At 72.7% G+C, this 57,173-nt stretch carries 48 protein-coding genes, 1 pseudogene and 1 riboswitch (2 of these 50 running past the window's edge); of the genes and pseudogenes, 9 read left to right on the top strand and 40 right to left on the bottom strand.

Annotated elements, in window-relative coordinates; all coding sequences use genetic code 11:
• Positions 1-1,504, bottom strand: the 5' portion of a protein-coding gene (locus OG875_RS27035) for an amidohydrolase (RefSeq protein ID WP_330176833.1). Its footprint begins 137 nt before the window's first position; only the first 1,504 of its 1,641 coding nucleotides appear in the window; it begins with the start codon at positions 1,502-1,504; its stop codon lies off the left edge, out of view.
• Between the two features lie 157 nt (positions 1,505-1,661).
• Entirely contained in the window at positions 1,662-2,102 is a 441-nt protein-coding gene (locus OG875_RS27030) for an Lrp/AsnC family transcriptional regulator (protein WP_330176832.1), read from the bottom strand.
• Positions 2,103-2,305: 203 nt separating this feature from the next.
• Here OG875_RS27030 and OG875_RS27025 point away from each other — a divergent pair, with 203 nt between their 5' ends.
• A complete protein-coding gene (locus tag OG875_RS27025) occupies positions 2,306-2,704 on the top strand; it encodes a hypothetical protein (RefSeq protein ID WP_330176831.1) in 399 nt (132 codons plus the stop codon).
• A gap of 155 nt (positions 2,705-2,859) precedes the next feature.
• Here OG875_RS27025 and OG875_RS27020 read toward each other — a convergent pair whose 3' ends face one another.
• The gene (locus OG875_RS27020; RefSeq protein WP_330176830.1) at positions 2,860-4,032 is read right to left on the bottom strand and encodes an acyl-CoA dehydrogenase family protein; all 1,173 of its coding nucleotides are present in this window, start codon (positions 4,030-4,032) and stop codon (positions 2,860-2,862) included.
• 390 nt (positions 4,033-4,422) lie between these two features.
• On the opposite strand from OG875_RS27020, the gene OG875_RS27015 reads away from it, so the two are divergent.
• Complete coding sequence (locus OG875_RS27015; protein ID WP_330176829.1) at positions 4,423-5,670, top strand: glycoside hydrolase family 18 protein; 1,248 nt, start codon at positions 4,423-4,425, stop codon at positions 5,668-5,670.
• Positions 5,671-5,836: 166 nt separating this feature from the next.
• Here the strand turns inward: OG875_RS27015 and OG875_RS27010 are convergent, their stop codons facing one another.
• A complete protein-coding gene (locus OG875_RS27010; protein ID WP_330176828.1) occupies positions 5,837-6,499 on the bottom strand; it encodes a TetR/AcrR family transcriptional regulator in 663 nt (220 codons plus the stop codon).
• 319 nt (positions 6,500-6,818) lie between these two features.
• Positions 6,819-8,204: a peptidase C39 family protein gene (locus OG875_RS27005; protein ID WP_330176827.1), complete on the bottom strand. Its 1,386-nt coding sequence runs from the start codon at positions 8,202-8,204 to the stop codon at positions 6,819-6,821.
• Positions 8,205-8,456: 252 nt separating this feature from the next.
• Here OG875_RS27005 and OG875_RS27000 point away from each other — a divergent pair, with 252 nt between their 5' ends.
• Both OG875_RS27000 and OG875_RS26995 read left to right on the top strand, forming a co-directional pair.
• Positions 8,457-9,086, top strand: coding sequence for a hypothetical protein (locus tag OG875_RS27000; RefSeq protein WP_330176826.1), 630 nt, complete (start codon positions 8,457-8,459; stop codon positions 9,084-9,086).
• Positions 9,087-9,448: 362 nt separating this feature from the next.
• Positions 9,449-11,362, top strand: coding sequence for an AAA family ATPase (locus OG875_RS26995; protein ID WP_330176825.1), 1,914 nt, complete (start codon positions 9,449-9,451; stop codon positions 11,360-11,362).
• 126 nt (positions 11,363-11,488) lie between these two features.
• Here OG875_RS26995 and OG875_RS26990 read toward each other — a convergent pair whose 3' ends face one another.
• From OG875_RS26990 to ribD, 10 genes and pseudogenes are all read right to left on the bottom strand, one after another.
• Entirely contained in the window at positions 11,489-12,598 is a 1,110-nt protein-coding gene (locus tag OG875_RS26990; RefSeq protein ID WP_330176824.1) for a hemolysin family protein, read from the bottom strand.
• Positions 12,595-14,055: a hemolysin family protein gene (locus OG875_RS26985; RefSeq protein ID WP_330176823.1), complete on the bottom strand. Its 1,461-nt coding sequence runs from the start codon at positions 14,053-14,055 to the stop codon at positions 12,595-12,597. Before OG875_RS26985 ends, OG875_RS26990 begins: the two co-directional genes overlap by 4 nt.
• A 311-nt stretch (positions 14,056-14,366) precedes the next feature.
• A pseudogene (locus tag OG875_RS26980) lies at positions 14,367-14,840 on the bottom strand (PH domain-containing protein); the annotation flags it as partial.
• A 58-nt stretch (positions 14,841-14,898) separates the two neighbouring features.
• Complete coding sequence (gene hisG / locus OG875_RS26975; protein ID WP_330176822.1) at positions 14,899-15,747, bottom strand: ATP phosphoribosyltransferase; 849 nt, start codon at positions 15,745-15,747, stop codon at positions 14,899-14,901.
• Positions 15,748-15,819: 72 nt separating this feature from the next.
• Positions 15,820-16,092 carry a phosphoribosyl-ATP diphosphatase gene (locus OG875_RS26970; protein ID WP_023543014.1) on the bottom strand — a complete coding sequence of 91 codons (273 nt, stop codon included), beginning with the start codon at positions 16,090-16,092 and terminating at the stop codon, positions 15,820-15,822.
• 34 nt (positions 16,093-16,126) lie between these two features.
• Positions 16,127-16,612: a 6,7-dimethyl-8-ribityllumazine synthase gene (gene ribH / locus OG875_RS26965; RefSeq protein WP_330176821.1), complete on the bottom strand. Its 486-nt coding sequence runs from the start codon at positions 16,610-16,612 to the stop codon at positions 16,127-16,129.
• Positions 16,613-16,723: 111 nt separating this feature from the next.
• The gene (locus OG875_RS26960) at positions 16,724-18,016 is read right to left on the bottom strand and encodes a bifunctional 3,4-dihydroxy-2-butanone-4-phosphate synthase/GTP cyclohydrolase II (RefSeq protein ID WP_330176820.1); all 1,293 of its coding nucleotides are present in this window, start codon (positions 18,014-18,016) and stop codon (positions 16,724-16,726) included.
• Positions 18,013-18,681 (bottom strand): nicotinamide mononucleotide transporter family protein, encoded by a 669-nt coding sequence (locus tag OG875_RS26955; protein WP_330176819.1) that lies wholly within the window; start codon positions 18,679-18,681, stop codon positions 18,013-18,015. Before OG875_RS26955 ends, OG875_RS26960 begins: the two co-directional genes overlap by 4 nt.
• Positions 18,678-19,313: a riboflavin synthase gene (locus OG875_RS26950; protein WP_330176818.1), complete on the bottom strand. Its 636-nt coding sequence runs from the start codon at positions 19,311-19,313 to the stop codon at positions 18,678-18,680. The genes OG875_RS26955 and OG875_RS26950 overlap by 4 nt, the downstream gene beginning before the upstream one ends.
• Positions 19,314-20,498, bottom strand: coding sequence for a bifunctional diaminohydroxyphosphoribosylaminopyrimidine deaminase/5-amino-6-(5-phosphoribosylamino)uracil reductase RibD (gene ribD / locus OG875_RS26945; protein ID WP_330177921.1), 1,185 nt, complete (start codon positions 20,496-20,498; stop codon positions 19,314-19,316).
• Between the two features lie 180 nt (positions 20,499-20,678).
• A riboswitch (FMN riboswitch) is annotated at positions 20,679-20,809 on the bottom strand.
• A gap of 190 nt (positions 20,810-20,999) precedes the next feature.
• On the opposite strand from ribD, the gene OG875_RS26940 reads away from it, so the two are divergent.
• Complete coding sequence (locus OG875_RS26940) at positions 21,000-21,746, top strand: SDR family oxidoreductase (protein ID WP_330176817.1); 747 nt, start codon at positions 21,000-21,002, stop codon at positions 21,744-21,746.
• A gap of 944 nt (positions 21,747-22,690) precedes the next feature.
• Here OG875_RS26940 and OG875_RS26935 read toward each other — a convergent pair.
• Positions 22,691-23,875 (bottom strand): ROK family transcriptional regulator, encoded by a 1,185-nt coding sequence (locus tag OG875_RS26935; RefSeq protein WP_330176816.1) that lies wholly within the window; start codon positions 23,873-23,875, stop codon positions 22,691-22,693.
• Between the two features lie 154 nt (positions 23,876-24,029).
• Here OG875_RS26935 and OG875_RS26930 point away from each other — a divergent pair, with 154 nt between their 5' ends.
• A complete protein-coding gene (locus tag OG875_RS26930) occupies positions 24,030-25,274 on the top strand; it encodes an MFS transporter (RefSeq protein WP_330176815.1) in 1,245 nt (414 codons plus the stop codon).
• 130 nt (positions 25,275-25,404) lie between these two features.
• Here OG875_RS26930 and OG875_RS26925 read toward each other — a convergent pair whose 3' ends face one another.
• The 3 genes from OG875_RS26925 to OG875_RS26915 all read right to left on the bottom strand — a co-directional run bounded on the left by OG875_RS26925 (position 25,405) and on the right by OG875_RS26915 (position 28,674).
• Complete coding sequence (locus tag OG875_RS26925) at positions 25,405-27,126, bottom strand: flavin monoamine oxidase family protein (RefSeq protein ID WP_330176814.1); 1,722 nt, start codon at positions 27,124-27,126, stop codon at positions 25,405-25,407.
• Positions 27,127-27,208: 82 nt separating this feature from the next.
• Positions 27,209-28,066 carry a carbon-nitrogen hydrolase family protein gene (locus tag OG875_RS26920; protein ID WP_330176813.1) on the bottom strand — a complete coding sequence of 286 codons (858 nt, stop codon included), beginning with the start codon at positions 28,064-28,066 and terminating at the stop codon, positions 27,209-27,211.
• 152 nt (positions 28,067-28,218) lie between these two features.
• A complete protein-coding gene (locus tag OG875_RS26915) occupies positions 28,219-28,674 on the bottom strand; it encodes an Lrp/AsnC family transcriptional regulator (RefSeq protein WP_078078353.1) in 456 nt (151 codons plus the stop codon).
• A gap of 234 nt (positions 28,675-28,908) precedes the next feature.
• Between OG875_RS26915 and OG875_RS26910 the strand changes: the two genes are divergently transcribed.
• Positions 28,909-29,313 carry an ATP-binding protein gene (locus tag OG875_RS26910; RefSeq protein ID WP_330176812.1) on the top strand — a complete coding sequence of 135 codons (405 nt, stop codon included), beginning with the start codon at positions 28,909-28,911 and terminating at the stop codon, positions 29,311-29,313.
• A 161-nt stretch (positions 29,314-29,474) separates the two neighbouring features.
• Here the strand turns inward: OG875_RS26910 and OG875_RS26905 are convergent, their stop codons facing one another.
• The 6 genes from OG875_RS26905 to fmt all read right to left on the bottom strand — a co-directional run bounded on the left by OG875_RS26905 (position 29,475) and on the right by fmt (position 37,217).
• On the bottom strand, positions 29,475-30,347 hold the full coding sequence (locus OG875_RS26905) for an RNA polymerase sigma factor SigF (RefSeq protein ID WP_443079205.1): 873 nt from the start codon (positions 30,345-30,347) through the stop codon (positions 29,475-29,477).
• Positions 30,348-30,488: 141 nt separating this feature from the next.
• Complete coding sequence (locus OG875_RS26900) at positions 30,489-31,931, bottom strand: GuaB1 family IMP dehydrogenase-related protein (protein ID WP_330176811.1); 1,443 nt, start codon at positions 31,929-31,931, stop codon at positions 30,489-30,491.
• Positions 31,932-32,558: 627 nt separating this feature from the next.
• Positions 32,559-33,572, bottom strand: a complete 1,014-nt coding sequence (locus tag OG875_RS26895; protein WP_330177919.1) for a sugar-binding transcriptional regulator — start codon at positions 33,570-33,572, stop codon at positions 32,559-32,561.
• A gap of 137 nt (positions 33,573-33,709) precedes the next feature.
• Positions 33,710-34,393, bottom strand: a complete 684-nt coding sequence (rpe, locus tag OG875_RS26890) for a ribulose-phosphate 3-epimerase (RefSeq protein ID WP_330176810.1) — start codon at positions 34,391-34,393, stop codon at positions 33,710-33,712.
• 345 nt (positions 34,394-34,738) lie between these two features.
• On the bottom strand, positions 34,739-36,172 hold the full coding sequence (locus OG875_RS26885; RefSeq protein ID WP_330176809.1) for an RsmB/NOP family class I SAM-dependent RNA methyltransferase: 1,434 nt from the start codon (positions 36,170-36,172) through the stop codon (positions 34,739-34,741).
• An 88-nt stretch (positions 36,173-36,260) separates the two neighbouring features.
• Positions 36,261-37,217: a methionyl-tRNA formyltransferase gene (gene fmt / locus OG875_RS26880; protein ID WP_330176808.1), complete on the bottom strand. Its 957-nt coding sequence runs from the start codon at positions 37,215-37,217 to the stop codon at positions 36,261-36,263.
• A 347-nt stretch (positions 37,218-37,564) separates the two neighbouring features.
• Here fmt and OG875_RS26875 point away from each other — a divergent pair, with 347 nt between their 5' ends.
• Positions 37,565-38,107, top strand: coding sequence for a hypothetical protein (locus OG875_RS26875; RefSeq protein ID WP_330176807.1), 543 nt, complete (start codon positions 37,565-37,567; stop codon positions 38,105-38,107).
• Between the two features lie 205 nt (positions 38,108-38,312).
• Here the strand turns inward: OG875_RS26875 and OG875_RS26870 are convergent, their stop codons facing one another.
• The 14 genes from OG875_RS26870 to pyrR form a co-directional block, all read right to left on the bottom strand.
• Positions 38,313-40,460, bottom strand: coding sequence for a primosomal protein N' (locus tag OG875_RS26870; RefSeq protein ID WP_330176806.1), 2,148 nt, complete (start codon positions 40,458-40,460; stop codon positions 38,313-38,315).
• Positions 40,461-40,577: 117 nt separating this feature from the next.
• Complete coding sequence (gene metK, locus OG875_RS26865; protein ID WP_330176805.1) at positions 40,578-41,786, bottom strand: methionine adenosyltransferase; 1,209 nt, start codon at positions 41,784-41,786, stop codon at positions 40,578-40,580.
• A 260-nt stretch (positions 41,787-42,046) separates the two neighbouring features.
• Complete coding sequence (gene coaBC / locus OG875_RS26860; RefSeq protein WP_443079204.1) at positions 42,047-43,339, bottom strand: bifunctional phosphopantothenoylcysteine decarboxylase/phosphopantothenate--cysteine ligase CoaBC; 1,293 nt, start codon at positions 43,337-43,339, stop codon at positions 42,047-42,049.
• 67 nt (positions 43,340-43,406) lie between these two features.
• Positions 43,407-43,679 carry a DNA-directed RNA polymerase subunit omega gene (rpoZ, locus tag OG875_RS26855; protein ID WP_023542989.1) on the bottom strand — a complete coding sequence of 91 codons (273 nt, stop codon included), beginning with the start codon at positions 43,677-43,679 and terminating at the stop codon, positions 43,407-43,409.
• A gap of 141 nt (positions 43,680-43,820) precedes the next feature.
• A complete protein-coding gene (gmk, locus tag OG875_RS26850) occupies positions 43,821-44,384 on the bottom strand; it encodes a guanylate kinase (RefSeq protein ID WP_330176803.1) in 564 nt (187 codons plus the stop codon).
• A gap of 38 nt (positions 44,385-44,422) precedes the next feature.
• Positions 44,423-44,746 (bottom strand): integration host factor, encoded by a 324-nt coding sequence (locus tag OG875_RS26845; RefSeq protein WP_330176802.1) that lies wholly within the window; start codon positions 44,744-44,746, stop codon positions 44,423-44,425.
• A 246-nt stretch (positions 44,747-44,992) separates the two neighbouring features.
• Positions 44,993-45,877, bottom strand: a complete 885-nt coding sequence (pyrF, locus tag OG875_RS26840; RefSeq protein ID WP_330176801.1) for an orotidine-5'-phosphate decarboxylase — start codon at positions 45,875-45,877, stop codon at positions 44,993-44,995.
• Positions 45,874-46,983 (bottom strand): quinone-dependent dihydroorotate dehydrogenase, encoded by a 1,110-nt coding sequence (locus tag OG875_RS26835; protein WP_330176800.1) that lies wholly within the window; start codon positions 46,981-46,983, stop codon positions 45,874-45,876. The genes pyrF and OG875_RS26835 overlap by 4 nt, the downstream gene beginning before the upstream one ends.
• Positions 46,984-46,998: 15 nt before the next feature.
• Entirely contained in the window at positions 46,999-50,340 is a 3,342-nt protein-coding gene (gene carB / locus OG875_RS26830; protein WP_330176799.1) for a carbamoyl-phosphate synthase large subunit, read from the bottom strand.
• Positions 50,333-51,499: a glutamine-hydrolyzing carbamoyl-phosphate synthase small subunit gene (gene carA, locus OG875_RS26825; RefSeq protein ID WP_330176798.1), complete on the bottom strand. Its 1,167-nt coding sequence runs from the start codon at positions 51,497-51,499 to the stop codon at positions 50,333-50,335. Before carA ends, carB begins: the two co-directional genes overlap by 8 nt.
• Positions 51,496-52,143: a PH-like domain-containing protein gene (locus OG875_RS26820; protein ID WP_443079291.1), complete on the bottom strand. Its 648-nt coding sequence runs from the start codon at positions 52,141-52,143 to the stop codon at positions 51,496-51,498. Before OG875_RS26820 ends, carA begins: the two co-directional genes overlap by 4 nt.
• Before the next feature lie 11 nt (positions 52,144-52,154).
• On the bottom strand, positions 52,155-53,441 hold the full coding sequence (locus OG875_RS26815; RefSeq protein ID WP_330176796.1) for a dihydroorotase: 1,287 nt from the start codon (positions 53,439-53,441) through the stop codon (positions 52,155-52,157).
• A gap of 2 nt (positions 53,442-53,443) precedes the next feature.
• Positions 53,444-54,466 carry an aspartate carbamoyltransferase catalytic subunit gene (locus OG875_RS26810; protein ID WP_330176795.1) on the bottom strand — a complete coding sequence of 341 codons (1,023 nt, stop codon included), beginning with the start codon at positions 54,464-54,466 and terminating at the stop codon, positions 53,444-53,446.
• A 133-nt stretch (positions 54,467-54,599) separates the two neighbouring features.
• On the bottom strand, positions 54,600-55,175 hold the full coding sequence (gene pyrR / locus OG875_RS26805; protein ID WP_330176794.1) for a bifunctional pyr operon transcriptional regulator/uracil phosphoribosyltransferase PyrR: 576 nt from the start codon (positions 55,173-55,175) through the stop codon (positions 54,600-54,602).
• Between the two features lie 216 nt (positions 55,176-55,391).
• On the opposite strand from pyrR, the gene bldD reads away from it, so the two are divergent.
• A complete protein-coding gene (gene bldD / locus OG875_RS26800; protein WP_330176793.1) occupies positions 55,392-55,892 on the top strand; it encodes a transcriptional regulator BldD in 501 nt (166 codons plus the stop codon).
• 234 nt (positions 55,893-56,126) lie between these two features.
• Here the strand turns inward: bldD and OG875_RS26795 are convergent, their stop codons facing one another.
• Positions 56,127-57,173: the 3' portion of a pyridoxal phosphate-dependent decarboxylase family protein gene (locus OG875_RS26795; RefSeq protein WP_330176792.1), read on the bottom strand. 483 nt of this gene lie beyond the right edge of the window; 1,047 of the gene's 1,530 nt are visible here — the last part of the coding sequence; its start codon lies off the right edge, out of view — the gene reads right to left on this strand; it ends in the stop codon at positions 56,127-56,129.

Genomic DNA, 57,173 nt, shown 5'->3' with positions numbered 1-57,173 from the left:
CGTCGGGGGCCTGGACGATCAGCTCCTCGGTGCGCCAGACCGCGTAGTCGGCGGGCGCGCCCGGCACGAGCACCCCCGTGTCGTCGCGGCCCGCGGCGCGTCCGCCGCCGCGGGTGTGGGCGGTGAACGCGGCGCGTACGGAGATCCGGTGGGCGGGTGTGCGGTGGAACGCGGCGGCCCGGACGGTGCCCCAGGGGTCGAGCGGGGTGACGGGGCTGTCGGAGCCGAAGGCGAGGGGGACACCGGCGCGGAGCAGGGCGGCGTACGGGTTGAGGGTGGCGGCGCGGGGCGCGCCGAGCCGGTCGGCGTACATGCCGTCCGTACCGCCCCAGGCCGCGTCGAACGCGGGCTGGACGGAGGCGGTGAGGCCGAGTTCGGCGAAGCCGGCGACGGTCTCGGGGGTGAGTGCCTCGGCGTGCTCCACCCGGTGGCGGGCGGCGCGGATCCGGGCGAGTCCGACCCGCTCGGCGGCGGCGCGGATCCCGGCGACGACCGCGTCGACCGCGGCGTCGCCGATGGCGTGGAATCCGGCCTGGAGCCCGGCTTCGGTGCAGGCGGTGACATGGGCGGCGATGTCGGCGGCGTCGAGGTGCGCGGTGCCGGTGTGGGGCGCGTCCGCGTACGGCTCGCGCAGCCAGGCGGTGTGCGAACCGAGCGAGCCGTCCACGAAGAGGTCGCCCGCCGCTCCGGCGGCGCCCAGCGCGCGGACGCGTGCCGCGTCCTTGTCGTCGGCGACGCGCTCGGCCCAGTAGCCGTGCACGCGCGGGCCGGGTTCGTCCTCGGCCAGCCGGAGCAGCCCGGTGAAGTCGTCCTCGGCGGAGATGTGGGGCCCGCCGCACTCGTGGAGGGTGCCGATGCCGAGGGAGGCGGCGCGGGCGCGGGCGGCGCGCTGCGCCTCGGTGCGCTGCGCGGGAGTCAGGGCGGCGTACGCGGCGGCGCGTACGGCGTGGTGGGCGTCACCGGTCAGCGGGGCGTCACGATGAAATCCGGCCAGTTCGGTGACGCCGGGCACCAGGTCGAGGAGGGCGGTGGTGACGACGGCGGAGTGGACGTCGACGCGGGTCAGGTACAGCGGTCGTCCGTCGGCCGCTTCGTCCAGTTCCCGGCGGCCGGGGGCGCGGCGCTCGGGCCAGCGGGCGGCGTCCCAGCCGTGCCCGAGGAGTACCCGGTCGGCGGGGTGGGCGGCGCGGTGGTCCCGGACGAGCGCGAGCGCGTCGGCGAGCGTGGCGGCGCCGGACAGGTCGAGTCCGGTGAGGGCGAGACCGGTCGCGGTGGTGTGGACGTGCGCGTCGGTGAACGCGGGCGTGACGAGGGCGCCTTCGAGGTCGACGACCTCGTCCACCCCGGAGGCGAAGGAGTCGGCGGCACCTTCGGAGCCGACCCAGGCGACATGGCCGCGTTCGACGACCATCGCGGTGGCGAAGGGGTCGGCGGGGCTGTGGACGTCTCCCCCGCGCAGCAGAATGGTTCGGGTTCGACTCGGGGCGGCGGCACGATCGTTCATGACCCCCAGTCTCCCGCCTCCCACGAGGACTCCGACACGCAGGGGTGGGCGGCGCCGGGCCCCGGCGGGTGAGCCGAAGGGCGCGCCGCCGCCGGCAGGGGCTTCGAGCGCCCGGAGGCGCACCGAGTCCGAAGAGGAGCACCGGTGGGCCGGGACCTCAGAAGTGCGGTGCGCGGGCCTCGTACGGGGTGGAGAGGACCACCGTCGTGCGGGTGGAGACGCCCGCCAGGGTGCGGATGCGGGTCAGCAGGTTCTCCAGTTCCAGGGGTGTCGCCACCCGTACCTTGAGGATGTAGTTCTCCTCGCCGGCCACGCTGTGGCATGCCTCGATCTCGGGGATCGGCGCCAGCCGTTCCGCGATGTCGTCGGGCGCGCTGGGGTCGAACGGCTTGACCGAGATGAACGCGGTCAGGGGCAGTCCGACGGCTTCGGGGTCCACGACGGCGGCGTAGCCGCGTACGACTCCGCGCTGCTCCAGTCTGCGGACGCGCTGATGAACCGCCGAGGTGGACAGACCGGTGGCCCTGCCCAGGTCGGTGTAGCTCATCCGCCCGTCCTTGACGAGCAATTCCACGATCTGACGATCCAGCTCCTCCATGCGGATCAACCTATTGCCCGAGGTCGCTTCCGGCACAGCAGACGACGTACTGGATCGTCACCCGTGCCGGGCATGTGACGAACACCACAGGTATGTCGCGTGGTCGGTCGAGGCCTCACGGTTACCTGCCTCGCGCGACGGGAATTGCTTGCTGTGGTCGAGGCCGCACGTGGCAGTCGGCCCACCTGAGGGGGAGTGTCTCCATGCAGAGCCTGAAGAGCACCGGACGTATCGAACCGGAGCCCTTTGATCCCGTCGAGGCCGACGATCTCGACTTCTACGACACCTTCGAGATGTACCGGGTCGTGTGCCCGGACTGCTCCCAGCCGATCGCCCTTCTGGCGGACGAGGACAATCTGCCGGAGCACGCGCTGTGCCCCAGCCCGTGGAATCCGTTCGTCCTCACCGTGTGCGCGGGTACGGGCCGTTCGGCCGACGACGCCCGGCCCGCCGACGAGTCGCTCGACGCGCAGGAGCAGGACACCGCGCTGCTGCTGACGCTCCCTCAGGGGCTGGACTGGCGTACGCAGCCGTTCTCCCATGCGGGCGGCCCGAGTTCACGTCCGTTCAAGCTGCCGCAGCCGCGCCGGCACGCCGCCTGACGCGCGGCCCCGCCGCCTCGTCGCCTCACGGGCCCCACGGCACGTCACGTACCGCCCTGACTGTTCCGAACGAGCCGACGGCTCGTCGATTCGCCGTTCCCGTCCGCCGGTTGGCGATCTCCGACGGACGGGACACAGGGTCAGGTCGGTCCGGCTCAGCGGGTTTCGGGGCCGACCAGGTGCCGGGCGATGACCATGCGCTGGATCTGGTTGGTGCCTTCCACGATCTGGAGGACCTTCGCCTCGCGCATGTAGCGCTCGGCGGGGAAGTCCGCCGTGTAGCCGTAGCCGCCGAGCACCTGCACGGCGTCCGTGGTGACCCGCATCGCCGCGTCGGTGCAGAACAGCTTCGCCATCGCGGCCTGGCGGGAGAACGGCAGCCCCGCGTCCCGCAGCCGGGCCGCCGCCAGGTACAGCGCACGGCCCGCGTCGATCTGGGTGGCCATGTCGGCGAGCAGGAAGCGCAGCCCCTGGAAGTCGGCGATGGGGCGGCCGAACTGCCTGCGCCCCGCCGCGTATTCCACGGCCTCGTCGAGCGCCGCCTGCGCGACTCCCACGGCGCAGGCCGCGATGCCGAGCCGGCCGGAGTCGAGTGCGGAGAGGGCGATCGCGAACCCCTGCCCCTCGTCGCCGATCCGCCGGTCGTCGCCGACCCGGACGCCGTCGAAGTGGAGCTGGGCGGTGGGCGAGCCCTTCATGCCCATCTTCTTCTCGGGTGCCGCGGCGACCAGCCCTTCGGCGTCGCCCGGCACCAGGAAGGCCGAGATGCCGCGGGCACCCTCGCCGCCGGTGCGCGCGAGCACGGTGCAGAAGTCGGCGATGCCGCCGTGGGTGATCCACGCCTTGGTGCCGGTGATCACCCAGTCGTCGCCGTCCCTGACGGCCTTGGTGCTCAGCGAGGCGGCGTCGGACCCGGAGGCGGGCTCGGAGAGGCAGTAGGCGCCCAGCAGGCCGCCGCCCAGCATGGCGGGGAGGTGTTCGGCCTGCTGGTCGGCGGTGCCGTAGGAGGCGAGCGCGTGGCAGGCCAGTGAGTGGACGCTGACGCCGAGGCCGACGGTGAGGCGGGCCGCGGCGAGCTCTTCGAGGACCTGGAGGTAGACCTCGTACGGCTGGTCGCCGCCGCCGTGCGCGGAGTCGTACGGCAGGCCGAGCAGGCCGGACGCGGAGAGGAGGGCGAAGGTCTCGCGGGGGAAGCGGCCGGCCTCCTCCCCCTCGGACGCCCCGGGGGCGATCTCCCGCTCGACGATGTCGCGTACGAGCGTGAGCAGGTCCTTCGACTCCTCGGTGGGCAGCTGACGTTCCACCTGTCGCGGGGCGCGGTCGGGCATGGCGGCGCTCTCCTCCCTGTCGGGACGCTACGGCGGTCGCGCACGCTGGGTGTGGCGGCGCCGCCGGTCGGGGCCCGGGGGTGTCCCCGGGCCGGAATACTGCCCAGCCGATGCTGCCGCCCCGGATCACGGGAGGGGCTGACCAGCGGCTGTGGCGCGTTGAGTATGCCCGATCGGCGGGGTGTAGTCACGGGAGGTCAGGTCCTGTTCGGCCGGGCTCCGGCCTCCCGCGCGGCCGGCACGCCCCGGCATACCGCCACGGGCTTCGTGCGAAGTCTGTTCCCACCCATTGACCGACTGGTCTAGTCCTTCTAACGTCCCGAGGAACACTTCGCGTCCATGACAGGTCGATGTCCCGGACGCGCTCTCCCTCCCCCACGAGGAGACCTCATGCTCGGACCGCACCGTCCCCGCGCCCGTTTCCGGGCGCTCGTCGCCGCCGCCTGTACGGCCGTTCTCGGCGTGTCCCTGCTCGCCGGTGCCGGCAGCGCGGCGGCGGACCAGGAGAAGGCCCCGGCGAGCGCGGCCCCCACAGCCGCTGCCGGGAAGGTCGTCGGATACTTCGCCAACTGGGGTGTCTACGACCGGAATTACCACGTCAAGAACATCGAGACCTCCGGGTCGGCCGACAAGCTCACACACATCAACTACGCGTTCGGCAACGTCCAGGGAGGCAAGTGCGTCATCGGTGACGCGTTCGCCGACCACGAGAAGTCCTACACCGCCGACCAGAGCGTCGACGGGGTGGCCGACGCCTGGGACCAGCCGCTGCGCGGCAACTTCAACCAGCTGCGCAAGCTCAAGGCGCTCCACCCCGGTCTGAAGGTCATCTGGTCGTTCGGCGGCTGGTCCTGGTCGGGCGGCTTCGGCGAGGCGGCACAGAACCCGGCCGCGTTCGCCAAGTCCTGCCGCGACCTGGTCGAGGACCCGCGCTGGGCCGATGTCTTCGACGGTATCGACGTCGACTGGGAGTACCCGAACGCCTGTGGTCTGACCTGCGACACCAGCGGTCCCGACGCCTTCACGAATCTGGTGTCGGCGCTGCGTACGGAGTTCGGCGGCGACCTGGTCACCGCGGCGATCACCGCCGACGGCTCGGACGGCGGCAAGATCGACGCCACGGACTACGGCACGGCGGCCCAGCACCTCGACTGGTATCTGCCGATGACGTACGACTTCTTCGGCGCGTTCGCGGCGCAGGGTCCGACGGCCCCGCACTCGCCGCTGACGTCGTACGACGGCATCCCGCAGGAGGGCTTCAACTCCGACGCGGCGATCACGAAGCTGAAGGCCAAGGGGGTTCCGGCGGAGAAGCTGCTGCTCGGCATCGGCTTCTACGGACGCGGCTGGACGGGCGTCACCCGGGCGGAGCCGGGCGGCAGCGCGACGGGTGCGGCGCCGGGCACGTACGAGCCGGGCATCGAGGACTACAAGGTCCTCAAGAACACCTGCCCGGCGAACGGCACGGTGGCCGGGACCGCGTACGCGCACTGCGGCACCAACTGGTGGAGCTACGACACCCCCGCCACCATCGGTACCAAGATGGACTACAAGAACCAGCAGGGCCTCGGAGGCACGTTCTTCTGGGAGTTGAGCGGCGACACGGCCGACGGTGAGCTGATCGACGCGATCAACTGACCGACGGAGGAAGGGCGGACGGGGCGGGGCCGCCGAGCCCCGCCCCGTTCCCGTGCGCCCCGCCCGTTCCCGTGCGCCCCGCCCGTTCGCCTGAGATCCGCCCGTCCGCCTGAGATCCGCTCCGCCGTCGCGGCCTGCCGTGGTGCGGCGCCGTGTACGGGCCGGTTCAGGTGTCGCGGCCGGTGTACGGACGGAAGTCCGGGTCCGGCGGCGGCGCCGGGCACTCCGGCGCGAACTCCTCGATCGTGTTGAGCGTGTGCCGCAGCATCCGCACCAGCAGGTCGCGCGGGATCTCCCGGGTCAACTCCTCGCGGTGCTCCAGCCATTCGAGCGTCAGCCACTCGACGCTGCTGAGCCAGCCCAGCAGGGCGAGCCGCGCGATCGGCGGGATGTCCTGGCGGCCGTACGCGCCCTGGGCGACGGTGGCGACCAGTCCGGTACGCACCGCGTCGCGGATCGCCTGCACCTGGGTGTCGAAGCCCACCCCGCCGGTGATGATCGTGCGGTAGGCGGCCTCGTTGAACTGGGCGAACCGGAGATACGCCTCGACGGTGCGCTGGACGCGCTGGGTGTTCGGCAGATCGCCGCCCCCGGCGGCGAGCGAGACCAACTCCCCCACGGAGTCCTCGATGATGGCGAGGTAGTAGCCGCGCTTGTTCTTGAAGTAGTAGTAGATCAGCCCCTTGGCGACACCGGCGTGCCGGGCGATGTCGTCCATGGACAGCGCGTCGTACGAGGTGTCGGCGAACAACTTCCGGCCGGTGGCGATGAGTTCGGAGCGGCGCTGCTGCGCCCGCTCGCTCTCGCCACGCTGCTGCCTGTCGTTCAAGTCCGCGCTTCCCCGTCTCGGCCGTCACAGGAGATCCGCAGTATTGCAGACCCGTCGCGGGAGGGCGGGACCGGCCGGGGTGAGCGCTCTCCGGTCGCGGCACGCGAGGGCGCCGGGGTGAACGGCATCACCCCGGCGCCCGCGCCGACACCTCCGACGAACCGTCAGCACGCCCTGTCCGGAGGCTCTGTGACGACGGAGCTATGACCGAGGGACAAGTGACCCAGGGACAAGTGACGGAGGTCCTGACCCGGTGTCATCTCCTCAGATCCGCTCCCCACGCCCTGTCACACGGGTACCGCCGCCGGACCCGGCGGCCTCAGCGCACGCCGACGGTCTCCAGCGCCTTGCGCTGGGCCGCCGTGGGCTCCGCAGGCCAGTAGAGGTAGCAGACGCCGCCGGTGCCCGAGGACACGCCGCCCGAGGCGTTGTAGCGCTTCGTGCGCAGCCAGATGTTCTCCCACTCACGGCGGTTGTAGACCCGCCGGACCGCCTCGTTGCTGGGCGAGGCGGGGTCGTTGGCGATGACGTCGCCGGCGGCCGTGAAGCCGATCACCGTCATCAGATGGCCGGAGGTGCCGTAACCCGCGCCGGTCAGCTCCGACTCCAGGAAGGACTGCGAGGTGATGACCGGGATGCCCGCGCGGATCAGCCGCTCCACGTCGGCGAGCGAGCCGAGCCGGGTGACGACGCCGTTCATGTCCGGGTAGGTGGCGGCGTAGGCGGCGTTGAAGGGCCAGTTGCCACAGCCGTCGTACTGGTGGTCGAAGGTGTACCGGGCCGCGTGGCAGACCTGGGGGTCGGCGAAGTCCGGGTTCACCCACGCCAGGTCCTCGGCGGTGGGCTTCCGGCCCCAGTACTCGATGATCATCTGCGAGGAGGTGGGGCTGCACCACGCCTCGCCGCCGTTGTCGTACTCCGGGTACTGGCCGACGTGCGTGTTCTGCGAGTAGCGCGGTACGGGCAGTTCGCGCGCCACCTGGTGCGCGGACGCCGGGACGGTGAAGCGGTCCGGGATGTCGGAGGTCATCGCGCCGACCCGGCGGACGGTGGGCGTGAGGGTCGTGCCTGGCTTGCGGTGGAGGGTGAGGCGCAGCTGGTACGAGACCAGCCGCAGACCGCTCGCCGCGTCGTCGATGGCGAAGGTGTCGGTCCAGACGCTGCTGCGGTCGTCCGTCTGGTCGTCGACGGAGGTGCGCCGGATGTCACCGTCGCCGGACGCCCAGCGGCCCATCACGTACCAGGGAGTCGCGGCGCCGTCGGAGTAGGTGCCGCGCAGTTCAGTCTGGATCCAGGTGCCCGCGGGTGTGGTGGCGTTCCAGGAGGCGATCGCCTCGGTGGCCGGGACGCCGGAGCGGTGGACGGGCGAGGTCCAGGTGGCGTACTCCCAGGTGCTGGTGGTGCCGGTGTGCGGGTCGGTGTAGTCGGTGCTGCCCACGGGGGTGGCGATGACCAGACCGGACCGGCCGCCGGACAGGGCCTTCGTGCCCTCGCCCCGGCCGCCGCGCCAGTCGGCGGAGGATGTCCAGAAGTGGTTGTCCACGAGACCGTTCCGCGGGTGGTGGCGGCCGGACGGTGCGGCCGGAGAGGCCGCCACGGCGGGGGCGGCGGTGGACAGCGCGCCCGCGCCGGCGGCGGCGAGGGCCGCGGCCAGGACAGTACGGCGCGACGCCGGGCTGTTCCCGGCAGAGGCTGGGTGGTTCATGGGGGACCCCCGGGGTCACTGGGCTGGTGCACGACAGAGTGCGCCCACTATCGCGGGCCCGGTCCGGCTTCTGCCAGCACTTCGTGCCGCGTCATCGCCACCAATATTGGTCTCGACCACTGGTGCGACCCGCTGTTCCGCGGCCTCGCGGCGCCGTCCCCCTGTCCCCTGTCCCCTTCCTGGTGGCCGGGCGGGCGCGGGCATCGGCGGTACTCGCGCCCGTGCCGGCCCCGGCGTGCGTAGGGTGACCGGATGGACGCTCTCATCGAAGCCGCCATGACCCTGCGGGCGCTGCCGCCGTCCTGCGGCCCCGTCCGGCTGGTCGCGGTCGACGGGCACGCCGGTTCGGGAAAGACGACCCTCGCCGCACGGCTCGCCGCCGCGCTCGGCGGGGCGCCCGTGCTGCGGCTGGACGATCTGGCCTCCCACGACGCGTTCTTCGACTGGACGGACAGACTCACCGACGGCGTCCTCGAACCGCTCGCGCGCGGCGCGGGCGCGCGGTACGCGCCGTACGACTGGACCCTGCGGCGCTTCCACGCGCCCCGCCCCGTGCCCCCCGCGCCGGTCGTCCTGATCGAGGGGGTCGGCGCGGGCCGGGCGGCGGTACGGCCGTGGCTGGCGAGGCTGCTGTGGATGGAGCGGAGCGCCGAGGAGTCGTGGCGGCGGGGCCGCGCGCGCGACGGGGCGGGCCTGTCGGCCTTCTGGGACACCTGGACCGAGGCGGAGACCCGGCATTTCGCGGCAGATCCGTCGCGTCCGTTCGCGGATGTGCTGGTGCGTGAATGGCAGCGGGGTTACCTCTGGGAGCCGGGGTCCGCCGCGACCGCGCCGGCGGACCGGCCTGTCACCTACGGTGACGGGATGCCGACTCCATACTGAGCAGTCGGAAATCAGCCTCGAAGGGCCTCAACTCCGCTTGACCAAGAGGCGGGGCAGGTCTTACGTTCTCAATGTGCGGCTTTTCGGAGCCGCCCCAGACGCGAGGCCCCCGGTTGTTCCCCCGTGATCGGGGGCTTCGTTCTGCCCTCCTCCCGCCCTCCCCCGCACCGCCGCCCACCCGACTGTCACTCTGGGTCACCGCCGGTGCGCGTGCGACGGCTGCGCCCTTAGTCGCGCCCCCTATGCGCAGGTACGATGCCCCTCGGGGGGTCAATTCCCGTTAGCGACAAGGTGGTTCAGCACACTCTGCCGACGGGCGCCCGCCCGGCGGGACATCACGGGGTCATGTTGTGGGGGGCCGGATGGACATCGGCACGCAGGGCGCTCAGGCCCCGGCCGATCTCGCGTGGGTACGTGGTGTGGACGCCTACACGATGGGGGCGTACCCCCAGGCGGAGGACGAGTTCCGGGAGGCCGTACGGCTCGATCCCGAAATGGCCGACGGCTGGCTCGGGTTGCACGCGCTACGGGTCGACACCACGACCGCGCTGCTGCACATGTACCGGCACCGGGACCGTTTCGGCGAGCAGCGCTCCCGGCACCGCCGCACCCTCAACTCCTGGTACTGGCTGGGCTGGTGGGTGCAGCCGGTGCTGGAGAGCCGGCGCGATCTGCTGCTCGCGCACGCCTCGCACTGGCTCGACGGCCGTCATGTGCCCGAGCTGGACCGGGCGCTGGCCGGGCTGCCGCCCGTGGACACCGACCCGCACGTGCGCTTCCTGCACGCCTGCCGCGCCTATCTGGTCAAGGACTGGGACCAGTTGGTGCGGCACACCGAATCCCTCGTCAACGACCCGCTGCTGGGTATCGAGGCCGGTCTGTTCGGTGGCATGGCGCGGGTGCGGCTGGAGATGTACGGGCAGGCGGAGCCACTGCTCGCCACGTCACTGATGCGGTGCCGCAGCGAACAGCCGCAGCGCAAGGAGCTGCGTTACTGGCTGGCGAGGGCGCACGAGGGGACCGGCCGGAGCGCCGCCGCCCTGCCGCTGTACCGGGCCGTGCACCGTATCGACCCCACCTTCATGGACACCGCCGCCCGGCTGGCGGCGATCACCGATTCGGACGGCTACGACGGGGCGGACGACCCGGCCGGTCTGGCGTCGATCGCGCTGGCCGGGTTCGGGCAGGACACGGTGGACGTGGGGGCGGACGGCGAGTTCCCGGGGGGACCCGATCCCCGGCCGGGCGCCGAGGGCCAGTCGCCGTTCGGGACGGGCGGCGGTCCGGTGGACCCCGGGGGCCGGGCGGACGGCATCCGGGAGAAGGCGCGCGTGCCGGCGCAGCCCGCTCCCCCGCAGTTCCCCGACCGGCCGACGGACCCGGTCCTGCTGGCCGAGGCGCTCGCCGAGCTGGAGCGGATGGTCGGTCTGGAGCCGGTCAAACGGCAGGTCAAGGCGTTGTCCGCGCAGCTCAACATGGCGCGGTTACGAGCAGGTCAGGGGCTGCCCGTGCAGCCGCCCAAGCGGCATTTCATCTTCTCCGGTCCCTCGGGCACCGGGAAGACGACCGTCGCGCGCATCCTCGGGCGGGTCTTCTACGCGCTGGGGCTGCTGGGCGGCGACCATCTGGTGGAGGCCCAACGGGCCGATCTGGTGGGCGAGTTCCTGGGCCAGACCGCGGTGAAGGCCAACGAGCTGATCGACTCGGCGCTCGGCGGTGTGCTGTTCGTGGACGAGGCGTACAGCCTGGCCAACTCCGGTTACAGCAAGGGGGACGCGTACGGCGACGAGGCCCTTCAGGTGCTGCTGAAGCGCGCGGAGGACAACCGGAACCATCTCGTGGTGATACTGGCCGGCTACCCGGAGGGCATGGACCGGCTGCTCGCCACCAACCCCGGGCTCTCGTCCCGTTTCACGACGCGCATCGACTTCCCCAGCTACCGCCCGCTCGAACTGACCGCGATCGGCGAGGTGCTGGCCGCCGAGAACGACGACATGTGGGACGAGGAGTCGCTGGACGAACTGAGCAGCATCAGCGGCCATGTGATCGACCAGGGCTGGATCGACGAACTGGGCAACGGGCGTTTCCTGCGCACTCTGTACGAGAAGAGCTGCGCCTACCGCGATCTGCGGCTCTCCGGTTATGCCGGCACACCGGGACGGGAGGACCTGTCCACCCTGCGGCTGCCGGACCTGATGCAGGCGTACGGCGAGGTGCTGTCGGGCCGGGGTCCGGTGGACCGGGGGCGCGGGGCCGGGGATCCGCCGGCGCTCTGACACGGACGCGTCGGGGCCCGGCCAGCGCGCGGCGCGGACCGGGCGCGCGGGTCCCCGGGTGCCGGACCGGTCGTGGTCCGGCACCCGGGGGTCCCTGCGCGCGGGCCCCCGACGGACCCGGCCCCGTCAGCGGGCGAGAACCTGGTCCGAGAGGTCGGGCGGAGTGCCCGTGCCTCCGGTGCGCAGCGGCACCGGCCGGGTCGCCCGCCGGTGGGAGGGGTCCCGTACCTCGCCGACGAGCATCTCCAGGACGTCCTCCAGCGCGACCAGGCCAAGCACCCGGCCGGACGCGTCGGCGACCTGCGCGAGATGGGTGGCCGCCCGGCGCATGACGGTGAGGGTGTCGTCCAGGGGCAGTTCGGCCCGCAGGGTCGTCATCGGCCGCCAGACGCGCTGCGGTACGGCGCGCTCCCGCTCCTCCAGGTCGAGGACGTCCTTGACGTGCACGTACCCCATGAACACCCCGGCGTTGTCGGCGCAGACGGGGAAGCGGGAGAAGCCGGTGCGCACCGTCAGCTCCTCGATCTCCCGGGGGGTGACGGCGGGGGTGACCGTCACCAGTCCGGCGCGGGTGAGCAGGACGTCGGTGACCGGGCGGGAGCCGAGTTCCAGGGCGTCCTCCAGCCGCTCCTGCTCGGCCGGTTCGAGGAGCCCGGCCTGGCCGGAGTCCTCCACGAGCCGGTTGAGCTGTTCGCTGGTGAAGGCGGCCTCCACCTCGTCCCTGGGTTCGACGCCGAACGCCCGCAGGACGAGCGTGGCGCAGGCGCCGAGGGCGGCGGTGACGGGGCGGCAGAGCCGGGCGAAGCCGACGAGTCCGGGGCTGAGCCAGACGGCGGTCCGTTCCGGGGCCGCCATGGCGAGGTTCTTCGGGACCATCTCGCCGATGACGAGGTGCAGGAAGACCACCAGGGCGAGGGCGATGACGAAGCCCAGGGGGTGGATGAGGCCGTCGGGGACATGGGCCGCGTGGAAGACCGGTTCGAGGAGATGGGCGACGGTGGGCTCGGCGACGGCGCCGAGGGTCAGGGAGCAGACGGTGATGCCGAACTGCGCGGCGGCCATCATCTGCGGCAGGTTCTCCAGACCGTGCAGCACCTGGCGGGCGCGTGCCGATCCCTGGGCGGCCAGCGGTTCGATCTGGCTGCGGCGTACGGAGACGAGCGCGAACTCGGCCCCGACGAAGAAACCGTTGGCGAGGACGAGCAGGACGGCGAAGAGAAGCTGGAGGACGGTCACCGGGCCGCCTCCGGCTGGGCGGGGGCGGAGGCCGGGGCCGACACCGGGGCGGAGGCCGCCGGCGGGGACGGTGTCACCGCCGGGGCGGGGGCCGACGCCGGGACCGGCGCGGGCGGGGGTGCCGCCACGGCAGCCGGGGGCGGGGCGCCCGCCGTACGGACCAGCCGGACGCGTTCGGCCCGGTAGCGCCCGACCTGGCGGACGGAGAGCCGCCAGCCGGGCAGGTCCGCGCGGTCGCCCGGCGCGGGAATCCGGCCGAGCAGATCGGCGACCAGGCCGGCCACCGTCTCGTACGGCCCGTCGGGGACCGCCAGTCCTATCCGCTGGAGGGTGTGGACGCGGCAGCTGCCCTCGGCGTCCCAGGTCGGGCGGCCGTCGTCGGTGGTGACCGGGACCAGTTCGGGCCGCCCGTCGCCCGCGCTGTCGTGCTCGTCCAGGACCTCGCCGACCAGTTCCTCGACGATGTCCTCCAGGGTGACGACCCCGGCCGTGCCGCCGTACTCGTCCACCACCACGGCGATGGGCTGCTCGTTGCGCAGCCGCTCCAGGAGCTGCTGCGCGGGCAGTGTCTCGGGCACCAGCTGGGCCGGTACGGAGATCCGGCCGACCGGCACCCGCTGCCGCTCGTGCGCGGGCACGGCGAGCGCGTCCTTGAGATGGGCCATGCCGACGATCTCGTCCATCCGCTCCCGGTAGACGGGGAAGCGGGAGAGGCCGGTGGCCCGGGTCAGATTGAGCACGTCGGCCACCGTGGCGTCGGACTGGAGGGCTATCACCTTCACCCGTGGGGTCATGACGTGCTGCGTGGTGAGGTGGCCGAGGGACAGGGTGCGGACGAACAGGTCCGCCGTGTCCTGTTCGAGCGCGCCCGCCAGCGCGGAGTGCCGGGCCAGCGAGACCAGCTCGCCGGGGGTACGGGCGGAGGCCAGCTCGTCGGTCGGCTCGACGCCGAACAGCCGCACCAGCCGGTTGGCCACCGCGTTGAGCAGGGTGATCACCGGGCGCAGGACGGTGGCGAACAGATGCTGCGGTCCGGCGACGAACCGCGCGACCTGCAACGGGCGGGAGACCGCCCAGTTCTTCGGCACGAGTTCGCCGATGACCATCTGTACGGCGGAGGCGACCAGGACACCGATCACCACGGCGACACCGGACACGGCGCCGTCGGGGAGGCCGGTGGCGGTGAGCGGGCCGTCGAGGAGCCGGGCGAGCGCGGGCTCGGCGAGCATGCCGACGACGAGGGAGGTGATCGTGATGCCGAGCTGGGTTCCGGAGAGCTGGAAGGACAGCTCGCGCAGGGCCCGGACGACGGCGCGGGCGCGGCGGTCGCCGGCCGCGGCGGCGCGTTCGGCGTCCGGCCGGTCGACGGTCACGAGACCGAACTCGGCGGCCACGAAGAAGCCGTTGGCGAGGATGAGAAGGAATGCCGCGCCGAGCAGCAGGAGGGGGATGGTCATGCCGCCGCCTCTTCGAAGGCGGCGGCGCGGGTACTACCGGATGATCCGTCCATTGCTGGAGGGAATCACTCCTCGGGTCGCAGGATGCCCCGCAGGCCGGTGCACACGGCCGTTCGACGCGGGGCGGGGCGCGCTCGGCGCCTCCGCCCCCAGAGTAGCCACTGGGACCGGCACCGCAATGTTCACGTGGGACCGGTGTCCGTCCCGGTGCCGGTGCCGGTCTCCCTGCGCGTGTCCCTGCCGGTGTCCGTGGGCGTGTCCGTGCCGGTGTGCGCGGCGGGGCCGCCGGCCGCGTCGGGGGCCCTGTCGGCGGCGGTGTCGTCGCCCGTGCCGCGCGACGCCACGAGGGCGCGCAGTGCCCGCGCGTCGCGTACGGCTTTCCGGCGCGCTATGCCCGGCTGGATGCCGAGGACCGGGAGGCTGGTGCCGTCGCTGAGATCGAGGAAGACCCACGGGTCGCCGACCCGCAGATTGACGCGCAGGATCTCCGCCCACTCCAGCCGCCGGACCCGGGTGAGGTTGACGACGGTGACGCCCGTGTCGTCGGCGACGACCTTCGGGCGGCTGAGCAGACAGAGCACACCGAAGAAGAGCAGGCCGACGAAGATGAAGCTGACCCGCTCCCCCGCGTTCAGCTTCTCCAGCGCCACCGCCATGGCCGTGATGACGGCGAGCATGACGACACCGACGGAGAGCAGCACGATCCGGGTGCCGTTCGGGCGGAACGTCACGGGCAGCGGGGCGGGCGGGTCGGAGGGCGCGGGTTGCGCGGCCGGCACGGTCATCGGATCGGGTCTTTCCGGTCGTTCGGGTCGTTCGGGTCCGGTGAATCCCCGCGGCGCCTCACAGGCGGCAGGCGTGGATGGCCGTGGTGAGGATGGCGCGGGCACCGAGCTCGTACAGGTCGTCCATGATCCGCTGCGCCTCGCGGGCCGGAACCATGGCGCGGACGGCGACCCAGCCCTCGTTGTGCAGCGGGGACACGGTCGGCGACTCCAGGCCGGGGGTGAGGTCGACGGCGCGCTCCAGGTGCTCGGCGCGGCAGTCGTAGTCCATCATCACGTACGTACGGGCGACCAGGACGCCCTGGAGCCGGCGGAGGAACTGCTGGACCTTCGGGTCCCCGGTGTCCGCGCCGTTGCGGCGGATGACGATCGCCTCGGACGTCATGATCGGCTCGCCGATGACCTCCAGTCCGGCGTTCCGCATGGAGGTGCCGGTCTCCACCACGTCCGCGATGACCTGCGCGACGCCCAGTTCGACGGCGGTCTCCACCGCGCCGTCGAGGTGGACCACGGAGGCGTCCACGCCGGTGTCGGCGAGGTGCTTGAGGACGATGCCCTCGTAGGAGGTGGCGATCGTCAGCCCGGCGAAGTCGGCGACGGAGGCGGCGGTGCCGGGCTTCGCGGCGAAGCGGAAGGTGGAGCGGGCGAAGCCGAGCGGCAGGATCTCCTCGGCGCCCGCGCCGGAGTCGAGCAGCAGGTCGCGTCCGGTGATGCCGATGTCGAGCCGGCCGGCGCTCACGTAGAGCGCGATGTCGCGCGGGCGGAGGTAGAAGAACTCGACCTCGTTCTCGGGGTCGACCAGGACGAGTTCCTTGGACTCCGTGCGCTGCTGGTAGCCGGCCTCATGGAGCATCGCCGACGCCGCCCCGGAGAGTGAACCCTTGTTGGGGAGGGCGATACGCAGCATGGGACCGGCTTCCTTACCTGTGAGGTGTGCGTGGGGGTGCGGCGGCGGAACGGCCGCCGGCGGAGGTGGTGCTCAGAGATGGGCGTAGACGTCGTCGAGGGAGATCCCGCGCGCGACCATCATCACCTGGACGTGGTAGAGCAGCTGCGAGATCTCCTCGGCGGTGGCTTCGGGGCCCTCGTACTCGGCGGCCATCCACACCTCGGCGGCCTCTTCGACCACCTTCTTACCGATGGCATGCACTCCCTTGTCCACCAGTTCGGCGGTGCGGGAGGTGCTGGGGTCGCCCGTGGCGGCCTTCTGCTGAAGCTCGGCGAAGAGCTCCTCGAACGTCTTCTTCGGCATGGTGCGGCCTAGCCTACGCGGTCCGGCGGGGCCGTCAGCGCGAGGGTTCGGCGACGGTACGCAGGGTGACGGCGGTGGCGACGGCGGCGGTGACGGCCTCGTGTCCCTTGTCCTCGCGGGAGCCCTCAAGTCCCGCCCGGTCCAGGGCCTGTTCCTCGGTGTCGCAGGTCAGGACGCCGAAGCCGACCGGGATGCCGGTGTCGACCGCGACCCGGGTCAGGCCCTCGGTGACGCCCTGGCACACGTACTCGAAGTGCGGGGTGCCGCCCCGGACGACGACGCCGAGGGCGACGACGGCGTCGTGTCCCCGGTCGGCGAGGACCTTGGCGGCGACGGGCAGTTCGAAGCTGCCGGGGACCCGGATCAGGGTCGGCTCGGCGATGCCCAGTTCCCGCAGGGCGCGCAGGGCGCCGTCGACGAGTCCGTCCATGATCTTCTCGTGCCAGAGGGCCGCGACGACCGCCACCCGCAGATCGCCGCTGTCACGGACGGAGATTTCGGGTGCACCCTTGCCGCTCAATGTGTCTCCTGTTGTTCCGGGTACCGATGTGCCGGTGTACCGATGTGGCTTGACGTGCTTGCTGTGTGGTGCGAGGTCGCCGTGGTGCGGTGTCGCCGTGGTGTGCGGTGGTCACTGGGTGGCGCAGGCCGAGCCGGCGGCCGGGTCGAGCCAGGGCAGTTCGTGCCCCATCCGGTCCCGCTTGGTGCGCAGATAGCGGAGGTTGTGCTCCCCCGCCTGGACGGGCATGGGTTCGCGGGCGGTCACGTCCAGGCCGTGCCGTACCAGCGCGTCGACCTTGTCGGGGTTGTTGGTCATCAGCCGCAGGCTGCGCACCCCGAGGTCGTCCAGGATGCGGGCGCCGGCCGCGTAGTCCCGCGCGTCGGCGGGCAGGCCGAGTTCCAGATTGGCGTCGAGGGTGTCGCGCCCGCGCTCCTGGAGTTCGTACGCGCGCAGCTTGGACAGCAGGCCGATGCCGCGCCCCTCGTGGCCGCGCAGATAGACGACGACGCCCCGGCCCGCCTCGGTGACCCGGCGCATGGACGCCTGGAGCTGGGGGCCGCAGTCGCAGCGCTGCGAGGAGAAGATGTCGCCGGTCAGGCACTCGGAGTGGACCCGCACGAGGATGTCGGCGCCGTCGCCGATGTCGCCGTGGACCAGGGCGACGTGCTCGACGCCGTCCACGGTGGACCGGTAGCCGTATGCCGTGAACTCGCCGTACGCGGTGGGCAGATGGACCTCGGCCTCACGGCGGACGGTGGGCTCGGTGGTGCGCCGGTGGGTGATCAGGTCCTCGATGGAGATGATCGTCAGTCCGTGCTTGCGGGCGAACGGGACCAGTTCGGGCAGCCGGAGCATCACCCCGTCCTCGCCCGCGATCTCCACGATCGCCCCGGCGGGGCGCAGTCCGGCGAGGCGCGCGAGGTCGACCGCCGCCTCGGTGTGGCCGTTGCGGACGAGGACGCCGCCGGGCTTGGCGCGCAGCGGGAAGACATGGCCGGGGCGGACGAAGTCCCCGGGCCCGGCCGTGTCGCCGGCGGCGAGCAGGCGGAGGGTGGTGGCGCGATCGGCGGCGGAGATGCCGGTGGTGACGCCGTGGGCGGGGGCCGCGTCGACGGAGACGGTGAACGCGGTGCGCATCGACTCGGTGTTGTGGTCGACCATCTGCGGCAGTTCGAGCCGGTCGAGTTCCGCGCCCTCCATGGGGGCGCAGATCAGGCCCCGGCACTCGCTCATCATGAAGGCGACGATCTCGGGGGTCGCCTTCTCGGCGGCGATGACCAGGTCGCCCTCGTTCTCGCGGTCCTCGTCGTCCACGACCACGACGGGGCGGCCCGCCGCGATGTCCGCGATCGCCCGTTCGACGGGGTCCAGGGCGAAGTCCTCGATGTTGTCGGTGGAGTACCAAGTGGGCTGTGCGGTCATGCCGTTGCTCCTTCCAGAGCCGTGGTGGCGGCGCGGGTGCGCAGCCACCAGTCGCGCAGCCCCCACAGGACGAGGCCGAGGTAGACGACGTACACGAAGCCGGAGAAGGCGAGTCCGCTGCTGAAGGCGAGCGGGACGCCGACGAGGTCGACCAGCAGCCAGGCGAACCAGAACTCCACCAGGCCGCGCGCCTGGGCGACCATCGCGGCGAGGGTGCCGACGAAGATGTACGCGTCGGGCCACGGGTTCCAGGACAGTTCGGGCAGGGCGGTGAACAGGCCGCCGACCGCGAGGGTGCCCAGGGCCGTGCCGCCCAGCAGCAGCCAACGCTCGGGCCAGGTGGCGAACCGTACGGCGATCGTGCCGTCCTGGGCCTGTTGCCGCCCGCGCTGCCACATCCGCCAGCCCCACAACGCGACGCCGATGACGAGGAGTTGCTTGCCCACACCGCCGCTGAGGTGCGCGGAGGCGTAGGCGGCGACAAGGATGACGCCGGACAGGAGCTGCGCGGGCCAGGTGAGGATCGAACGGCGCCAGCCGAGGGCGAGGGCGATCAGGCCGACGGTGTTGCCGACCATGTCGGACCAGATGATGTGCTGGCCGAAGGCGGTGAACGCCTCCGCGTTCAGCCACGCCGTACCGGGCCAGGCGGCGAGGGCGCTCATCGGACCCGCTCCCGCTCGTCCCGGCCGCCGTCGGTGTCCCGGCCCCCGGAAGTCAGCAGCCGCTCCACGTACTTGGCGATGATGTCGACCTCCAGGTTGACCGGGTCGCCGGGCTGTTTGATGCCGAGCGTGGTCAGCGCGAGGGTGGTGGGGATGAGGCTGACGGTGAAGAAGTCGGAGCCCGCGTCGACCACGGTGAGGCTGACGCCGTCCACGGTGATGGAGCCCTTCTCGACCACGTAGCGGGCGAGTCCGGCGGGGAGTGCGACGGTGACGATCTCCCAGTTGTCGGACGTCCGGCGCTCCAGGACGGTGCCGGTGCCGTCGACATGGCCCTGGACGATGTGTCCGCCGAGCCGGCCGCCGACGGCCGTGGGCCGCTCCAGGTTGACCCGTGAGCCGGGGGTGAGGGCGCCGAGGCTGGAACGGTCCAGGGTCTCGGCCATCACGTCGGCGGTGAACTCGCCCTCGGCGAGGTCCACGACGGTCAGGCAGACGCCGTTGACGGCGATCGAGTCGCCGTGCCGGGCGCCGTCGGTGACGACGGGGCCGCGCAGTCGGAAGCGGGAGGAGTCACCGAGGTTCTCCACGGCGGTGACCTCACCCAGTTCTTCGACGATTCCGGTGAACACTCAGCGCTCCTTCGGTGCGTCCTGTGCGGTGGCGGCCACAGGGTGTACGGGGGTGTCCGCGTGTGGTCGCGCGGTGGTCTCGTGTGCCGCGGGGGCGGTCGGTACGGCGGTTCGGCGCTCGGGGATCGCGGTGACGCGCAGGTCGGGGCCGACGCGTACGGTCTCGGTCATCCGCAGGCGCAACGCCCCGGCGAGCGTGGTGATTCCGGCGTCGCCCAGGGCGGCGGGGCCCGCGCCCAGCAGGACCGGCGCGAGATAGCCGACGACCTTGTCGACGGCCCCGGCCGCGACGAAGGCCCCGGCCAGCGCCGGGCCGCCTTCGAGGAGGACGGAGCGGACGCCGCGCGCGTGCAGGTCGGCGAGGAGCGCGGGGACGGACAGGCCGCGTGCGGCGCGCGGCAGCCGTACGACGTCCACCGGCGCCCCGCCGGGCCCGGCGGCCTTCAGGTGCGTCGTGTCGGCGTCGTCGGCGACGGCGATCAGTGTGGGGGCGGCACCGTCCAGGACGCGGGCCCCCGCCCGTACGACGCCGGCCTCGGTGTCGAGGACGACGCGCAGCGGGGGGACCGCGCCGGGCACCCCGCGAACGGCGAGGTGCGGGTCGTCCACGCGCGCGGTGCCGGAGCCGACGACGACGGCGTCCGACTCGGCGCGGAGCCGGTGCACATCGGCGCGGGACTCGGCGGAGGTGATCCAGCGGCTGGTGGCGTCGGCGGCGGCGACGCGGCCGTCGAGCGTGGCGGCGTACTTCCACAGGACGTACGGACGCCCGAGCCGTACGGAGGTGAGCCAGGCCGCGTTGCCCGCCTCGGCCTCCTCGGCGAGCAGCCCCCTCTCGACGGCGACACCGGCCGCCCGGAGGGTGACGGCACCGCCGCGGGCCGCCGGGTCGGGGTCGGCGACCGCGTACACGACCCGGGCGATCCCGGCCTCGACGAGCGCCCGCGAGCAGGGACCGGTGCGGCCGGTGTGGTCGCACGGTTCGAGAGTGACGTAGGCGGTGCCGCCCCGGGCCCGGTCGCCGGCCGCGCGCAGGGCGTGGATCTCGGCGTGCGGGCCACCGGCCCGCTGGTGGAACCCCTCGCCGGCCGACCGCCCGGCGGCGTCGAGGATCACGCAGCCGACGACCGGATTGGGGCTGGTGGCGCCGAGCGCGCGGGCCGCGAGCGCGACGGCGCGACGCATGGCCTCGGTGTCGGTGTCGGCCGTGGTGGTGGCCACCGGGTCCTCCTGCCTCTGGGGCACGGACTCCGGGGCCTGTCGGACGACGACAGAGAAACGGACACGCACACGGGAACGCCGAAACCGAAGGAACGGATCGTCCGAGGACGACCCGCCGGACGGCGGCGTACCGACGACGGCCCGCCGCGCACTGCCTCCCATCCGGACTTTCACCGTCGGTCCAGGAATTTCACCTGGTCAACCGGCCGCTGGAAGCGGTCGGGTCGCGGACTGTAACCGCCGGTTCGGAATTGCACCGACCCCGGAGTGCGCTGCTGCTGGTACGCGACCAGTGTGCCACGGCTGATCGTCGGCCATCAGGGCGCGGTGTGTGCCCTGGCTCACAGAGGGTGTCCGGGCGGGCGGCACGGCCCCGCCCCGGACCCGGGACCGGACCGCCCCCTGGCGTCCGCTCGGCCGCCCCCCTGCCGCCCGCCGGGACGGCGACGCTGGCAGGCTGGGAACATGGCGACAATCCTCGTGACCGGTGGGACGGGAACACTCGGCAGGCAGGTCGTGGACCGGCTGCGCACCGACGGGCACTCCGTCCGGGTGCTGAGCCGGAGCGCACAGCCGTATGCCGTCGATCTGCGCGACGACGACAGCAGAGCGCTGGACCGGGCGCTGGAGGGCGCGGACGCGGTGGTCCACTGCGCGACCTCCACGCGCGGCGGTGACGACCGGGCGGCGGCGCATCTGGTGGAGGCGGCGGTACGCGCGAAGGTCGGGCATCTGCTGTACGTCTCGATCGTCGGGGTGGACCGGCTGCCGCTCGGCTACTACCGGACGAAGCGGATCGTGGAGCGGATGGTGGAGGACTCGGGAATCGGCTGGACGATCCTGCGGACGACCCAGTTCCACGACCTGGTGCTGCGGATGCTGGAGGGCGCCACGAAACTGCCGGTTGCCGCGCTGCTCCCGGCGGAGGTGAGCCTCCAGCCGATCGGCTCGGCGGAGGTCGCGTCCCGGCTGGCCGACCTGGCCACGCGCCCGCCGTCGGGTCGGGTGCCGGACCTGGGCGGCCCGGAGATCCGGACACTCCGGGACCTGGCCGACGCGTACCTGCGGGCGGCGCACCACCGGCGGCGGCTGGTGTCGCTGCCGCTGTTCGGGAAGGCGTACGCGGGCTTCCGAGAGGGGCTCCAGCTCGTACCCGAACGGGCGGTGGGCAAGGAGACGTTCGAGGACTTCCTCGCGACGCTGAAGTGGTGAGCGGGCAAGGGGAAGGGGAAGGGGCTTGTGCGGGGCGGGAGTTGGTGAGCGGGTCGGTCTGCGGTGTTTCCGACGTGCCGTCGGGGTGGTGGTGAGGCCGGACCGACCGGGCGGAACCGGTGAACGGGTTCACTGCGCGGCGCTTCTGACAGACCGTCGGCCAGGCGAGGCGACCGGACCGATCGGGCGAGACTCGGCGAACAGGTCGGTTCACGCGGCGGTTTCCGGCAGGACCGCCGGGGGCGGCGGGCGGTTTCCGGCAGCCTGCCGGGGAGCAGCTCGACCGGACCGATCAAGGCTCGGCGAACAGGCCCAGTTTGCGGCATTCCTGACGGAACGTCAGCTGGGCAACGAGACTGGAACGATCGGGCAGGATTCGGTGAACAGGTCGATTCGCACGGCGATTCCGGCGGGCCCCCGGGGGCAGCCGTGCGACTGAACCGATCAAGGCTCGGCGAACAAGCCCAGTTTGCGGCATACCTGACGGAACGTCAGGTGAGCAGCGACCGGACCGATCGGGCAGGGTTCGGCGAACAGGTCGATTCGCACGGCGATTCCGGCGGGCCCCCGGGGGCAGCCGTGCGACTGAACCGATCGAGGGTCGGCGAACAGGCCCGCTTCGCGGCATTCCCGACGGCACGTCAGCTGGGCAACGCGACCGGACCGATTGGGCAGGATTCGCTGAACAGGTCGATTCGCACGTCGATTCCGGCGGGCCCCCGGGGCGGCGGTGCGAGCGGACCGATCAAGGCTCGGCGAACAGGCCCGCTTCGCGGCATTCCTGACGTGTCGTCAGCAATGGCGACGCGCCCGGCCCGATCCGGCGCGATTCGGTGAACGGATCGGCTCGCGCGGCGTTTCAGGCGTGCCGTCAGGCGACCGGTGCGAACAGCGCGGATCGGGGCCGGAGTCGGCGCCCTTCGATCAGTGGTCCTGACGCGCCTTCAGACGGTCGGTGCGAACAGGTCGTTCTGGGCGGCGTCCCGTGCGGTGAACAGTGCTCCCCGCAGGACGGCCGCGCCGCCCAGTGGGCTCGCCACGACCTCGGTGCGCAGCGGGGACATCTCCGCGAGGCGGGCCTCGACCCGGGAAGCCAGGGCCGGGCCGCCCGCCTGGCCGACCTCGCCACCGAGGACGACCCGGCCCGGGTCGAGCACGGCGCTGATGGCCGCCGCGCCGACCGCGAGGCGGGCGGCCAGCTCGTCCAGGAAGGCGTCGCCCGCCGCGCCCGCCGCCCACGCGGCTCGTACGACGGCCGCCGCGCGCGGTTCCTGGGGTCTCGCCTCGGCGAACAGGCCGTGCCGGGAGGCGAGTTCGCAGATGCCCGCCGATCCGGCGAGGGTGTGGAACCCGCCGTCGCAGGCGGTGGCGGAGGGGAGCCCCGAGGTGCCGGGCACGGGCAGGAAACCGATCTCCCCCGCGCCGCCCGAGGCGCCTCGTCGGACCTTGCCGTCCAGGACGAGCGCGGCGCCCACGCCGAGGCCCAGCCAGAGCAGGACGAAGGTGCCCGCGACCTGGTCGCGGGCGGCGCCGACGCGCTGTTCGGCGACGGCGGCGAGATTGGTCTCGTTCTCGACGAGAACGGTCGCGGTCAGGCGCTGCTGGAGGGCCGCGACGAGTCTTCGGTGCCAGACGGGTACGCCGCTGGTCTCGCGGAGTTCGCCGGTCGCGGGATCGATGAGGCCGGGCGCGCCGATGCCGACGCTGTGCAGCCGTACGGCCCCGGCCCGGCGGACCGTGCGCTCCAGCAGGGCCGCCGCGCCCTCGACGGCGGGTTCCACTCCGGTGTCGCTGCCGATGGGCAGCACCGCCTCGGCGAGGGTCGCCCCGAGGAGGTCGCTGACGACGACGGAGACGCCCTGGGTCCGGACGTCGAGCGCCGCGAGGTGCGCGCGGTCGGCGACCAGCCCGTACAGCCGTGCGTTGGGGCCCCGGCGCCGGCCGCCGGACTCGCCGACGATCCTGACCAGGCCGGAGCCCTGGAGGCGCTCCACGAGATCGGCGACCGTGGGCCGGGACAGCCCGGTGAGTGTCTTGAGCTGCGCCGCCGTCAACGGGCCCTCTTCCTGGAGGAGTTCCAGGGCGAGGCGGTCGTTGATGGCCCGTGCCGTGCTGGGGGATGCGGCCATGGCTGGATCCTTCCAGATGTCCGCGCTTCCGGGCGGACGGTGCCATCTATTTATCATGCAGGGTTCCTGATAGTTTACGGTCGCATCGCGGGAGCCGGGCCGTCGGGCCCACCGCCGGAAGCGCGTCACATCGCCGCACGGGGAGGAAGAGCGAATGACGAAGGGGCCACCGGTCTACGACGGATCAGGACTGCGCCGCGCCCGGTACGCCGTGGCCGCCGTTTTCTGCGTCCACGGCGCCGTCACCGGCAGTTTCGCGACCCGGATTCCCTGGATCCAGGACCACGCGGGGCTCAGCGCCGGGCAGTTGGGCCTCGCGCTCGCCTTCCCCGCCCTCGGCGCCTCGGTCGCGATGCCACTCGCGGGTGCGGTCAGCCACCGCTTCGGCGCGCGTACGGCGCTGCGCGGGCTGCTCACCCTGTGGACGCTCGCCCTCACCCTGCCCGCGCTCGCGCCCAATCTGCTGACGCTCTGTCTGGCGCTCTTCGTGTTCGGCGCGACGGCGGGCATGGCGGACGTGGCGATGAACGCGCTCGGTGTGGAGATCGAGAACCGTCTCGACAAGTCGATCATGTCCAGTCTGCACGGCATGTGGAGCACCGGCGCGCTGCTCGGCTCCGCCGGGGGCACGCTCGCCGCGCACATGGACAGCGATGCCCGTGTGCACCATCTGATCGCCGCCGTCGTCCTCACCGTGGCGGGCGTGGTCGCCTGCCGCTGGGTGCTCGACCTGCGCAGTACGCCGGAGGACGAGCCGCCGCCCCGCTTCGCCCTGCCGCCCAGGTCCGCGCTGGCCATCGGCGCGATCGGCTTCTGCGCGGTCTTCGCCGAGGGCGCGAGTCTCGACTGGTCGGCGGTCTATCTGGAGGACGTACTGGACACCTCCCCCGGTGTCGCCGCCGCGTCCACCACGGCGTTCGCGCTCACCATGGCCGTCGCGCGGCTGCTCGGGGACCGGGTCGTCGACCGCTTCGGCGCGGTGCGGTGCGTCAGGGTCGGCGGGCTCTCCGCGACCCTCGGCGGGGCCCTGGTGGTGCTCGCGCCGAATCCGGTGGTGGCGATGAGCGGGTTCGGCCTGGTCGGGCTCGGTGTGGCGGTGGTCGTACCGCTGGCCTTCGCCGCCGCCGGGCGCAGCGGGCCCAATCCCAGCCAGGCGATCGCGGGCGTCGCGACCATCACGTACACCTCGGGGCTGATCGCCCCCTCGGCGATCGGCGCGGTCGCCGACGCGACCTCGCTGGTGGTCTCGTTCGGTCTGGTGACGTTGTTGGCGTTCGGTCTGGTGCTGGGGGCGAGCGTGCTGAGGACCGGGGACCGCCGGCCGGCCCCGGCGGGCGGTGCCGGTACGGAGACCGGGAGCGGGGCAGGGGCGCCCGCGCCCTCCGTACCTCAGGACTGACGGGCGGCGTACGGCACGCGGCGCGGGCCACAGGTCGTACGGCCGTGAGCGCGCCGGTCCGTCCCGTACGCCTGCCGCGCCCGCCCCGTACCCGTACCGCCCCGTACCCCGCGGTCCGCTCCGCTCCCGCTCAGTCCTCCGGCAGTTCCACCGGGGCGATCTCGTCGTACAGGTCGCCCGGACCCGGGTTCGTCGCGTCCGTGCCGCCGCCGAAGTGGGTCATCACGCCCCAGACGGCGTTCAGGGCCGTCTGGACGGCGCCCTCCGCCCATCCCGCGTTCCACGAGATGTCGTCGCCCGCCAGGAAGACGCCGCGCTTGTCCTCGGGCAGCCGGTCCTGCATGAAGTGGGTGAACAGCCGGCGCTGGTAGCGGTAGTGGCCGGGCAGGTTCGCCTTGAACGCGCCCATGAAGTACGGCTCGTTCTCCCAGGAGACCGTCACGGGGCTGCCGATGACGTGCTTGCGGATGTCCACCGTGGGATAGATCTCGCGGAGCGACTTCAGCATGACCTCCATCCGCTCGTTCGCCGACAGCGGCAGCCACTTGAGGCTGTCGTCGCACCAGGTGTAGGAGAGGCAGATCACGGCCGGCCGGTCGGGCCCGTTGTCCAACAGGTACGTGCCGCGCGTCATCCGGTCGGTGAGGGTCATCGACAGGGTGTCGCGGCCGGTGGGCCGGCCCTGGTCGTCCAGCGCCTCGTCCCGCCAGAACGGCCGGTCCACCGGCACGAACAGCTTGGACGACTCCATGTAGTGGGTGCGCTCCATGGCCGTCCAGTGGTCGATCGGGAAGAGCGAGTCGTCGCAGTCGATCTTCGAGAGCAGCAGCCAGGACTGGGCGGTGAAGACGGCGGCACGGTAGGTGCGGATCTCCCCCGACGCGTCGGTGACGGTGATCCGGTTGCCCGCCGTGCGGTGCAGCCGGGTCACGGCGGGGCGCGGCGTACCGCCGTGCAGGGAGGCGAGCGAGGTGCCGAGCGGCCAGTGGGTGAGCTTGGCGGGCTCGCGTTCCCAGAGCCGCAGCGGCAGCTGCTGGCTGCCGCCGACAATGCCCCGGTGGTGGTCGTCGGCCTCGGAGTAGACGACGCGCAGGATCTCCAGGATGGAGTTGGGGAAGTCGGTGTCCCAGCCGCCCGTGCCGAAGCCGACCTGGCCGAAGATCTCGCGGTGCCGGAAGGACTTGAAGGCGTCGGAGTCGCAGAGGAAGCCGTAGAAGGTCTGGTTGTCGAGCTTCTCCACCAGCCGGGCCCAGATCTCGCGGATGCGCGGCACGTCGCGTTCGCGCATGGCGCGGTTCATGTCGGAGAAGTCGGCGCCCTCCTCCAGACAGGTGTTCCAGGCGGCCATGACGTCGCGGTAGACCTGCGGCAGGTCGTCGATGGTCCGGGCGTAGTGCGACTCGCCCTTGAGGTCCACGACGGTCGACGGGGTGCCGGGGGCGAGGGGGTTGGGGAACGGCACGGTTTCCAGGCCGGCCAGGTCGATGTAGTGCTGGAGCGCGGTGGACGACGGCGGGAAGCGCATCGCGCCCAGCTCGGCGGTCAGTCCGGGGTCGCAGCCGTCGAAGCCGACGGTGCGCAGCCGGCCGCCGATCCGGTCGGCCTCGTACACGACCGGGCGCAGGCCCATCTTCATGAGCTCGTACGCGGCGACGATGCCCGACAGCCCGCCGCCGACGACGGCGACCTCGGCGCCGTGCCCGGTCGCCGGGATCTGGCCGATACCGGCGGGGTGGGCGAGGTAGTCGTCGTAGGCGTACGGGAAGTCCGGGCCGAACATGGTGATCGGCGGCAGACCGGCCGACGGCGTTTCCTCGGGGTGCGGGACGGAGGGGGGCACCGTGGACGTCATGGGGTACGGACTCCTTGCGGGCGGGGATGGGGCGGGGCGGGTGCGCGCGGCGGTCGGGCTGCGGCGCGGAGCGGGCGGGCTGTCAGGTACGCGGTCGGGTCAGTGCGCCGTACAGGTCCGGCCGGCGGTCGCGCAGATACGGGTTGGCGGCGCGGGAGGCCCGGAGGAAGTCCGGGTCCACGTCGCCGAACAGCAGTTCCTCGCCGCGTCCGGCCCTGGCCCGTGCGAGGCCGTCCGGCCCGGCCAGACAGCTGAGGCCGACGAACTCGAACGCGTCGGCGCCCGCGCCCTCGTGGCCGGTCCGGTTCACGTACGCGACGTACATCTGGTTCTCGAAGGCCCGCACCGGCACCAGTGATTCGGCGACGAACTGGAACGGGTGCATCTGGGCGGTCGGCACCAGCAGCAGATCGGTCCCGGCGAGGGCGTGGGCGCGTACGTTCTCCGGGAACTCGACGTCGTAGCAGATCATGATCCCGACCCGCAGACCGCCGAGGTCGGCCTGGACCACCGGGGTGTCTCCCGGGGTGAAGACCTCCCGCTCGAAGCCGCCGAAGAGGTGCGTCTTGCGGTAGTCGGCGAGGGGCGAGCCGTCCGGGCCGACGAGCCGGGCGGAGTTGTGGACCGGGGCGCCGTCGCCGGCACCGTCGGACCGGGCGTCGCCGTCGCCGGAGCGTTCCGGGTAGCCGTACAGGACCGCGATGCCGTGCTCGGCCGCGATCCGGGACACGGCCCCGGCGGACGGGCCGTCGGCGGGCTCGGCGAGACGTGCCACGTCCGCGCCGATGGCATAGCCGGTGAGGAACATCTCGGGGCAGACGAGCAGCCCCGCGCCGCCCGCCGCCGCCTCACGGGCGGCGCCGGCGAGGATCTCCAGGTTCTTCACGGTGTCGCCGGGCCGGCCGGAGCTCTGGAGCAGCGCGATACGCGACGGGGGCATGCGGAACCTCGGGACGTCATGGGTGCGGGGGACGTATCGACGGTACGGCTCCGGCTTCCGCCGCGACAAGGCGCCTCTGTTGCGTGATGGCGGGGCGATCGTTGCGTGTTCCGGGCCCGTTCCGGCGATTCGTTGCGCCGGGCCCTTCCGGATCAGCCGGGCGCGCCCGAGGAGAAGCGTCTGAGCAGGGGGGAGAGCACCAGGACGGACTTCGTGCGCTCCACGTACGGCTCCCCCGCGATCTGTTCGAGCACCCGCTCGAAGTGGCGCATGTCGGAGGCGAAGACCTGGACGACGGCGTCGGCGTCGCCCGTGACGGTCGACGCGGACACCACCTCCGGATAGCGGGACAGTCCGCGCCGGATGTCCTCGGGGGAGGTCTTGTGGCGGCAGTAGATCTCGACGAAACCCTCGGTCTCCCAGCCGAGCGCCGCCGGGTCGACCCGTACGGTGAAGCCGGTGATGGCGCCCTCGGCGCGCAGCCGGTCGACCCGCCGCTTCACGGCGGGCGCCGAGAGGCCGACCTCGGAGCCGATGTCCGCGAAGGAGCGGCGGGCGTCCTCGGCGAGGGCGTGCACGATGCGTTCGTCCAGCTTGTTCAGTCGCACGGGGGCGTATCACTTCTCCGCGGGTGGTGGTGCTGTGGTGGTGCTGCCGTGGTCCTTGACGGGGATGGTCCCGTGCGCGAGGCGGCGGGGATCGTCCCGTAGGCGAAGTAGACCACGCGGCACACGACACACCCATGATCGCCCGGGGCGGGACGAACCGGGTCGCCGCCGGACGGGAGGGTTCCGGCGCGGGGCTCGATGGATGCCCGGAATCGGGGTACGCGACCGGGTGAGATGAGTGATGAACCGCAGTCGGTGATCCTCGAATCACCCCACCGGGACACCGCGTCCGCCCGCAGGGCCGCCGCCGAATTCCTCACGCGGCACTGCCCGTGGGTGGATCTGGAGGCCGTGCTCCTCGTGGTGTCGGAACTGGTCACCAACGCCGTGCGGCACACCTCGGGCTGGTGGCGGCTCCATCTGACGGCGGGGGCGGGGTCGCTGGTGGTGGAGATCGCCGATTCGAGTCCGCGACTGCCCGAGCCGCGTGACCCGGACTTCGGCGGGGGCGGTGGATTCGGCTGGCACATGGTGCAGCGGCTGGCGAGCCGGGTGGAGGTCCGTGCCCTGCCCGGCGGCAAGCGGGTGCGGGCGATCTGGGACCGTCCGTCGAGGTCGAAGGCGGCGCACGCGCTCTGAACGGGTCGGCACCGAACGGGCCGTGGGACACCCTCCGCACCGGCCGGGCGGACACAGGTGAGCGGGCACGGGTGAGGGGATGTCCCGGTGTCCGGAACATCCCCTCACTGCCCTGCCCTGTCCCACCCGTACCCGTCATTCGGTCCGGCGGTCCGGCCCCGTCATTCGACGGCGAGCAGACCCTCCCGGAGGCGTCCGGTGATCCGCGACAGCAGACGCGACACGTGCATCTGCGAGACGCCCAGCCGCTCGCCGATCTCCGACTGCGTCATCTCCGCGCCGAAGCGCATCTGGAGGATCCACTTCTCGCGGTCGTTCAGCCCGTCGATCAGCGGCTTGAGCGCCTGGACGTTCTCCGCCGCCTCCAGCTGGGCGTCGAGGGCGCCGAGCCGGTCCGAGAGCGGGGAGGAGGACTCGGCGGTGTCGTCCGAGGGCATGTCGATCGAGCCGGCGGTGTAGCCGTTGCTCGCGACGACGCCCTCGATGACCTCGTTGGTGTCCAGGTCGAGGTATTCGGCGAGTTCGGCCGTCGTCGGGGAGCGGTCGAGGCGCTGCGACAGTTCGTCCGTCGCCTTCGCCAGGTCGATCCGCAGTTCCTGGAGGCGGCGCGGCACGTGCACGGCCCAGCTCGTGTCCCGGAAGAACCGCTTGATCTCGCCGACGATGTAGGGGACGGCGAACGTCGCGAACTCCACCTCGCGGCTCAGCTCGAACCGGTCGATCGCCTTGATCAGGCCGATGGTGCCGACCTGGACGATGTCCTCCATCTGGTCCGAGCGGTTACGGAAGCGGGTCGCCGCGTAGCGCACGAGAGCCAGGTTCAGCTCGATCAGCGTGTTGCGGACGTACTGGTATTCGTGCGTGCCCTCTTCCAGCTCGGACAGCCGGACGAAGAAGCTCCGTGAGATCTCCCGGGCGTCCTTGGGCGCGACGTCCCCCGGGCACTCCACATACGGGAGCCCCAGTTCCGCCATGTCGGCCTGGTGCGTTCCGTACCGCGCGGTGTCGGTCGGGACTGTGCTCGCCGTGGACACTGGGTCCTCCCCTGCTCTGTTGGACAGTGCACAGCCCGTGTACCCGGCCGTCGGCCGGTCATGTCCCCCGGATGCCGATTTTTTTCGAGCACGCCGCTCCGGGCCTGCGCGCACCGGGTGCGCGGCAGACCGCGGGAGAGGTCAACTCCAGCTCGCGTGGAGCGGTTTGCCCTCCGCGTACCCCGCCGCGCTCTGCACACCGACGATCGATTTCTCCGCGAACTCCTCCAGCGAGTTCGCCCCGGCGTACGTGCACGCGGACCGGACCCCGGCGATGATCGAGTCGATCAGGTCCTCGACGCCCGGCCGCGCCGGGTCCAGGAACATCCGCGAGGTGGAGATGCCCTCCTCGAAGAGCGCCTTGCGGGCCCGGTCGTACGCGGACTCCTCGCTCGTGCGGTTGCGTACGGCGCGGGCCGACGCCATGCCGAAGGACTCCTTGTAGAGCCGCCCGTCGGCACTCTGCTGGAGGTCGCCGGGCGATTCGTACGTGCCCGCGAACCAGGAACCGATCATGACGTTCGACGCCCCGGCGGCCAGGGCCATCGCGACATCGCGCGGGTGGCGGACCCCACCGTCCGCCCAGACGTGCTTGCCGTACTTCTTCGCCTCGGCCGCGCACTCCAGCACGGCCGAGAACTGCGGCCGGCCGACACCGGTCATCATGCGGGTGGTGCACATGGCGCCGGGGCCCACGCCCACCTTGACGATGTCGGCGCCCGCCTCGATCAGGTCGCGTACGCCCTCGGCGGCCACGATGTTGCCCGCGACGACCGGCACCTTCGGGTCCAGCGCCCGGACCGCCCGGATCGCGGCGAGCATCGACTCCTGGTGGCCGTGCGCGGTGTCCACGACGAGCGTGTCCACACCCGCGTCCAGCAGCTGCTTCGCCTTGCCCGCGACGTCACCGTTGATACCGACGGCGGCGGCGATCCGCAGCGCGCCGTTCGCGTCCGTGGCCGGGGTGTAGAGGGTGGCGCGCAGGGCGGCCTTACGGGTGAGGATACCGACCAGTCCGCCGTCCGCGCCGACGGCCGGGGCCAGTTTGCGGTTGGCGCCGTCGAGCCGGTCGAACGCCTCGCTCGGGTCGATGTCCGCGTCGACGAGGAGCAGGTCCCGCGACATGACCTCGGAGAGCTGGGTGAAACGGTCGACGCCGGTCAGGTCGTGGTCGGTGACGACCCCGACGGGACGCCGCCCCGAGTCGACCACCACTCCGGCACCGTGCGCCCGCTTGGGCAGCAGCGACAGCGCGTCGCCGACGGTCTGGGTCGGCGCCAGGATGATCGGGGTGTCGAGGACGAGATGACGCGTCTTGACCCACGAGACGACCTCGGTGACGACCCCGATCGGAATGTCCTGGGGGATGACGACGAGCCCGCCGCGCCGGGCGACGGTCTCCGCCATCCGGCGGCCCGCGATCGCCGTCATGTTGGCGACGACGAGGGGAATGGTGGTGCCGGTGCCGTCGGGCGAGGTGAGGTCCACGCCCTGCCGGGAGCCGACGGCGGACCGGCTCGGCACCATGAACACATCGTCGTAGGTCAGGTCGTACGGGGGCTTCAGATCGTTGAGGAAACGCATACCGACTCTCTCACCTGCGGTTCTACGGAAGGGGCGGGTGGGGAGTCAGCTCAGGGCATGGACGGTCCCGGCTGCGGCTCCTAGGCCATCATCACCGATGCCACCACGTCCGGGCGAACCGGCACCCGATGGCGCGGCCCCGGGTATCAGGAGAGGGATGCCCCGGATGTCTGCGGATGTCTGTCGGTGATCGGCGTGGATACGTGCCCCGGCCGCCCGCCGCCGCGGGCCCGGGGCCGCCGGCGCCTCCCCGCCCCTCCCCCGCCGGACCGTCCCTTACGTCACCCGCGGGCCCCGCACCGAGCACCGGCTCCCGGCCCGGCGGATCGGTCCGTCCCTCCGCACCGTCCCGAAGGAGCCCCTCCATGACCCCCGCCCCGTCCGGTACACCCGCCGCGTTCGCCGCCGCGCTGCGCGCCCGCGAACGGCTCGTCGGCTACTGGTCCGTCCTCGACTCGCCGGTCTCCAATGAGCGCATCGCCCGGCTCGGCTACCTCGGCGGCGTACCGGCGTCCCCGGGCGTGCGGCAGGAACAGGTGGCCGAGCTCCACGACCGGCGCGCCGGGTGCCCGGCAGCCCCTGAGAGCCGCGCTTCCGGTCACCCGGCCCCGTCGGAGTCGGTGTCGCTCAGGCGCCGTCCGGGTCCGCGCGCTCCAGGGCCGGGCGGGGGCCCGGTGCGAAGTCCCGCAGCAGGAAATCCGCGGCGGCCGTGTCGGTGACCAGGCTCGTGACGAGCCCGGATCTCAGGACGGCGCCGATGGCAGCGCCCTTGCGCTGGCCGCCCGCGATCGCGACGACCTCCGGGATACGGCGCAGCCGGTCGGCCTCGACGGTGATGCAGCGCTCGCCGAGGTCCCGGCCGACCCGGCGGCCCTCCGCGTCGAAGAGGTGGGCGGACATCTCCGCCTCCACCCCGAGGGACGCGTAGTGCGAGCGCTCCTCGTCGGTGAGCATGTCGTGGACCGTGGAGATCCCCGCCTCCCAGGAGCCGATGGAGACGGCGGCGACGGTGACCTTGTCGAAGTAGTCGAAGGCGCGGGCGATACCGGTCTGGCCGCGCAGGGCCGCGGCGGTCGCGGGGTCGGGCAGCAGCATCGGGGCGTAGATCGGGTGCGCCTCGCCGCCGGAGACCTGGGCGGCGCGGCGTACGGCCTCGACGGAGCCGCGCTCGGCGGTGCCCGCGTCGTACACACCGGTCAGCTGGACGACCGTGCACGGCGGGAGCCGGTCGAGGGCGGCGGCCATGTGGATGGTGGAGCGGCCCCAGGCGAGTCCGAGGACATCGCCCTCGACCACCAGTTCGCCGAGGAGATCGGCGGCGACCTCCCCCAGGTTCTCCGGGTCGGGCGACTCCTCGGCGCCCTCGGGCGACTCCACGACGACGGCGTGCCGCAGACCGTAACGGGCGCGCAGGGCGTCGGAGCGCTCGGCGTCCAGTTCGGCGGGGACCCGGATCTCGATCCTCACCAGGTCGCGTTCGAGCGCGGTCTCCAGGACCCGGGCCACCTTGAAGCGGCTGACGCCGAACTCCTCGGCGATCTGGATCTTGGACTTGCCCTCCAGATAGAAGCGGCGCGCCATGGCCGCCGCCTGGACCAGTTCCGCGGGTCCCATGCGCAGGGCCGGCCGACCCGCCGACATTCCAGACACCGCGATCTCCTCACTGCTGCTTGCACACTCTGGACGCGCTCTCATCCTGTCAGATTCGGCGGTCCTTGATCAGCCCGGTCGGGCGCCGTTCACGTAGCCGTGGCCCGCGGGCCGTGTGGAGTTGCCGATCAGTGGGCGCAGGCCCAGCCGGCCGAGGCGGTCGCCTCGTCGGCCTGGTGGCGCAGCATGCGTACGGCTGCCGCCGGGTCGTCCGTGCCGTACACCGCCGAGCCCGCGACGAAGACGTCGGCGCCCGCCTCGGCGCACCGTTCGATGGTCTCGGCGGAGACTCCGCCGTCGACCTGGAGCCACAGCTCCAGTCCGTGCTTGGCGATCAGTTCCCGGCTGCGGCGGATCTTGGGCAGCATGATGTCGAGGAACGCCTGGCCGCCGAAGCCCGGCTCCACGGTCATGATCAGCAGCATGTCGAGTTCGGGGAGCAGGTCCTCGTACGGCTCGACCGGCGTGGCGGGCTTCAGCGCCATCGAGGCGCGGGCGCCCTTGGCGCGGATCTCGCGCGCCAGCCGTACGGGTGCCGCCGCCGCCTCCGCGTGGAAGGTGACGGAACCGGCTCCGGCCTCGACGTACTGGGGCGCCCAGCGGTCGGGCTCCTCGATCATCAGATGGCAGTCCAGCGGGATCTCCGTGGCGCGGGCGAGCGCTTCCACCACCGGCACGCCGAGGGTCAGATTGGGCACGAAGTGGTTGTCCATGACGTCGACATGGAGCCAGTCGGCGCCCTCGGCGGCTTTCGCCTCCTCGGCGAGGCGGGCGAAATCGGCGGACAGGATGCTGGGGTTGATCTGAGCCATGTGCCAAGCCTGCCATGCTCCGGGCGGGTTCCCCGCCGCGTTGCGCGCCCTCGGGGCGGCGGGGCGGGCACAGTCCGCGCATACCTCGCGAATCAGCGGATGCGTGTGCGAGTCAACGGTTCTGCGACCGGGTGCCGGGGCCCTGAACGCCCGCACCGGCCGTCGGTCGCACTCGTCCGGCGCCGGTCGAACACGGGGGTCGGCGCCGGTCGAACACGGAGGTCGGCGCCCGTCGGACGCGGGCGTCGTAGGGCCACGGCGGGCGGTCCGCACGTCGGCGTGGGGGTCGTGCGGACGTGTCGTGGAGGGGCCGGACGCGGGCGCCGAGACGGTGCCCGCCCGGCCTCAGGCCGTACGCCGCAGCAGTGCCAGGTACATCGCGTCCGTGCCGTGCAGATGGGGCCAGAGCTGGACGTCGGGGCCCGCGCCCAGGGCCGGGACGCCGGGCATCAGGGGACGGGCGTCGATCCAGTCGGCCTCGGCCGCCGGGCCGCCCCTGCCCTTCAGTACGTCCTCCACGACCGCGCGCGTCTCGGCGGGGTGCGGGGAGCACGTGGCGTACGCGACGACTCCGCCGACCCGTACGGCCTTCAGCGCCTCACGCAGCAGTGACCGCTGGAGCGGCGCGAAGCCCTCCAGATCCTCGGGGCGGCGCCGCCAGCGGGCCTCCGGGCGGCGGCGCAGGGCGCCGAGTCCGGTGCAGGGCACGTCGACCAGGACCCGGTCGAAGACCCCGGGCCGCCACGGCGGGCGGGTGCCGTCGGCGGTGATGACCTGGTACGGGCCGGGGTTGCCCGCGAGCGCGCGCCCGACCAGGCGCGCCCGGTGCGGCTGCTTCTCGGAGGCGAGCAGGTGCGCGCCACGGCCCGCGGCGAGCGCGGCCAGCAGGGCGGCCTTTCCGCCGGGACCGGCGCAGCCGTCCAGCCAGCGGGTGTCGGGGCCCTCCAGCGGCGCGTCGGCGAGCGCCACCGCGACGAGCTGGCTGCCCTCGTCCTGGACTCCGGCCCGCCCGTCGCGTACGGCGTCGATGGCGCCGGGTTCGCCGCCCTCGGCGAGCCGGACCGCGTACGGGGACCAGCGGCCCGGCAGCGCGGACTCCTCGCCCAGGGTGTCGAGCAGTTCGCCGGCGCCGATCCGGCCGGGGCGCGCGACGAGCGTCACCTCGGGGCGTTCGTTGTCGGCCTCGAGCAGGTCCTCGATCCCGGCCCGGCCGCCGCCGAGCGCGTCCCAGAGCGCGGAGACGACCCAGCGCGGGTGGGAGTGGACGACGGCGAGATGGTCCTCGGCGTCCTCGTCGTAGGGCGGCGCGACCCGCTCCACCCAGGTGTCGAGGTCGTCCTTGGCGATCTTCCGCAGGACGGCGTTGACGAACTTCGCGCGCCCGTCGCCGAGCACCACCCGGGCCAGTTCGACGCTCGCCGACACGGCGGCGTGGCTGGGGATGCGGGTGCCGAGCAACTGGTGGGCGCCGAGGGCGAGTACGTCGAGCACGGGCGGGTCGACCTGGCGCAGCGGGCGGTCCACGCAGGCGGAGATGATCGCGTCGTAGGTGCCCTGGCGGCGCAGTGTGCCGTAGACGAGCTCGGTGGCGAGCGCGGCGTCCCGGGTGTCGAAGTCGCCGGCCTCCCTGGCCTTCTTGAGCAGCGGCGGGAGGACGAGGTTGGCGTACGCGGCACGTTCGTCCACGGCCCGCAGCGCCTCGAAGGCGAGGATCCGCACGGGATCCTTCTTGGGACGGCGGTAGGTCTTGGCGGGACGGCGACGGGCCTGCTCGTTCAAAGGTGCTCCGCGGTGAAAGGTTCTTCGCAAGGGTCTTGCCGTCGGTGACGGTCGACGGGGGCGCGCGCCCCCGGGAGCGCGCGCCCTGTCAGCCTACGTCCGCCGCCCCGCCTGCCGCGCCGAGCCGTTCGCCGGGGGTGATCCGCACCCCGCGTGCCCAGTCGGCGGCGCGCATCGGCTTCTTGCCCTGCGGCTGGACCCAGAGCAGCTCGACGGCGTACGAGCCGGTGCCCGCGTGCACCGAGTTCTTGCCGACGGCCAGCTCCCCGGGTGCCAGGTCGGTGCGGTCGGTCACCGGCGTGACCTGGATCAGTTTGAGGCGTTCGCCGCGGAAGGCGGTCCAGGCACCGGGGGCGGGGGTGCAGCCCCGAACGACGCGGTCGACGCGCAGCGCGGGCGCGGCCCAGTCGACGCGGGCGTCGTCCACGGTGAGCTTGGGGGCGAGCGTGATGCCCTCGGCGGGCTGCGGTACGGCCTTGAGGGTGCCGTCCTCGATGCCGTCCATGGTGGCGGTGAGCAGCCCGGCGCCGGCGAAGGCGAGACGGGTCAGCAGGTCGCCGCTGGTGTCGGTGGGCCGTACGTCCTCGGTGATCACGCCGTAGACCGGACCGGAGTCCAGTCCTTCCTCGATGAGGAAGGTGGCGGCGCCGGTCGTCCCGTCACCGGCCAGGACGGCGTGCTGCACGGGGGCGGCGCCGCGCCAGGCGGGCAGCAGGGAGAAGTGCAGATTGACCCAGCCGTGGGCGGGGACGCCGAGGGCGACACGCGGCAGCAGCGCCCCGTAGGCGACCACGGGGCAGCAGTCGGGGGCGATCTCCCGCAGCCGGGTCAGGAAGTCCTCGTCGCGGGGCCGGGCGGGACGCAGGATCTCGATGCCCGCCTCCTCGGCGCGCTGGGCGACGGGGCTGGCGACCAGCCGGCGGCCCCGGCCGGCCGGGGCGTCGGGGCGGGTGACCACGGCGGCGACCTCGTGCCGGTCGGAGGCGATCAGTGCGTCCAGGGCGGGTACGGCGACCTCGGGGGTGCCTGCGAAGACGAGCTTCACTGCGGGACTTCCTCGCTCTCTCGTGCGGCGTGCGGTCCGTCGGGGCCGGGTGTGCGGCGGGTACCGGCGTGGTCGGTGACGGACGGCCTGTCAGTCTATGGCGTGCGGGAGAGGCGTCGTCGTCCGCCCGTGGGGCGGGCACCGGGCGGGACTTCCCGGGCCGCCGGTGGCCGGGACGGAGTGCGGCGGCGGGGGGCGTACGGGAGCCCGCGCGCACCGCGCGTATGCGCTTACGCCCCCGCAGCGTGACCACAACGGCGGGTGGCGCGTTGTCAAAGGAGATTGACCACCAACGGGTCGCCCGGTGCGGCCCGATCCGTTTCCACGCCGGTTCGAGAGGCTTGTTCATGGCCGACCACGCAACCCACGACGCACAAGCCCGGGCACATCTGCACCTGTTGGTGCGGGACATCGAGCGGGTCCGCCGGCAGGTGGACGCGTTGCGTACGCTCACCGCCCAGTTGGGCAACGTCTACCGTCCACGCCGTGCGGGCCCCTCCACGGGCTTCGTCGTCTACGGCCGGGCACCGGCACCGACCGTGCGTCTCGCGCAGGAGCTGCGGGACAGCGTCGAGAGCCTGGTGACCGCGGCGGTGGACTTCGACCGCTCGCTGGGGTTCTCGTGGGACGCGGTCGGCTCGGCGCTCGGTGTCACCAAGCAGGCGGTGCACCGCCGTTACGGTACGAGGCGCGCCGCCCAGCAGGCGGCGGCCGGTACCGAGAACGACCGCGCCCCGGAGAGTACGCCGCCCCGCCCGGCGGCCCCGGCACCGGGCGCCGTCCCGGCCGTGCCCGCGGCCCGGTCGATGCCGCCGCAGCCGGCGGCGTCGGCACAACCACTCCGCGAGGAGGCCCGCCCGGGAGCGTTCCCGGGCCCACGCAACGGCTGACGTCGGACACGGGCCTGCCGGGCGGAGCCGCCATGTGGTGCCGCCGGGCGGAACGCAGGGCGGGCCCGTGCGCGGGGCCTGTCCGGCGGGGTCGGCGACGGTGCGCCGGGGACGGGGTCACGGTGCGACGGTACGACCGGGCGCCGCGCTCAGCCCGCCGGTGCCCCGGCCCTGTCCGGTGCCCCCAGCACCAGCACATCCCCCGTCACCCGATGTCCGGCGGGTCGATGCGGATGCGGACCGGGTCGCCGGTGCCCCGGGCCAGGCGGCGGGCCTGGGCCGCCTTCAGGGCCGCCGCCAGTGCGGCTCCGCTGCCCGGTGGCACGCGCAGCAGCGCGCGTTCCCAGAACTCGCCGGGTGGCGGGTCGCCGGTCCTGCGGGGGCGGGCCGGGTCGGTGAGCGGGAGGGGTACGGGGCCCAGCACCTCGGCTTCGGGCGGCAGTTCGGCGGCGGCCAGCAGTGCGGCCACCGCCTCGGGGCGGCCGGTCACCGACGCCATCCGGGAGACCGGCGGAAAGCCCAGCTCCGCCCGCTCGGCCAGCTCGCGCTGCGCGTGGCCCACCGGGTCCCACCGGACGAGTGCCTGTACCGGCCGCAGTGTCGGCTCCGCCACCACCACGACCGTGCCGCCGTCCTCCTGGCCCCGGACCAGCGAGGCGGCGTGCAGCCAGCGGCGCAGCGCCTCCTCCCCCGCCCGCAGGTCCGACCGGCCCAGCATGGCCCAGCCGTCGAGGAGCAGCGCCGCCGCGTACCCGCCGTCGGCGACCGGCTCGGCGCCGGGGGTGCTCACCACCAGCGCGGGCCGGGCGGGCACGGTGTCGAGGATGTGGTCGCGGCCCGACGTGCGCACCGGGACCGCCGGGAAGGCCCGGCCCAGCTCCTCGGCCGTACGCCGGGCCCCGACGACACTGGCGCGCAGCCGCGTACCGCCGCACTCGGCGCAGTGCCAGGCGGGTTCGGGGCGCCCGCACCAGCCGCAGTGCGGTTCCCCCTGCCCGGCCACCTCCAGGGGCCCGGCGCACTGGCGGCACCGGGCGGGCTCCCGGCAGTGTGCGCAGGCGAGCCGGGGCGCGTAGCCCCGCCGGGGGACCTGGACGAGGACCGGGCCGCTCGTCAGTCCTTCCCGGACGGCCTGCCAGGCCAGGCTCGGCAGCCGGGCCGTCCGGGCGGCGGCGTCGCGCGCCAGCTCGCCGTCGCCGACCGTCCGTACGAGGGGCGCTGCGGCGCGGAACCGTTCGCGGTCGGCGGTCATGGGCAACGCCCAGCCCGTCTCGACCAGTTGGGCCGCCTCCACGGTGCACGCGGTGCCGCCGAGCAGGAAGGCGCACCGGTCGTGCGCGGCGCGCAGGAGCAGCACCTCGCGGGCGTGCGGCTGGGGTGCGTGCTGCTCGCTGTGGCTGGAGTCGCCGTCGTCCCAGATGGCGACGAGCCCGAGGTCGCGTACGGGGGCGAACATGGCCGCGCGGGTCCCCACGACGGCCCGCACCGCGCCGCGCCGGACGGCGAGCCACTGGCCGTACCGCTTCTGGGGGCCCGCCTCGGCGGTGAGCAGGGCGTGGTGGCCCTCGCCGAGGAGGTCCGTGAGCGCGGTGTCGAGGCGGGCCGCCACCCGTCCGTCGGGGACGACGACGAGCGCTCCGCGCCCGGAGGCGAGGGTGGCGGCGACGGCCCGCGCCAGTTCGCCGGCCCAGTGCGGGCCGGGCAGCGCGGTCCACACCGCGCGCGGGGCACCGCCGTCGGCGAGCGCGTCGAGGAAGGCGGGGCCCTTCGCGTACCGCTCCCAGGTGCCCGGCTCCGGCCGGTCCGGCGCGGGCGGCGGCTCGGGTGACGGCCGGGCCTCCGCGCGCGCGTTCCTCGGCGGCACCGCCAGTTGGAGGACGTCGGCGAGGCTGCCCGCGTACCGGTCGGCGACGGCCCGCGCGAGGCCCAGCAGCTCGGGGCCGAGCACCGGCTCCGGGGAGACGACTCCGGCCAGCGCGGCCAGCGGCCCCGAGTAGTCGGACTCGGCCCGCCGCTCGACCACGAACCCGTCGATCAGCCGGCCGCCCTCCCGGCGCCCGCCCCGCACCTGATGGGCCCCGGCGCCGAACCGCACCCGCACCCGCACGCCCGGCTGCGCGGCCTCGTCGAGCTCCTCGGGCACCGCGTAGTCGAAGAACTGGTCGAGATGGAGCACGCCCTTGTTGACCACCACCCGCGCCACGGGCAGCTCCCCCGCCAGGGGTGCCCCCCGCCAGGTGCGCGGCTTGGCCCTCGGCACCCGGGCGGCCCGCACGGTCTCCCGGATGAGCGCGAGCTGCTCCGGCCCGCCGTCCCCGGCGGACTCCTCCGGCTGCTCGTCGTCGCTGCTCACAGCCCCATACTTACCAGACCCCACCGACAACGCGGCCCCGTCGCCGAACCGCGCCCGTGACGACGGCGGGCCCCGGACACCAGGGGTGTCCGGGGCCCGTTCCGTACGGGTCGGGTCCTACAGACCGGCCGCCGCGCGCAGCGCGTCCACCCGGTCCGTGCGCTCCCAGGTGAAGTCGGGCTCCTCGCGGCCGAAGTGGCCGTAGGCCGCCGTCTGGGCGTAGATCGGACGGAGCAGGTCCAGGTCACGGATGATCGCGGCCGGACGGAGGTCGAAGACCGTGGAGATGGCCTGTTCGATCTTCTCGATGTCGACCGAGGCCGTGCCGAAGGTCTCCACGAACAGGCCGACCGGCTCGGCCTTGCCGATGGCGTACGCCACCTGGACCTCGCAGCGCGAGGCGAGTCCGGCGGCCACCACGTTCTTCGCGACCCAGCGCATCGCGTACGCGGCCGAACGGTCCACCTTGGACGGGTCCTTGCCGGAGAAGGCACCGCCGCCGTGGCGGGCCATGCCGCCGTACGTGTCGATGATGATCTTGCGGCCGGTCAGTCCCGCGTCACCCATGGGGCCGCCGATCTCGAACCGGCCGGTGGGGTTGACCAGCAGCCGGTAGCCCTCGGTGTCGAGCTTGATGCCGTCCTCGAGGAGCTGCTTGATCACGTGCTCCACGACGAACTCGCGGATGTCGGGCGCCAGGAGCGAGTCCAGGTCGATGTCCGACGCGTGCTGCGAGGAGACGACGACCGTGTCGAGACGGACGGCCTTGTCGCCGTCGTACTCGATGGTGACCTGCGTCTTGCCGTCCGGGCGCAGGTAGGGGATGGTCCCGTTCTTGCGGACCTCGGACAGCCGGAACGAGAGCCGGTGCGCGAGGTGGATCGGAAGCGGCATCAGCTCGGGCGTCTCGTCGCACGCGTAGCCGAACATCAGGCCCTGGTCTCCGGCGCCCTGCTTGTCGAGCTCGTCGTCCTCGCCGTCGACACGGGTCTCGTAGGCGGTGTCGACGCCCTGGGCGATGTCCGGGGACTGGGCTCCGATGGACACCGACACGCCGCAGGAGGCGCCGTCGAAGCCCTTCTTGGAGGAGTCGTAGCCGATCTCCAGCACCTTGTCGCGGACGAGCTTCGCGATGGGGGCGTACGCCTTCGTGGTCACCTCGCCGGCGACATGGACGAGGCCGGTGGTGATCAGGGTCTCGACGGCCACCCGCGAAGTGGGGTCCTCCCTCAGGAGTGCGTCGAGAATGGTGTCGCTGATCTGGTCAGCGATCTTGTCAGGGTGACCTTCGGTCACAGACTCCGAAGTGAACAGACGGCGCGACACATCGCTCCCTGGGGTTGCAGCGGCTGCTGGCTATTTCTTTGGCGGAGCGGCCCGGGGAGCTGCGCCCCGTATCCGGTCCTCGGCCAGTTTATCCGTCACACGGCGCCGGGGGAGCGGATGTCTCGGACAGAGCGGGCCGAGTCGGGGGTGCCGCTCCGTCCTGCGATACGACGATCATCGCCGATCCCGACCGGGAACAGCCAGTTTGAGCCGTAATTCGCCGCCCGGGAGAGTGAACGAAGAATTAACGTGCCGTTCGTCTAGTCGGAACCGAGAGCGGGCACGACGAGGTCCCAGACGGTGTCGGCGAGCGCCTCCTTGGGACCGAACGGCACCGGGGTCTCGCCGCCGTCCGCGGCGAGGATCACCGCCTCGTTCTCCTCGGCGCCGAAGGTCTTGCGCTCCCCCACCTCGTTGACGACCAGCAGGTCGCACCCCTTGCGGCGGAGCTTGGCCCGGCCGTTGGCGAGCACGTCGTCGGTCTCGGCGGCGAAGCCGACGACCACCTGTCCGGGCCGGGGCCGGGCCGCGCCGAGCTCGGCGAGGATGTCGGGGTTGCGGACGAGCGCGACCGGCGCGGGCTCCTCGCCGTCCTTCTTCTTGATCTTGCCCGTGGCGTAGTCGGCGGGGCGGAAATCGGCCACGGCGGCGGCCATGACCACGGCGTCGGCGTCGGCGGCGGCCTTCAGGACGGCCTCGCGCAGCTGTACGGCGGTGCCGACACGCACCACGTCGACGCCGGCCGGGTCGGGCAGTCCGGTGTTGGCCTCGACGAGCGTGACGCGGGCGCCGCGGGCCGCCGCCGTACGGGCCAGGGCGTATCCCTGCTTGCCGGAGGAGCGGTTGCCGAGGAAGCGCACGGGGTCCAGCGGCTCGCGCGTACCGCCCGCGGAGACGACGACATGGCGGCCGGCCAGATCGGGGACGGCGGTACCGCGGGCCAGCACCCGGCGGCAGAGTTCGAAGATCGCCTCGGGGTCGGGCAGCCGTCCCTTGCCGGTGTCGGCGCCGGTGAGACGGCCGACGGCGGGCTCGACGACGACCGCGCCGCGCTCCCGCAGGGTCGCCACGTTCGCCCGGGTGGCGGGGTGCTCCCACATCTCGGTGTGCATGGCCGGGGCGAACACCACCGGGCAGCGCGCGGTGAGCAGGGTGTTGGTGAGCAGGTCGTCCGCCATGCCCTGGGCGGCCTTGGCCAGCAGGTCGGCGGTGGCGGGGGCGACCACCACGAGGTCGGCCGACTGGCCGATGCGCACGTGCGGCACCTCGTGGACGTCCGCCCACACTTCCGTGCTCACGGGATGGCCGGAAAGCGCCGCCCAGGTGGCCGCGCCGACGAAGTGCAGGGCGGCGGCGGTCGGTACGACCCGTACATCGTGGCCCGACTCGGTGAGCCGGCGCAGCAGCTCGCACGCCTTGTACGCGGCGATGCCGCCGCTCACCCCGAGAACGACCCTCGGCCGCCCCGCCCGGTCCACCGAGTCCTGGCCCACCGTGTCCTGGTCCACCGCGTCTCCCCGCGTTCGGATGGCTGCGCCGTCACCGCGGCACATCGCCTATGACACACCACGGGCCCGGCAGTCGCGCTGCCGGGCCCGTGGTGAAAGAAACGGTCGCCGTTTACTGCGCCGGGCCGTCGATGGCCTCGGACGTCAGCAGACCCGCGTTGATCTCACGCAGGGCGATCGAGAGCGGCTTCTCGTGGACGTGCGTGTCCACCAGGGGCCCCACGTACTCGAGCAGGCCCTCGCCGAGCTGCGAGTAGTACGCGTTGATCTGACGCGCGCGCTTGGCCGCGTAGATCACGAGGCTGTACTTCGAGTCCGTGGCCTCGAGCAGCTCGTCGATCGGCGGGTTGATGATGCCCTCGGGCGTGGAAATGGAAGAGGACACTCTCTTGCCTTCCGAAGATAAATCAGGGAAATACAGGAAATGCCGCGGACCGTCGGACGAACCGATCGAGCGAACCGACCGAAGGAACCGACCGACCGAATGAACCGGTCGCCACCGCGGCCGCGAGCAGGCAGACAGAGGTCAGCCAACCGCCATCAAGGCTAGCAGCTCGCGCGCCACGTCCTCGACTGAGGTGTTCACCAGTCGGATGTCGAACTCCGACTCGGCGGCCAGTTCGATCTTCGCGGCCACCAGCCGGCGCTCGATGACCTCGGGTGACTCGGTGCCCCGGCCGGTCAGCCGGCGGACCAGCTCCTCCCAGCTCGGCGGAGCCAGGAAGACCAGCTGCGAGTCCGGCATCGAGTCCTTGACCTGCCGGGCGCCCTGGAGATCGATCTCCAGGAGTACGGGCTCGCCCGCCTCCAGGCGTTCGAGCACCGCGCGACGCGGCGTGCCGTAGCGGTTGCCCGCGAACTCGGCCCATTCCAGCAGTTCGCCGTTGGCGACCAGCTTGTCGAACTCGTCGTCGCCGACGAAGAAGTACTGGACGCCGTGGCGTTCACCGGGACGGGGTTTTCTCGTGGTGGCCGACACCGAGAGCCATACCTCGGGGTGGACCTTGCGCATATGCGCGACGACCGTGCTCTTGCCGACCCCCGAGGGGCCGGAGAGCACGGTCAGCCGCGGACGAACCTCTGGTGCCATGGAGCGATTATCCAGGTTCCCGGCAGTGCGCGGGAACGTCAGGCGGGACCGCTGCCGAACTCGCGTTCCAGCGACGCGATCTGGTTGGAACCGAGACCCCGCACACGGCGGCTCTCGGAGATGCCCAGTCGCTCCATGATCTGCTTGGCGCGGACCTTGCCCACGCCCGGCAGGGATTCAAGGAGGGCGGAGACCTTCATCTTTCCGATGACGTCGTTCTCCTGTCCCGACTTGATGACCTCGTGGAGGGAAGCGCCGGAGTGCTTGAGTCGATTCTTGACCTCGGCCCGCTCCCGGCGAGCCGCGGCGGCCTTTTCGAGCGCGGCTGCGCGCTGTTCAGGGGTAAGGGGCGGAAGAGCCACGCCTACGTCACCTCGGATGTCGAACTGTCGGATACGGACCGGTGCGGAACTGGGTCGCCCCACACCAGGGCTTTCAACGAGCGAAGGTTCCGCGCGTTGGCCCTCGACGGAGACTAGCGGTGAAGACCGCTCTCGTCAGCGAGAACAGCCGAAAAGTCCTGGTCAGCATCGCTCGACCGGGACATTCCCGGCAAAACAACCCGCTTTTCTTTGCGAAAGCGTCCCGGAGCGCTCTCCGTCCGCACCTCAACGCGCCCTGTCCGCGCCGTCGATCGCCGTTCGGACCTCGTCGGCGAACCGTTCGGCCGCCGCACGCAGGGCCGACACGTCCGGGCCCTGCCGGAGCACCCCGCGGCTGACGCTCGGCACCACGTCGCCGGCGGACGCGCCGAACACCCGGGGAAGATCCGCGGGGGTCGCGCCCTGTGCCCCGATGCCGGGGGCGAGGAGCGGACCGTTGATCGCGAGGTCCGCCCCGGTCTCGCCGAGGGTCGCCCCGACGACGGCGCCGACCGAACCGAGCGGCACCGCCCCGGCGTTCTCGCGCGCCACGTGGTCGAGCACCGCCTGGGCGACCGTGCGCCCGTCCCCGGCGGTCGCCCGCTGGACCTCGGCGCCCTCCGGGTTGGAGGTGAGCGCGAGGACGAAGAGACCCGAGCCGGCGGCGCGCGCCGCGTCCAGCGCGGGGCGCAGCGAGCCGAAGCCGAGGTACGGCGAGACGGTGAGGGCGTCCGAGAAGAGCGGGCTGTCCGGGTCGAGGTAGGTGGCGGCGTACGCGGCCATGGTGGAGCCGATGTCGCCGCGCTTGGCGTCCATGAGGACGAGCGCGCCGGCGGCCCGCGCATCGGCGACGGCCCGCTCCAGGACGGCGACGCCGCGCGAGCCGAAGCGTTCGTAGAAGGCGGACTGCGGTTTGAGTACGGCGACGCGGTCGGCCAGTGCCTCGACGACCGTACGGGTGAAGGCCGTCAGGCCCTTGATGTCGTCGCCGAGGCCCCAGTCGCGCAGGAGCGTCGCGTGGGGGTCGATGCCGACGCAGAGCGGCCCCCGGGTGTCCATGGCGTGGCGCAGGCGCGCCCCGAAGGGCTCCGTCCCGGCGGCCGGCGTGGGTGCGGGCGTGGGTGCGGTCACCTGAGCGCCTTCCTGGTGTCGGCGCCGACGGCGTCGGCGAGGGTGGCGTACTCGCTGGTGGCCAGCCGGGCGGCGAGGCCCTTGTGGACGGCGCGGCTCCAGAACGGGCCCTGGTAGACGAAGGCTGTGTAGCCCTGGACGAGGGTGGCGCCGGCCAGGATGCGCTGCCAGGCGTCCTCGGCGTTCTCGACGCCGCCGACGCCGACCAGGGTGATCCGGTCGCCCACGCGCGCGTACAGGCGCCTGAGGACCTCCAGGGAGCGTTCCTTGAGGGGCGCCCCGGAGAGGCCGCCGGTCTCGGCGAGGCGGGAGGGGGCCGTCCTGAGGCCCTGTCCGTGGCGCGTGACGGTGGTGTTGGTGGCGATGATGCCGTCCAGGCCGAGTTCGACGGCGAGGTCGGCGACGGCGTCGATGTCGTCGTCCGCGAGGTCGGGGGCGATCTTGACCAGCAGCGGGACCCGGCGCCCGGTGACGACGCGGTCGGCCGCCGCGCGGACGGCGGTCAGCAGCGGGCGGAGCTGGTCGACGGCCTGGAGGTCGCGCAGTCCGGGGGTGTTCGGGGAGGAGACGTTGACGACGAGGTAGTCCGCGTGGGCGGCCAGGCGTTCGGTGGAGATGACGTAGTCGGCGATGGCCGCGTCGTCCGCCACGGCCTTGGTCCTGCCGATGTTGACGCCGACCGTCGTACGGAAGACCTCCCGGCGGGTGGCCAGGCGCAGGGCGACGGTGGCCGATCCGTCGTTGTTGAAGCCCATGCGGTTGATCAGTGCCCGGTCGGCGGGCAGCCGGAACAGCCGCTGCCGGGGGTTGCCCGGCTGCGGCTGTCCGGTGACGGTGCCGATCTCGACGTGGTCGAAGCCGAGCATCGCCAGGCCGTCGACGGCCCGCGCGTTCTTGTCGAAGCCGGCGGCGAGGCCGAAGGGGCCGTGCATCCGCAGGCCCAGGGCCTCGGTGCGCAGTTCCTCGTGACGGGGCGCGAGCGCCGCCGCGACGAAGGTCCGCAGCACCGGGACGCCCACGACGAACTGGATCCAGCGGAAGGCCAGGTGGTGGGCCTGTTCCGGGTCCATGCGCCGGAAGAGGAGCCGGAAGAAGAGGCGGTACATGGGGTGGGCTCCTCTTTAGGAGACGGCGTCGGAAGTGTCGTCCTCGCGGGCGGCGATGAGGTGCTGGGCGTGTTCCTGGAGCGAACGGACGCCGACGCCGCCGTGGTTGAGGGCGTCGATGCCCTGGACGGTCGCGGCGAGTGCCTGCACGGTGGTGAGGCAGGGGACACCGCGCGCGACGGCGGCGGTGCGGATCTCGTAGCCGTCGAGCCGGCCGCCGGTGCCGTACGGGGTGTTGACGATGAGGTCGACCTCGCCGTCGTGGATGAGCTGGACGATGGTCCGTTCGCCGTTCGGGCCGGTGCCCTCGAACTGCTTGCGTACGACGGTGGCGTTGATGCCGTTGCGCCGCAGGACCTCGGCGGTGCCGGAGGTGGCGAGCAGCTCGAAGCCGTGCGCGACCAGTTCCCGGGCGGGGAAGATCATGGAGCGCTTGTCGCGGTTGGCGACGGAGATGAAGGCGCGGCCCTTGGTGGGCAGCGGGCCGTACGCCGCCGCCTGGGACTTGGCGTACGCGGTGCCGAAGACGGAGTCGATGCCCATGACCTCGCCGGTGGAGCGCATCTCCGGGCCGAGGACGGTGTCGACGCCGCGTCCGTGGATGTCGCGGAAGCGCGACCACGGCATGACGGCCTCCTTGACGGAGATCGGGGCGTCCATGGGGAGGGTGCCGCCGTCTCCGTGGGCGGGCAGCAGGCCCTCCGTACGGAGGGTGGCGATGGTGGCGCCCAGGGAGATCCGGGCGGCGGCCTTGGCCAGCGGTACGGCGGTGGCCTTGGAGGTGAAGGGCACGGTGCGCGAGGCGCGCGGGTTGGCCTCCAGGACGTACAGGATGTCCCCGGCCAGCGCGAACTGGATGTTGATCAGGCCGCGTACCCCGACGCCGCGCGCGATGGCCTCGGTGGAGGCGCGCAGCCGTTTGATGTCGAAGCCGCCGAGGGTGATCGGGGGCAGGGCGCACGCCGAGTCGCCGGAGTGGATGCCGGCCTCCTCGATGTGTTCCATGACGCCGCCGAGGTAGAGCTCGGTGCCGTCGTAGAGGGCGTCGACGTCGATCTCGATGGCGTCGTCCAGGAAGCGGTCGACCAGGACGGGACGGGTGGGGCTGATCTCGGTGGACTCGGCGATGTAGGTGGAGAGCCGGGTCTCGTCGTACACGATCTCCATGCCGCGTCCGCCGAGGACGTACGAGGGGCGTACCAGCACCGGGTAGCCGATCTCGTCGGCGATGGCCTTGGCCTCGCCGAAGGTGGTGGCCGTGCCGTGCTTGGGCGCGGGCAGTCCGGCCTCGGCGAGGACCCGGCCGAAGGCGCCCCGGTCCTCGGCGGCGTGGATGGCCTCCGGGGGGGTGCCGACGACGGGGACGCCGTTGTCCTTGAGGGCTTGGGCGAGGCCGAGCGGTGTCTGGCCGCCGAGCTGGACGACGACGCCCGCGACGGGTCCGGCCAGGGTCTCCGCGTGGACGATCTCCAGGACGTCCTCCAGGGTGAGCGGCTCGAAGTAGAGCCGGTCGGAGGTGTCGTAGTCGGTGGAGACGGTCTCCGGGTTGCAGTTGACCATCACGGTCTCGTAGCCGGCGTCGCTGAGCGCGAAGGAGGCGTGCACGCAGGAGTAGTCGAACTCGATGCCCTGCCCGATGCGGTTGGGCCCGGAGCCGAGGATGATCACGGCGGGCTTCTCGCGGGGCGCGACCTCGCTCTCCTCGTCGTAGGAGGAGTAGAAGTACGGCGTTTTCGCCGCGAACTCGGCGGCGCAGGTGTCGACCGTCTTGTAGACGGGGCGTACGCCGAGCGCGTGCCGGACCTCGCGGACGACGTCCTCGCGCAGTCCCCGGATCCCGGCGATCTGGGCGTCGGAGAAGCCGTGGCGCTTGGCGTCGGCGAGCAGGACGGGGTTGAGCCGGTCGGCGGCGGCCAGTTCGTCCGCGTACTCCTTGATCAGGAAGAGCTGGTCCACGAACCACGGGTCGATCCTGGTGGCGTCGAAGACCTCCTCCTGGGTGGCTCCGGCGCGGATCGCGGCCATGACGGTGTTGATCCGGCCGTCGGTGGGGACCTTCGCCAGCTCCAGCAGCGCGGCCTTGGTACCGAGGTCGTCGGGGTGGCCGCCGAAGTCGAACTGGCTGCCCTTCTTCTCAAGGGAGCGCAGCGCCTTCTGGAGGGCCTCGGTGAAGTTGCGGCCGATGGCCATGGCCTCGCCGACCGACTTCATGGTGGTGGTGAGGGTGGCGTCGGCGGCGGGGAACTTCTCGAAGGCGAAGCGGGGGACCTTCACCACGACGTAGTCGAGGGTCGGTTCGAACGACGCCGGGGTCTTCTCGGTGATGTCGTTGGGGATCTCGTCCAGCGTGTAGCCGACGGCGAGACGGGCGGCGATCTTGGCGATGGGGAAGCCGGTGGCCTTGGAGGCGAGCGCGGAGGAGCGCGAGACGCGGGGGTTCATCTCGATGACGATGATCCGGCCGTCGTCCGGGTCGACGGCGAACTGGATGTTGCAGCCGCCGGTGTCGACGCCGACCTCGCGGATGATCGCGATGCCGATGTCGCGCAGCCGCTGGTACTCGCGGTCGGTGAGGGTCATGGCGGGCGCGACGGTGATGGAGTCGCCGGTGTGCACGCCCATGGGGTCGAAGTTCTCGATGGAGCAGACGACCACGACGTTGTCGTTCCGGTCGCGCATCAGCTCCAGTTCGTACTCCTTCCAGCCGAGGATGGACTCCTCCAGGAGCACCTCGGTGGTCGGCGAGAGCATCAGGCCCTGCCCGGCGATCCGGCGCAGTTCGTCCTCGTCGTGGGCGAAGCCGGAGCCGGCGCCGCCCATGGTGAAGGAGGGGCGGACGACGACGGGGTAGCCGCCGAGTTCCGTCACTCCGGCCAGGACGTCGTCCATCGAGTGGCAGATGACGGAGCGGGCGGACTCGCCGTGCCCGATCCGGGCGTTGACGGCCTCGACGACGCCCTTGAAGAGTTCGCGGTCCTCGCCCTTGTTGATGGCCTCGACGTTGGCGCCGATCAGTTCGACGCCGTACTTCTCCAGGACGCCGTTCTCGTGCAGGGAGATCGCGGTGTTGAGCGCGGTCTGGCCGCCGAGGGTGGGGAGCAGCGTGTCGGGGCGCTCCTTGGCGATGATCTTCTCGACGAACTCGGGGGTGATCGGCTCGACGTAGGTGGCGTCGGCGATCTCCGGGTCGGTCATGATCGTGGCCGGGTTGGAGTTGACGAGGACGACGCGCAGGCCCTCGGCCTTGAGGACGCGGCACGCCTGGGTGCCGGAGTAGTCGAACTCGGCGGCCTGGCCGATGACGATCGGACCCGAGCCGATGACCAGGACGGACCGGATATCGGAGCGCTTAGGCACGCTGTCCCTCCATCAGGACGGTGTTCATCAAAGAGGTGAAGCGGTCGAACAGGTAGGCGGCGTCGTGCGGGCCGGCGGCCGCCTCGGGGTGGTACTGGACGCTGAAGGCCGGGCGGTCGAGCAGCCGGAGTCCCTCGACCACGTCGTCGTTGAGACAGACGTGGGTGACCTCGGCGCGGCCGTAGGGGGTGTCGGAGACGCGGTCGAGGGGGGCGTCGACGGCGAAGCCGTGGTTGTGCGCGGTGATCTCGACCTTGCCGGTGGAACGATCCTGCACCGGCTGGTTGATCCCGCGGTGTCCGTAGGTGAGTTTGTACGTCCCGAACCCCAGCGCGCGGCCGAGGAGCTGGTTGCCGAAGCAGATGCCGAACAGCGGGGTGCCGCGTTCCAGCACGGCCTTGACCACGGTGAGGTCGGCGGTGGCGGGGTCGCCGGGGCCGTTGGAGAGGAACACGCCGTCGGGCGCGACCGCGTACACGTCCTCGACGGTGGCGGTGGCGGGCAGGACATGCACCTCTATGCCGCGTTCGGCCATGCGGCGCGGGGTCATGCCCTTGATGCCGAGGTCGAGGGCGGCGACGGTGAACCGCTTGGTGCCGACGGCCGGGACGACGTACGGCTCGGTGGTGGCGACCTCCGCGGACAGGTCGGCACCCTTCATCTGCGGCGCCTCCCTCACGCGCGCGGTCAGGGCCGCGTCGTCGGTGAACGGGCCGCCGGGCAGGGCGTCGCCGGAGAAGATGCCGGCCCGCATGGCGCCGCGTTCGCGCAGATGGCGGGTGAGGGCGCGGGTGTCGACGCCGCTGATGCCGACGATGCCCTGGCGGACGAGTTCGTCGTCCAGGGAGCGGCGGGAGCGCCAGTTGGACGGGACGCGGGCGGGGTCGCGTACGACGTAGCCGGCGACCCAGATACGGCCGGACTCGTCGTCCTCGTCGTTGACGCCGGTGTTGCCGATGTGCGGGGCCGTCATGACGACGACCTGGCGGTGGTACGAGGGGTCGGTGAGGGTTTCCTGGTAGCCGGTCATGCCGGTGGAGAACACCGCCTCGCCGAAGGTCTCCCCCACGGCCCCGTAGGCACGGCCGCGGAAGCTGCGGCCGTCCTCCAGGACGAGTACGGCGGGAGCCGGGGCGGCTCCCCGGGTGGAGAGGGTCATCGTGCGGTGCCTTCCGTCGTGGTCGGTGCGTGGTGGCCGGCGGCGGGGGTGCCGCCGGTGGCCGCCGGGGTGTCCTGGGCGGGTGCCGGGGCGATCCTCGCCGTGCCGGCCTGGTTCATGAGGTTGACCGCCTCGACCCAGTCGGTGTGCTCCGCCGCGCGGTCGGAGCGGAAGCCGGAGTCGAGCAGCCGGTCGCCGTGCTGCCAGGTGAGGACCAGCAGGCCGCCCTCGGTGAGGACCTTGCCGGCGATGCCCTTGTCGAGGCGGGCGGCGCGCAGCCGGTCGGCCGGGACGAAGAAGTCGCCGGCGCCGGGCCGTACGACGCTCACGCCCGCGTCGGTGAGGGTGAGCTCCACCCGGCTGCGGACGCCGAGGCCGTGGGCCACGATCCGGTCGAGCCACTGCCCGGCGGTCGTGGAGCCGTGGTACCGGCCGGTCAGCCGCAGGCGTACGTCCCCGGCCGCGCCGGGCTCGGGAGCCTGGGGCAGCTCCGGGAGGTCGGACTGGAGGCTGCCGCGCCACTTCCAGCCCTGCCGCATCAGCCAGTAGACGAAGGCGACGAACAGCAGCAGTCCCACGACCCAGCCGATACGGGCGGCCCAGTCGGTCACCTCCGCCGACTTCCGCTCGGCGGCCAGATTGATCAGTAGTGCGCTCACGCGAGTTTCCCGTCGACGACCGTTGCCCGGCCCCGCAGGAAGGTGTGGGTGACGCGTCCCGGCAGCTCACGGCCCTCGTAGGGGGTGTTGCGGCTGCGGGAGGCGAAGCCCGCGGGGTCCACCACACCACGGTAGGCGGGATCGACGAGCGTGAGGTTGGCGGGCTCACCTGCCGAGACGGGGCGGCCGTGCCCGGTGAGCCGGCCGATGCGCGCGGGACGTACGGACATCCGGTCGGCGACGCCCGCCCAGTCGAGGAGACCGGTGTCGACCATCGTCTGCTGGACGACGGAGAGCGCGGTCTCCAGGCCGACCATGCCCATGGCCGCCGCCGCCCACTCGCAGTCCTTGTCCTCGTGCGGGTGCGGCGCGTGGTCGGTGGCGACGCAGTCGATCGTGCCGTCGGCCAGGGCCTCGCGCAGCGCCGTGACGTCGGCCTCGGTGCGCAGCGGCGGGTTCACCTTGTAGACGGGGTCGTACGACCGTACGAGCTCGTCCGTCAGGAGCAGATGGTGCGGGGTGACCTCGGCGGTGACGTTCCAGCCCTTGGACTTGGCCCAGCGGACGATCTCCACCGAACCGGCCGTGGAGACATGGCAGATGTGGACGCGCGAGCCGACGTGGGCGGCGAGCAGGACGTCGCGGGCGATGATCGACTCCTCGGCGACGGCGGGCCAGCCGCCGAGGCCGAGTTCGGCGGAGACGACGCCCTCGTTCATCTGGGCGCCCTCGGTGAGCCGGGGCTCCTGGGCGTGCTGGGCGATGACGCCGTCGAACGCCTTCACGTACTCCAGGGCGCGGCGCATGATCACCGCGTCGTCCACGCACTTGCCGTCGTCGGAGAAGACCCGCACCCCGGCCGCCGAGTCGTGCATGGCGCCGAGTTCGGCGAGCTGCTTGCCCTCCAGGCCGACGGTGACGGCGCCGACGGGCTGGACGTCGCAGTGGCCGGACTCCCGGCCGAGCCGCCAGACCTGTTCGACCACGCCGGCGGTGTCGGCGACGGGGAAGGTGTTGGCCATGGCGTGCACGGCGGTGAAGCCGCCGACGGCCGCCGCCCGGGTGCCGGTGAGGACGGTCTCGGAGTCCTCGCGGCCGGGCTCGCGCAGATGGGTGTGCAGGTCGACCAGGCCGGGCAGCAGGATCTGCCCCCCGGCCTCGATCACCGTGGCGTCGCCCGCGTCGATGCCGGTGTCCACCCGGGCGACGACCGTGCCGTCGATCAGGACGTCGCGTACCTCGCCGCCGAGCACCTTGGCGCCACGGATCAGGGTCTTGCTCATGGTTACTTGCTCTCCTCGGTGGCGGACGACGCGCGGGAATGGGTGACGGCGGGCTCGTTGCCGCCGAGCAGCAGGTACAGGACGGCCATGCGGGTGGAGACGCCGTTGGCGACCTGCTCGACGGCGGTGCAGCGGTCGGAGTCGGCGACCTCGGCGGTGATCTCCATGCCGCGGTTCATGGGGCCGGGGTGCATGACGATCGAGTTCTCGGGCATCCGGGCCATCCGCCCGCCGTCGAGGCCGTAGCGGCGCGAATACTCGCGCTCGGTCGGGAAGAACGCGGCGTTCATGCGCTCGCGCTGCACCCGGAGCATCATCACGGCGTCGGACTTGGGCAGCACCTGGTCGAGGTCGTACGAGACCTCGCAGGGCCAGCTCTCGACACCGATCGGCACCAGGGTCGGCGGGGCGACGAGGGTCACCTGGGCGCCGAGGGTGTGCAGCAGCAGGACGTTGGAGCGGGCGACACGGCTGTGCAGGATGTCGCCGACGATCGTGATGCGGCGCCCTTCGAGGTCCCTGCCGAGGCCCGTGTCGGGTCCGACCAGTCTGCGCCGCATGGTGAAGGCGTCGAGGATCGCCTGGGTGGGGTGCTCGTGCGTGCCGTCCCCGGCGTTGATGACGGCGCCGTCGATCCAGCCGGAGTTGGCGAGCCGGTACGGGGCGCCGGAGGAGCCGTGCCGGATGACGACGGCGTCGGCGCCCATCGCCTCCAGGGTCAGCGCGGTGTCCTTGAGCGACTCGCCCTTGGAGACCGAGGAGCCCTTGGCCGAGAAGTTGATGACATCGGCGGACAGGCGTTTGGCGGCTGCCTCGAACGAGATCCGGGTGCGGGTCGAGTCCTCGAAGAAGAGGTTGACGACGGTACGGCCGCGCAGGGTCGGCAGCTTCTTGATGGGTCGGTCGGCGACCCGGGCCATCTCCTCCGCGGTGTCGAGGATCAGTACGGCGTCGTCGCGGGTGAGGTCGGCGGCGGAGACAAGATGGCCGGGAGTACGGGGATTTGCCCCTGTGAGGCGCAGCATCGGGTGGGCTCCGTTGGGTGGAGGTGGTTCCTGGTTCCGGGGGCTGCCCGGCGGGCTCGGCGCACCGGGGCGTGCCGGGGCGGCGCGGGCGCCGGGTGCGGGGCGGCGTGGCTCGGCGGGTGGGCGGCGCGCGCTACCGCTCGGCGGCCGGGGCGGGGTGCCGGAGGCCGAGGAGCACCGTGTCGCGGCCGTCCTCCTCGGCGAGCAGGACCTTGACCGTCTCGCGCAGGGAGGTGGGCAGGTTCCTGCCCACGTAGTCGGCGCGGATGGGCAGTTCGCGGTGGCCCCGGTCGACGAGGACGGCGAGCTGGACGGCGCGGGGTCTGCCGATGTCGCCCAGGGCGTCGAGGGCGGCGCGGATCGTGCGGCCGGAGAAGAGCACGTCGTCCACGAGGACGACGAGCCGTCCGTCGACGCCGTCGGCCGGGATGTCGGTGCGGGCCAGCGCGCGGGCGGGCCGCATGCGCAGGTCGTCGCGGTACATGGTGATGTCGAGCGAACCGACCGGGATCGTGCCGCCGGTGATCACTTCGAGTTTCTCGGCGAGCCGCCGGGCGAGGAAGACCCCCCGGGTGGGGATGCCGAGCAGGAGGACGTCGTCGGCACCCTTGGCGCGTTCGACGATCTCGTGGGCGATACGGGTCAGTGCCCGCGCGATGTCGGGCGCCTCCAGGACGGGGCGGGCGGCATCAGAGCTGTGCGTGTCCATACGAAACGGACCTCCTTCTCCGCCTCACTGGACGGACCTTAAAGGACGTCGGATTTGCGCCGTCGACATTACCAGGTCCGGCGGGGTTTTCCGGACTTGTGGCGGAGCGGTCGCCGACCATTCGGCTTGACGCATCCAAGTCACGCTGCGTAACATCACAGTGAGTCACCAGCCACGCGGCGGAGCCGCAGATAGTCCCAGCGTCCGGGGAGCCATATGTCCAGCGAATACGCAAAGCAGCTCGGGGCCAAGCTCCGCGCCATCCGCACCCAGCAGGGCCTCTCCCTCCACGGCGTGGAGGAGAAGTCCCAGGGTCGTTGGAAGGCCGTGGTGGTGGGGTCGTACGAGCGCGGTGACCGCGCGGTCACCGTGCAGCGCCTCGCCGAGCTGGCCGATTTCTACGGTGTGCCGGTGCAGGAACTGCTGCCGGGCACGACGCCGGGCGGGGCCGCCGAGCCGCCGCCGAAGCTCGTTCTCGACCTGGAGCGCCTCGCCCACGTCCCGCAGGAGAAGGCGGGCCCGCTCCAGCGTTACGCGGCGACGATCCAGTCCCAGCGCGGGGACTACAACGGGAAGGTGCTGTCGATCCGCCAGGACGACCTGCGCACGCTCGCGGTGATCTACGACCAGTCGCCGTCGGTCCTCACCGAACAGCTGATCAGCTGGGGTGTGCTGGACGCGGACGCGCGCCGCGCCGTGGCCCACGACGAGAACTGACTCGCGGGGCGCAGAACAGCAGAAACGTCACATCCCGGTGGGGCGGTCCGCGTACGACGGGCCGCCCCTCCGGCGCGTCCGGGCGGGTGGGCGGCACGGGTGCGGGCCGCGACGGGCGCCGGCGCACCCGCCCCTCTCCGGGCCCAGGAGCCCCTCCGGCACCCTCGGCCGCACACCGGGGCCGCCCAGGGCCGCCGAGGCCGCGACGCCGTCCTCCGGGGCCGGCGCCCCGTCTCACGCCCCGCCCGTGTCGTACAGGCGGCCGATGACCTCGGGGAGCAGGCGTTCGGTCAGGCGGGGCGGCAGGGACTGGAGCACCGCGAGGACCGGGGCCATGCGGGGCGGCAGGTGGCCGTCGGGGCCGATGCCCGCGAGGCCGAGGGCCAGGGCGACCTCCTCGGGCCCCAGCAGGTCCGGGTCGAGCAGCGCCGCCGCCTCGGCCAGGGCCGGGTCCACGTGGGCGGGTCCGAGGCGGCGGGCGGCGTCCACGGCCCGTTCCAGGGCGCCGAGCAGCAGCCGTACGGTCGTCCCGTCGGCCACCGCCGCCGTCACCGTCAGGTGCAGCGTGGCGGGCGAGCCGCCGTACGCGGGCTGCGGCTGGAGGTACCACCCCTCGGCCCGCATCTCGTCGGCGACCACGAGGACGTCGACGCGGGGGTCGTCGGAGGCCAGCGCGAGGAGCGACGCCTCGGGGCGGGCCGCCGCCCGGACCCCGTCGACCCGGTCGACGCCCTCGGAGAGGGCCCTGGTCGCCCGGTGGACGCGTGTGGCGAGTTCCGCGTAGCCGTCGGTGCCGATGTGCTCCAGGACCGCCCAGGCGGCGGCCAGCGGCCCCGCGGACTTGGTCCCCTGGAGTGTGGCGTTCACCACCGGATAACCGGGCCAGGAGGCGTGGGAGAACCAGCCGTACCGGCGCAGCTCGGCGTCCCGCGCCAGCAGCAGGGACGCGCCCTTGGCCGTGTAGGCGTACTTGTGCAGGTCGACCGAGAGCGATGTCACTCCCGGCACCGACAGATCGAACGGAGGTACGGGGGGAACGGGGGGCGCCTCGGGCCACGCGTCACTCGAACGGCCCAGTCGGAGATGACCGAGATACCAGCCGCCGATGCAGGCGTCCACATGACAGAGCACCCCGCGCCGGACCGCCGCCGCCGCGACGTCGGCCACCGGGTCGATGACGCCGTGCGCGTACGAGGGCGCGGAGACGACCACCAGCGCCGTGTCGCCGGTCAGGGCGGCGGCCATGGCCCCGGCGGGCGCCCGGTACGTGTCGGGGTCGGC

The sequence above is a fragment of the Streptomyces sp. NBC_01498 genome, from assembly GCF_036327775.1.
Taxonomy (GTDB): domain Bacteria; phylum Actinomycetota; class Actinomycetes; order Streptomycetales; family Streptomycetaceae; genus Streptomyces.
This window is presented reverse-complemented; position numbering and strand designations above follow the sequence as displayed.

What these genes read in the sequence shown, in the direction of transcription:
- OG875_RS27030 (WP_330176832.1), bottom strand. Translation starts at nt 2,102, where the DNA reads ATGGAGGAGCTGGATCGTCAGATCGTGGAATTGCTCGTCAAGGACGGG.
- OG875_RS27025 (WP_330176831.1), top strand. Translation starts at nt 2,306, where the DNA reads ATGCAGAGCCTGAAGAGCACCGGACGTATCGAACCGGAGCCCTTTGAT.
- OG875_RS27020 (WP_330176830.1), bottom strand. Translation starts at nt 4,032, where the DNA reads ATGCCCGACCGCGCCCCGCGACAGGTGGAACGTCAGCTGCCCACCGAG.
- OG875_RS27015 (WP_330176829.1), top strand. Translation starts at nt 4,423, where the DNA reads ATGCTCGGACCGCACCGTCCCCGCGCCCGTTTCCGGGCGCTCGTCGCC.
- OG875_RS27005 (WP_330176827.1), bottom strand. Translation starts at nt 8,204, where the DNA reads ATGAACCACCCAGCCTCTGCCGGGAACAGCCCGGCGTCGCGCCGTACT.
- OG875_RS27000 (WP_330176826.1), top strand. Translation starts at nt 8,457, where the DNA reads ATGGACGCTCTCATCGAAGCCGCCATGACCCTGCGGGCGCTGCCGCCG.
- OG875_RS26995 (WP_330176825.1), top strand. Translation starts at nt 9,449, where the DNA reads ATGGACATCGGCACGCAGGGCGCTCAGGCCCCGGCCGATCTCGCGTGG.
- OG875_RS26985 (WP_330176823.1), bottom strand. Translation starts at nt 14,055, where the DNA reads ATGACCATCCCCCTCCTGCTGCTCGGCGCGGCATTCCTTCTCATCCTC.
- hisG (WP_330176822.1), bottom strand. Translation starts at nt 15,747, where the DNA reads ATGCTGCGTATCGCCCTCCCCAACAAGGGTTCACTCTCCGGGGCGGCG.
- OG875_RS26970 (WP_023543014.1), bottom strand. Translation starts at nt 16,092, where the DNA reads ATGCCGAAGAAGACGTTCGAGGAGCTCTTCGCCGAGCTTCAGCAGAAG.
- OG875_RS26960 (WP_330176820.1), bottom strand. Translation starts at nt 18,016, where the DNA reads ATGACCGCACAGCCCACTTGGTACTCCACCGACAACATCGAGGACTTC.
- OG875_RS26955 (WP_330176819.1), bottom strand. Translation starts at nt 18,681, where the DNA reads ATGAGCGCCCTCGCCGCCTGGCCCGGTACGGCGTGGCTGAACGCGGAG.
- ribD (WP_330177921.1), bottom strand. Translation starts at nt 20,498, where the DNA reads ATGCGTCGCGCCGTCGCGCTCGCGGCCCGCGCGCTCGGCGCCACCAGC.
- OG875_RS26940 (WP_330176817.1), top strand. Translation starts at nt 21,000, where the DNA reads ATGGCGACAATCCTCGTGACCGGTGGGACGGGAACACTCGGCAGGCAG.
- OG875_RS26935 (WP_330176816.1), bottom strand. Translation starts at nt 23,875, where the DNA reads ATGGCCGCATCCCCCAGCACGGCACGGGCCATCAACGACCGCCTCGCC.
- OG875_RS26930 (WP_330176815.1), top strand. Translation starts at nt 24,030, where the DNA reads ATGACGAAGGGGCCACCGGTCTACGACGGATCAGGACTGCGCCGCGCC.
- OG875_RS26925 (WP_330176814.1), bottom strand. Translation starts at nt 27,126, where the DNA reads ATGACGTCCACGGTGCCCCCCTCCGTCCCGCACCCCGAGGAAACGCCG.
- OG875_RS26920 (WP_330176813.1), bottom strand. Translation starts at nt 28,066, where the DNA reads ATGCCCCCGTCGCGTATCGCGCTGCTCCAGAGCTCCGGCCGGCCCGGC.
- OG875_RS26910 (WP_330176812.1), top strand. Translation starts at nt 28,909, where the DNA reads ATGAGTGATGAACCGCAGTCGGTGATCCTCGAATCACCCCACCGGGAC.
- OG875_RS26900 (WP_330176811.1), bottom strand. Translation starts at nt 31,931, where the DNA reads ATGCGTTTCCTCAACGATCTGAAGCCCCCGTACGACCTGACCTACGAC.
- OG875_RS26895 (WP_330177919.1), bottom strand. Translation starts at nt 33,572, where the DNA reads ATGTCGGCGGGTCGGCCGGCCCTGCGCATGGGACCCGCGGAACTGGTC.
- rpe (WP_330176810.1), bottom strand. Translation starts at nt 34,393, where the DNA reads ATGGCTCAGATCAACCCCAGCATCCTGTCCGCCGATTTCGCCCGCCTC.
- OG875_RS26875 (WP_330176807.1), top strand. Translation starts at nt 37,565, where the DNA reads ATGGCCGACCACGCAACCCACGACGCACAAGCCCGGGCACATCTGCAC.
- coaBC (WP_443079204.1), bottom strand. Translation starts at nt 43,339, where the DNA reads ATGTGCCGCGGTGACGGCGCAGCCATCCGAACGCGGGGAGACGCGGTG.
- gmk (WP_330176803.1), bottom strand. Translation starts at nt 44,384, where the DNA reads ATGGCACCAGAGGTTCGTCCGCGGCTGACCGTGCTCTCCGGCCCCTCG.
- OG875_RS26835 (WP_330176800.1), bottom strand. Translation starts at nt 46,983, where the DNA reads ATGTACCGCCTCTTCTTCCGGCTCCTCTTCCGGCGCATGGACCCGGAA.
- carA (WP_330176798.1), bottom strand. Translation starts at nt 51,499, where the DNA reads ATGACCCTCTCCACCCGGGGAGCCGCCCCGGCTCCCGCCGTACTCGTC.
- OG875_RS26815 (WP_330176796.1), bottom strand. Translation starts at nt 53,441, where the DNA reads ATGAGCAAGACCCTGATCCGTGGCGCCAAGGTGCTCGGCGGCGAGGTA.
- OG875_RS26810 (WP_330176795.1), bottom strand. Translation starts at nt 54,466, where the DNA reads ATGCTGCGCCTCACAGGGGCAAATCCCCGTACTCCCGGCCATCTTGTC.
- pyrR (WP_330176794.1), bottom strand. Translation starts at nt 55,175, where the DNA reads ATGGACACGCACAGCTCTGATGCCGCCCGCCCCGTCCTGGAGGCGCCC.
- bldD (WP_330176793.1), top strand. Translation starts at nt 55,392, where the DNA reads ATGTCCAGCGAATACGCAAAGCAGCTCGGGGCCAAGCTCCGCGCCATC.